Origin of the sequence: Roseovarius sp. MMSF_3298, assembly GCF_030733705.1 — a bacterium.
Classification (GTDB): Bacteria; Pseudomonadota; Alphaproteobacteria; order Rhodobacterales; family Rhodobacteraceae; genus Roseovarius; species Roseovarius confluentis.
In genome coordinates this window covers 1-56,725 of the sequence record NZ_JASHIN010000020.1, presented here as the reverse complement: position 1 = coordinate 56,725, position 56,725 = coordinate 1, and the positions used below count along the sequence as shown (strand labels likewise).

Sequence of the window (56,725 nt, the reverse complement as noted above, 5' to 3'; positions counted from 1 at the left end):
AGCCCCGCCGAAAAGGTGAAGGCGGCCAGCTTGTAGAGCGTCGGGTTGTAGCCCAGCGATATGGCGCGCGGCTCGTTTTCGCGGATGGCCTCGAGGATCATGCCGAAGGGGGACTGAACGATCCTCCAGACCAGCGCGAAGGCCAGGACCGTCAGCGCCAGCACGGTGAAGTAGAGGGCAAGCGGGTCGGCCAGGTCCACGACGCCGAGGAAATGGCCGGGGGTGATCCCGCGGATCCCGTCCTCGCCGCCGGTGAAGGGGGCCTGAAGGTAGATGAAATAGACCATCTGGCCGAGCGCGAGAGTGATCATCGCGAAGTAGATGCCCTGTCGCCGGACGGCGAGGAAGCCGATCACCGCGCCGAGGGCCGCCGACATGGCGACCGCGAACAGCAGGGCCAGTTCGGGCGCGAGATTCCAGCGGGCCAGGGCCTGTGCGGACATGTAGGCGCCTGTCCCGAAGAAGGCGGCATGTCCGAAGGACAGGAGCCCCACATATCCCAGCAGCAGGTGGAATGCCGCGGCGAATAGGGCGAAGCAAAGCAGCTTGATCAGGAAGATCGGATAGAAGACCAGCGGCGCGATGCAGAGCAGGAGCAGCAACGCCAGCGCGGGAAGGAGCGGGAAGCGCGGCATTCAGGCCTCCTTGCCGAAGAGGCCCGCGGGCCGCAGAAGCAGCATCAGCGCCATCACCACGAAGATCACGACCGAGGATGCCGCGGGGTAGAAGACCTTGGTCAGACCCTCGATCACGCCCATGCCGTAGCCGGTGATGATCGCCCCGGACAGCGACCCCATGCCGCCGGTCACCACGACGGCGAAGACCACGATGATGAGGTTGGTGCCCATCAGCGGCGTGACCTGGTAGATCGGTGCGGCCAGCACGCCCGACAGGCCGGCCAGCGCGGCGCCAAGCACGTATGCCGATGCGGTCAGCAGCGAGACGTTGATGCCGAAGCAGCTGACAAGATCGGGGTTTTCCGTCGCGGCCCGCAGATACGCGCCCAGCCGCGTGCGTTCGATCAGCAGCCACACCGCCAGACAGGTCACGAGCGAGGTAAGCACAACGAAGCCGCGATACTTGGGCACTATGACGAAGCCGAGATCCCAGATGCCGCGAAAGGCGTCGGGCGCCGTGAAGGGTTTGCCGGCCGCGCCGAACCAGTAGCGGTACATGCCCTCGACCATCAGCGCGATGCCGAAGGTCAGCAGCAGGCCGTAGAGGTGATCGAGATGGTAGATGCTGCGCAGGAACGCGCGTTCGACCAGCAGGCCGAACAACCCGACCGCCAGAGGCGCGATGATCAGCGCGGCCCAGAAGTTCAGCCCGAGCCAGGCCTGGGTCATCCAGGCGGCGAAGGCCCCCATCATGTAAAGCGCGCCATGGGCGAAGTTGATCACGCGCAGAAGACCGAAAATGATGGCGAGGCCAAGGCTGAGCAGGGCATAGAACGAACCGTTGATCAGGCCGATCAGGACCTGGCCCAGGATCAGCTGTGGTGAGGCGCCGAATATTTCCATGGCTCTGGTCTTTCCCCTAGTGATACGGCGTTCAGACGCCGAGATGGTTTTGCAGGCTTTCGGCGTGGCGGGCCGCCTCGCGTGCGGTGAAGGTTTCGATGATGCGGCCGTGTTCCATGACGCAGGTGCGGTCCGCGACGGCCTGGGCGAAGGCGAGGTTCTGTTCGACCAGAAGCACCGAATAGCCGCGGGTCTTCAGCATCGCGACGACCTCGGCAATGCGCTCGACGATGACCGGGGCCAGGCCCTCGGTCGGCTCGTCTAGAAAGATCGTGCGCCCGCCGGCCCGCAGGACACGCGCGATCGCGAGCATTTGCTGTTCTCCGCCCGACAGCCGCATACCGGGGCTGTGGCGCCGCTCTGCAAGGTTCGGGAAGAGTTCGTAGATTTCGCCGATCTCCAGCCCGCCCGGCGCGATGACCGGGGGCAGCAGAAGGTTTTCCTGTGCCGTCAAGGATGCGAAGATGCCTCGTTCTTCGGGAACATAGGCCAGTCCGAGGCGCGCGATGGCATGCGACTTCCGGCCGATCGTCTGCTGACCGTGGATGACGACCGAACCGCTGCGTCGCGGGATGACGCCCATGATCGCACGCAGGGTCGATGTCTTGCCGGCGCCGTTGCGCCCCAGAAGCGCGAGCGTCTCGCCCTTGGCCAGGTGCAGGTCGACACAGTGCAGGACGTGGCTTTCGCCATACCATGCGTGCAGGCCGGTCACTGTCAGGACGGGATCAGGCATGGGCCGTTCCCCCGATATAGGCGCGGCGCACCTCGGCATTGGCGCGAATCTCGGCATAGGTGCCCTCGGCCAGTTTTTCGCCGCGGGCCAGGACGGTGATCCGGTCGCTGAGTTCGGCGACGGCCCTGAGATTGTGTTCGACCATCAGGACGGTGCGGTCGCGCGCGACGCTGCGGATCAGCCCGGTGACGTGCGCGACGTCCTCGGTGCCCATCCCCGCCATGGGTTCGTCCAGCAGCAGCATCCTAGGGTCCAGTGCGAGCGTGGTCGCGATTTCAAGAGCGCGCTTGCGTCCGTAGGACAGGTCGCCCGCCCGGCGATCGGCGAAGTCGGCAAGCTGGACATCCTGCAGGAGCGCGTGGGCGCGCGCGTCGAGACCGGCCAGCGCCGCGCGGGACCGCCACCACGTCATGCCAAGCCCGCTGGGCCGCTGAAGCGCCACCCGGACATTTTCAAGCGCGGTCAGCGCGGGAAAGACCGAGGATATCTGGAACGACCGGACGAGCCCCAGCCTTGCAACGCGATGCGTCGCCATACGCGTGATGTCGTTGTCGTTGAACAGGATCCGCCCTCCGGTGCAGTCGAGCACCCGGGTCAGAAGGTTGAAGACGGTCGTCTTGCCCGCGCCGTTCGGCCCGATCAGCGCATGGACCTGGCCCGCCCGGATATCGAGATCGAGATCCTTCACGGCGAAGAAGCCGCGAAACTCACGGCTCAGGCCGCGCGCTTCGAGAAAGGCGGGTTGGGTGGTCGTCACGGCGACGCGTTCCTGTTTTTTCATATTCCGTTTTTCGGAATAGATTCCGATTTACAAGACATGTATAATTTGAAAAACACCGGTCTCGTCAACCGGAATCTTGTCGGGAGCACCTGAATCCCTGCGCGGACGGCCATTTGCATCCGAATTGAGCAGGCATCGCGAACAGGCTGGATCGAACGGCCCGGTTCGGGATATCGGAGAACGGACATGACCAAGGATTCGCCCCGCACCCCGCCGATCGACCGTTACTTCATGCTGCTTGAGCTGCTGGCAGGGAGGGCGGATGGCCTGTCTTTGCAGGATATCGCCGTAATGGCCGCGCTGCCGAAGGCCAGCCTGCACCGGCAGCTGGCCGTGATGCAGGCCGCCGGACTTGTCGACCGGGCCGACGGCAGTACCCGCTATACGCTGGGGGACCGGGCGCGCCGCCTTGCCTCGCTGATGGCGGGCACTGAATTCATCGAGACGGTCGCCGGGGGGCTGCTGCGGGCGCTGTCGCGCGAGTTCGACGAGACCTGCTATATGGCGCGGCTGGAGGGAGAGATCGTCCGCTCGATCCTGATGGAGTCACCGGGCAGCCCGTGGCGCGGCTACGTGGTGCCGGGACGGTCGATGATGGCCCATGCCAACGCGTCGGCCAAGGCGATCATGGCGCACCAGCCGCCGGAGATGATCGAAAGCGTCCTGAAGGGCAGCCTGCCCGCGCTGACCCGGTTCACCCAGACCGACGCCAGGATCGTGAGACAGGAATTCGAAACGGTCCGACGCGAGGGGCACGCGACCTGCATCGACGAAGTCGAGGAGGGGCTGGCCGCATTTGCGGTACCCGTCCTGTTCGAGGACGGTGGAGTCCGGTTTGCTCTTGCCACGGTCGGACCCAAGGCGCGGATACTGGAAATGATCGAGCAAGGCGCGATTTCGCGCTTCCGTTCCGGGGCGGATGCGTTGGCGCGCGCCGTGCGCATCGACTACCAGCCGACAAAATTTGAAGGTTGAAAAGAGAAGCGGTAGCGGGCAAGTCTCAGGCCTCTAGATGCTGAACGAGCATCGAGATATGTCACCAGTCGAAAATGTGGCGCACCGGTCGCAGAACCGCGCGACCACCAGACTCGGCTGTATTGGCTCGCCATCGGAAACCATCCTAGTTGGATGCTGACCGTCCCAACCCTGCGAAACCAGAGCTCGACGGAGTTGCTTGGCGGAGAACCTGTAGCTTGTTGAACCAGACTGACGCAACGGCACGTATTGGCGCTTCCGATCTTTCCCGCCACGACATCAAAGTCACGCTGTTGGTACGCTGGCCGAAACCCGGTGTACATGCCACCGGGATAGACGTTCAAAGCTTAAGAAGTTGCATCTCTATGTACTGCGAGCTTTGCCGTTCGTGGGCGCCTAAGTCTTGGGAGAACCTGCCCACGCGACTGGGCACCGTGGCATTTATCTGTTTCGTAAAAGGCAAGAAAGTTTCAATGATGCGGGCAGCTTCCCGGAACAAATGTCGTGCTCCAACGTCAGCCTGAATGCGCTGCAGTTCCGAGGTCGATCGAATTCGGTAGCAATGGGATAGCAGAAAAAAGACCGCCTAGATCGATATCGTGTCTAGCCTTACAGGCAAAGTGGCAAATACGAGTCACCGGCTACGGGTTAAATCCACCCTTCGGACATCGGCGCGTCTAGACATTCACTGCAGGCTTTCGGATCGAAGAACTCAGCGCGCCCTACTTGCTTGATTGTCTCATGAATCGGGCCGCGTTTGACCTCTACATCGAAACCCAATTGGCACCGACATGGTAGCTAGGCGACGTGGTAATTGCTGATAACCTGTCATCCCACAAATCGGCCCACGTGCAGGACGTTATGACGTCGCAAGGTAGCTAGCTGATTTCCATTCCGCCGTACTTGCCCGAACTGGACCCATGTATGGTTGGCTCCTGCGTGGCAAGGATTATGCTGAGTTTCTGGCGGCTGGTCGGCTGCGGCCATGTATTTGGCGTCTCGTTGCAGGGTGGGAGGTGAGCGCCATGATGAAGTTCCGCGGCGGCTAAAGGCTCCCACTCAATCGAACGCGCTTTTATGCGTCTCGCATTCATCGGGATGTTCCCGTTCGCCATGTCCGTCAGTTCGACATCACCTCACTGCACCTTGCCGAGCCGTCAGAACATTCTCAGGCGGGCACCACACCGACCCGAGGTCTGTAGCTCTTTCCGTCGCGCAGAAGCGCGTAGATCATGCGCGCCATGCGGTTGGCTTGTGCGATCGCAGCGACCCTCGTTTCCTTGGTCGCAAGCTTTCTGGACAGCCAATCCGTTCCCGGGTGACGGCTACTTCGACGGACCATGAGCTGTACCGTGGCGCTCAGATACAGCAGCCGTCGGATATAGCGGTTGCACATCGTCGAGATGCCGCCGCTTCGGGGCCTACCACCTGTAGAGGGGTGCTTCGGCGTCAGGCAGAGCCAGCCAGCGTAGTTCCTCGCCGAGCCGAAGTTGCTCACATCCGGTGTCGTCGAGGCGATGGCCATTGCGGTTAGGACTCCGACTCCCGCGATAGATGCCAGTCGTCGGCTCACCTAGTTCTGCCGGTGAACCTCCCCGATCTCGTCGGTTAGACGGTCGATCCGCGTCTGTGTCTCGGCGAGTTGATCGAACAGCGCCCGGCGCGGCGGACGAGCGGCCTCCGGCAAGGTGTCCAGTTCCTCTGCCAGGTCCGCAACGCGCTTCGACCCCTTCGCCGTCACGATCCCGAACTCGGCCATGCTGGCCGGGATCGCATTGCACCTCTGCGTAACCTGCCCGATAAGGAAGCCCCTCGCTCGGTGCAGAGCGAGCGCTGCAGAATCCGCTGCGCTCTTCGCGAGAACGAACCGTATTGAGGGCCTGATCACCGTCTCGCAGATCGCTTCGGCATCGGCCTCACTGTCTTGCCGCGCTTGACGTAGGGCTTCACGTAGGACGGCGGCACCAGCCGCACCTCATGGCCAATCTCCGGCAACCGTCGTCCCCAGTGATGCGCCCCGGAGCGGGCCTCCATGTTAATCAGACAACTGGGGGCAGCCTTCGAAAAACGAGACAAACTGGTCCCGCCGGAGCTGGCGCCGCAGTACGGTCTTGCCGTCGGTGTCGACACCATGAACCTGAATAACGTTCTTGGCGACATCGACGCCGACATTGCAAACTTCAAACATGGATGGCTCCTCCTGTTAAGACAAGGACAGTCCATTAAGGCGCATCGCGACGCCGGTACGAGCAGGAGCCATCCACACCATTAATCGAAATGGCACATTCAAAACTCAAGGCTCTTCTGGAAACTCTTCCCACCAGACGTGTGCAGAAGCCTCTTCAAGGCTGCCGGATATGCTGCAGATTAAATGGACGAGCTCTAGGCGTTGCGGTGCGCAAAATTCCCGGGACATCCTTTTTTGTGCGAACGGTGAAAAACTACGTCGTTAAAAAAAAGCACAATCCATCCATTTTAGGGATTTTTTTTATCTTATGGCTACGAAAAAAGTAAGGCTTCAATAAATTAAATACGAAAAACAAACTTGACAGACGGAGAGGATCTATCGAAGGTCTTTCGGAAAGTCGTGTTTCAGGGTCAAGTCATCGGAGGACGCAAATGAAAATTGGAATGCTTCAAGAGGGTGAAATCATGCCCGGCGTGAGCTATGCGCAGCGCTACGAGGAGATGATCCGCGAAGTCGCGCTGGCCGACGAAATGGGGTTTCACTGCTGGGGCACGTCCGAGCAGAAGTTCAGCCCTCCGCGATTCACCGTCTCGGCGCCCGAGGTGCTTTATGCCGCCGTGGCGCGGGAGACGCGCAACATCAAGCTACGGATCATGTGTTCGGTCCTGCTGCAGTGGAACCATCCGCTGATCGTGGCGGAGCGGCTGGCCACGCTGGATATCGTTTCGGGCGGTCGCGCCGAGCTTGGTACCGCGCGGTCGAACAATCTTCATACCCTGTCGACCTTCGGGGTCGAGCCCAGGGACACCAAGCCGATGTGGGCGGATTCCCTGGAGGTGCTGGCCAAGGCGATGGCGTCGCCGCATGTCAGCCACGACGGCCCGTACTGGTCTTTCGAAGAGCGCGAGATCGTGCCCTATTTCATCAGTGATCCGCATCCGCCGATCTACGTGGCGGCGTCGTCTGCCGGATCCTGCAGGGAGGCGGGTCAGCGCGGTATCGGGGCGATCCTGTTCGAAAGCTATTTCGGTTTCGACTACATGCAGGAATGTATCGACGCCCATGCCGAGGGCGTGGCGGAGGGCACCTCGTTGCTGCCGGACAGGGTGGACACGATGGGGCTGTATGTCGCCTCGGCCTTTTGCGACCACGACCGAGAGACCGCGATGGCAAAGTCGCGCGACGTGGTGCTGGGCTATGCCGGTTTCATCGCCGAGCTTTATGCGCCGCTGGCAAAGAACAATTCTTACGAATACCTCGACACGCACATGGCGCGGTTCCTCGAGAACCGGGCAAATATGGATTTCCTGACCACCGGCACTCCGTCGGTCATGGTGGGGACGCCGGAGGATTTCATCGCGCGGCTGAAGGACCTGCAGGCGCGCGGGATCGACGAAGTGCTGCTGCGGATCGACGGGATGCCGCATGACGAGATCATGGAGTCGATCCGCCTGATCGGCGAGGAGGTCATCCCGGCCTTCGCGGAGGACGCGGTACGGGACCGGGCAGAGGCCATCGCATCATGAACGTACAGACCGAGACCATGGAAGCCGGCGTGGCGGCCGATCTTTGCGGCCCGGACATGGACGTGTTCAAGTCGGCGATGTCGGACATGCCCGCTGCGGTGACGGTGGTGACCTGCCGCGACTGGCAGGGCCGGCCGGTCGGCACGACGCTGTCGGCGGTGTCGTCGCTGTCACTGGCGCCGCCGATGATGCTGGCCTGTTTCGACGTGGGCTCGAACACGCTGAAGGCGCTGCTGCCGGGTGTGGATTTCCTGATTCACGTGCTGGCCGAAGGGCAGGAGAAGGTTGCCTATGGCATGGCCGGCAAGGGCACCGACAAGTTCGACGATATCGAGTGTGCCGCGGGTCCAGGCGGGTTGCTGCAGATTGCCGGATGCGCGGCGGTCATTCATTGTAGCGTGGGACAGCGTGTGCCCGGCGGCGACCACGTGATCGTCACCGGGAACGTGCGCCGGGTGACACGCGCCGGCGCGGTGCCGCTGGTCTATCACCGTCGCGCGCTTTTCCCCATTCCGACGCAAACGCAGGAGTAAGCCCCTTGATACGAGTCATCGTCAATTACGGAATGCCCGCCGACAGCGCGGCGTTCGACACCCACTATACCGATGTCCACGCCCCCCTGACCAGGGCCATGCCCCATCTGAAGGGGTTCGAGGTCAGCCGTGGTGCGGTGACCAGCAGCGACGAGAGCGCGCCGGTCTACGCCACCGCGATCCTGAGCTATGCGAACCGGTCGGACCTGGAGGCGTCGATGGCCTCGCCCGAAGGGCAGGCGGCGGTCGAGGATCTTGGAACCTTTGCAACCGGCGGCGTCACCATCGTGACGATCGACGCCGAAGAGTTGATTTGAGCCAGAAAGGCGGGAAACCGGACATGAACATACACACATCCATTGAGAACCTGCTATCGGACGAGGCGCGTGCCTTTCTGGCGAAACCCAAGAAGATGCTGATCGGCGCGAAATGGCGCGACGCGCAGTCCGGAGATACGTTCGACACGCTGGACCCGGCGACCGACACGGTGATCTGCGCGGTCGCCCATGCAGGAAGCGCAGATGTCGACATGGCCGCGACGGCCGCGCAGAAGGCGCTGGAGGGGGAATGGTCACGCTTCAGCCCCGCCGACCGCGAGGCCGCCCTGCGCCGGTTCGCGGACCTGATCGAGAAGAATGCCGAGATGATCGCGCAGGTCGAATCCCTGGACAGCGGCAAGCCTGCGGAGCACATCAAGTTCGTCGATATTCCCCTGTCGATCGGGGCGTTGCGGTACAACGCGGCGTTTCCGTCGAAGATTCAGGGCGACACTCTGCCGGTGACCCCGCCGGACATGCACGTGTATACCCGCCGCGAGCCGATCGGCGTTGTGGGCGCAATCGTGCCGTGGAACTTTCCCATCTGCCAAGCCTGTTTCAAGCTTGCCCCCGCGCTGGCCGCGGGATGTACCGTCATCCTGAAACCCGCGGAGCAGACGCCCCTTTCCGCCCTAATCCTGGGTGAACTGGCGCTGGAGGCGGGTCTGCCTGCCGGGGTGATCAACGTCCTGCCCGGCCACGGCGAGACCACCGGGCAGGCGATCGTCGACCACCCGGGCATCCACAAAATCGCCTTTACCGGGTCGGAACCCGTGGGCAAGATGATCGCGGCGCGGGGCGCTGCGCATCTCAAGCACGTATCGCTGGAACTGGGTGGCAAGAACCCCAACATCATCTTTGCCGACAGCGATGTCGAGACCGCCGCGGCAACCGCCGCCGTCGCGATCTTCTTCTACAGCGGGCAGGTCTGCACCGCCGGGTCGCGCCTGCTGGTCGAGGAAAAGGTCTATGACCGGGTGGCCGAGATCGTGCTGGCAGAGGCCGGGAAGGTCGCGGTGGGGCATGGGCTGCGGTCGACCACCACGATGGGCCCGCTGGTGTCGGCCGAGCAGCTTAGCCGCGTGTCGGGCTATGTCGATGCCGCGCGTGCGGAAGGGGTCGAGGTCAGCTTTGGCGGGAACCGCTGTGGCGGGGAGCTGTCGGGCGGTCACTTCCTGGAGCCGACGGTGCTCTCGAACGTGCCCGACGGCAGCCGCGTCGCGAAGGAAGAGATCTTCGGGCCGGTTCTTGCGATGCAGAGCTTTCGCGACAACGATGATCTTGTCGCGCGCGCCAATGCGACGAAATACGGACTGGCCGCCGGGATCTGGACCCACGACCTGCGCAAGGCGCACCGGACCGCGGCCGTCCTGCAGGCCGGGACGGTCTGGATCAACACCTACAACCAGTTCGACGCCGCCGCCCCGTTCGGGGGGTACAAGGCATCTGGCTATGGCCGCGATAACGGGATGGCAGGGATCGATAAGTACCTTCAGACCAAGGCGGTCTGGGTGAATTACGGCTAGGGCTCGTAGATCGAATGGATCGGCTCGTCATGCGGCGTGCCGGTCCGGTCCTTGAGATGTACCGGAAGAAGGCGCTTGTAGTGCAGGTTTGCGTAGATGAAGACCTCGGCATCGCGGATGCCATTGAGCGGTCGGACCTTCGTCTCGACAAGGTCGAGCAGGCCGGACTGCGTGGTCGTGATCGCCTCGGCGAAGATGTCGAAACGGCCGGCGCAGATCGCCACGTAGGAGATGTCGGGCATGGTGCTGAGCGCATCCGCCACCTGTCGGAGCCGCGTATCCGAGGACACCTTTATGGCGATCCACGCCATGGTGCGATCCAGCAGCTTGAGAGGATTGAGGATTGCCATGATCTGAAGCTGCCGGTTCTCGATCATCGCCTGCACGCGCTGGCGGATCTGGCCCTCGGACACGCCCAGGTGATCGGCAACCGCCGAGAACGGCATCCGCCCGTCGAGGCTGAGCTGCGAGGCAATGGCCTTGTCGGTAGCGCCCAGTTCGATGTCGCGCACACCGTCGTCGCCTTCGCTGCCGGTGTCGATGATGCGGGCCTGCTGGTAGTGCAAGCTGAAATATGGAAAGAGTTCGACGCCGGTGATGCCCTCGATGGCGCCGATCTCGGTTTCGATGGTGGTCTGCAATTCCTGCATGTCGCGCGCGATGATCTCGGCGAAGATGGCATATCGGCTGTAGGTCAGCACCACGTAGTCGATCGTGTCGATGCGGGCGAGCGTGTCCGAGATACGGCTGCCGAGCGCCGGGGAATCAATGGTGATCGCGGCGAGCGCGCTGACGGAATATCCAAGCGCCACCGGCGAGACGAGGGCGACGATTTCGATGACCTTTTGGTCGAGCAGGGCGCGTGCGCGGGTGCGCACAGTTTTTTCGGTGACGCCGATATCCTGCGCAATGGCGGCGAAGGTACGCCGGCCGTCCTGCTGGAGGTGGGAGATGATGCGGCGGTCCGTCTCGGTCAGGGGCAGGTTGCCCAGCAGACCGGGCGCGTTCGCGCCGTCGGTCGAGGTGCGGGCAGGTGTTCTGGGCGCCATCATGCGCGTCCTTGGCTAAGCGGTTCGGGACAACCGGATACTCCGATCGCGTGCCGGTCCGCAACCACAATAGAGCGCAGGATCATCCAATTTCCGGGATTGCCGGTAGAGCACGGCCGAAACGGAATGGAAAACGTCGAAAAATTACCGTCTAAAAACAGAAAAAGTAACCAACAGGAGATGACAGCGTGAAACGTTCCAGAACAATCCCGAACCTTGCACTGGCGGGCGCCTTCGCCTTTGCGGGCGTTGCCGCAACCGCGTTCGAGCCGGAAAGCGATGATCCCATCGTGCTGCCGCTGAATGAATGGACCGGTCAGCACGTGACGACCCGCATCGCCGGGGAGACGCTGAAGAAGATGGGGTACAACGTGGAATACGTCACCGCCGGCTACGTGCCGCAGGTCCAGGGCGTCATGGACGGCAACCTGACCGTGGCCATGGAGATCTGGGAGCAGACCATACAGGAGCATTTCGCGCGGGCGATCGACAGCGGACAGGCTGTCGACCTGGGGGAAACCGGCATCGACAGCAGGGAAGGCTGGATCTATCCCGCGTACATGGAAGAGCAATGCCCCGGCCTGCCTGATTACGAGGCGTTGCAGGCGTGCCAGCAGCAGTTCGCGACGCCGGAAACCTTTCCCAAGGGGCGGCTGCTGGACTATCCCGCCGACTGGGCGCCGGACAACGACAAGCGGCTGGACGCGCTGGGCATCGACTTTGTCGCGATCCCGTCCGGGTCCGAAGGGGCCGCCGCGGCCGAGTACAAGGCCGCCGTTGCCGCGAAGCGTCCGATCGTGATGATGTTCTATTCGCCGCACTGGCTGTTCGCGGAGGCCGATCCGCGCTGGGTCGAACTGCCGGAATCGAGCGATGAATGCTACGAGGATGCCGCTGCCGGACCGAACCCCGACGCCACTCATGACTGTGGCTGGCCCTCTGGCTGGGTGCGCAAGCTGGCCTGGGCCGGCACCGAGGAGAAATGGCCGGCCGCGTACCGGTTTCTTGACGCGTTCCAGATCGACAATGCGACACAGGAACAGCTGGTGCTGGAGATCGACGTGAACGGCGTGTCGCCGGAAGACGCGATCGCCGCGTGGATGGATGCCAACCAGGCGACCTGGCAGGGTTGGATCGAAGGCGCCACCGAATAGGATCAATGGCTTGCCAGCGCGGGAGATGTCGCGCCGGCACTCGTATAATTGGACGGACATCATGCAACACGTGACCGCTGTACCCTCATCCCAGCCCGGCCTTGACCCGTCGCCGGTCAAGTTGTCCTGCCGTGGCCTGTGGAAGGTCTTCGGTGCGAACCCGGAGGACGCGCTGAAGCGCACGGCGGGTGCCGCGACGCGCGGCGACCGCATATCTGCGGTCCGGAGCGCCGGCCAGATGCCGGCGGTCTGCGATGTCGGTTTCGATGTCCGGGAAGGCGAGATTTTCGTGCTGATGGGCCTGTCGGGCTCGGGCAAGTCGACGGTGCTGAGATGCCTGTCACGCCTGGTCGAGCCGACGGCGGGCGAGGTGATCCTTGACGGGCAGAACCTTGTCGGTATGGACGCGCGGTCGCTGACCTATCTGCGGCGGCACAAGATGGGAATGGTATTCCAGTCCTTCGGCCTGATGCCGCACCTGACCGTGCTCGAGAACGTGGCCTTTCCCTTGAAGATCCAGGGGGTCGCCGCGCAAGAGCGGCTGGAGCGCGCGCGCGAGGTCGTTTCACTAGTCGGGCTCGAAGGCCGCGAGACGGCCAGCCCCGACGAGCTTTCGGGCGGGCAGCAGCAGCGTGTGGGCATCGCCCGGTCGCTGGCCGTCAACCCGGACCTGTGGTTTCTCGACGAACCGTTCAGCGCGCTTGACCCTCTGATCCGCGGGCAGATGCAGGACGAGTTCATGCGCCTGCAGTCGCAGCTGGGCAAGACGATCGTCTTCGTCACGCATGATTTCCTGGAAGCGCTGAAGATCGCGGACAGGATCGCGATCATGAAGGATGGGCAGGTCGTTCAGCTGGGCCGTCCGTCGGAGCTGGTTCTTGCGCCGGCGGACGACTATGTGCGCAGCTTCACCGCCGACGTGCCGCTGGTGCGGGTGCTGAAGGTGTCGGACGTGATGGAGCCCGCGGCCGACAGGACGGGCGCGGCGTTTCCGGTGGCCGCGGATGCCACGCTGGAAGACCTGTTCGCGATGCATGATTTCGGCGCCGGAGACGTCCCGGTGCGTGGCCGCGACGGGACGATCACGGGGCGGGTTACGCCCTCGGGCGTCGCATCGGTTCTACACAGGGCGATGGCGCGCGGCACCAACGCGCCCGGCGCCGGGGCGCGCGGATGAGCCTGGTCAATTCGGAACTCTTTGGCCCGGTGCGCGGACCGTCGACCCGCCGGGGACATCAGCTTTGCCGGGGCGTGGTGATCGCGGCCGCGGCGGTGGTGACCCTGCTGGGCCTGCACTATGACTGGCTGCGGGATGTTCCCGCCGCGCTTGAACTGCCGGTCGCGGAGTGGCTGAATACCGCGATGGCCGCCTTGGTGGCCTGGCTTCAGCCGGTGTTCCGCTGGTTTTCGTGGCTGCTGTCGCAACCGATGAAAGCGTTGCAGGCGGGCCTTGCGGTCCTTCCCTGGATCACCGTTGCGGTCGTATTCGCGGGGCTGGCATGGCTGGCCTCGGGGCCCGGCCTTGCCGTCTTTGCGGGCGTCGGGCTGATGCTGACGGTGGTGCTGGGCTACTGGACCGAGATGATGAACACGCTGGCGCTGGTCGGGGTGTCGGTGCCCCTGTCGGTCGCGCTGGGGTTCGGCCTGGGGGCGGCAGGGTTCGCATGGCCGCGCTGGCGCAGGGGGCTGGAGTTCCTGCTTGACCTGATGCAGACGGTGCCCGCCTTTGCCTATCTCATCCCGATCCTGCTGCTGTTCGGGTTCGGACCGGTCGTGGGGCTAATCGCGAGCGCGATTTATGCCGCGCCGCCGATGGTGCGCAACACCATGCTGGGACTGGCGCGGGTGCCGGACGGGCAAGTCGAAAGCGGCCGGATGGCGGGATGTTCGCGCGCCCAGCTGTTCTGGCTGGTGCGGGTGCCGGGCGCGATGCCGCAGGTGATGGTCGGCATCAACCAGAGCACGATGCAGGCGCTGAGCATGGTCATCATCGCAGCGATCATCGGCGGGTTCGACGATATCGGCTGGGCGGTTCTGACGGCGTTGCGCAAGGCCCAGTTCGGGCAGAGCCTGATGGCGGGCCTGTGCATCGTCTTCCTGGCGGTGATGATCGACCGTATCACGCACGGCTTTGCCGACCAGGTGCGGGAGCGGCGGGGGCATGCCGCCGCCCCGGTACTGCGCCGCCGGTGGGTGCTGGTGGCGATGGCGGCGGCGGTCAGCCTGCCGGTGGGCCTGATGGTGGCGCCGCTGAACGCGGCTCCGGCCGGAGCGGTGTGGGATGTGGCGGCACCGCTGAACGCATGGCTGGAGCAGGTCCTGATCCGCCACGGGGCGATGCTGGCCGCGTTCAAGACGCAGTTCTTCTATCTTGTCATGTTCCCCCTGCGTGCGGGACTGGAAAATGCCGTGACGCCCTTCACCTGGGGGATCGCGCTGACGCCGGGGCTGATCGGGGCCTACTGGGCGGCCGCCGTGGTGCTGAGCCTGGCGCTGGCCCGCCGGTCCCTCGCGCTGGGCTGTGGCGTCCTGTTCGTATTCTACTTGATGTATTTCGGTACGACGGGTGTGTCCTGGGTGTCGCTGACGCTTTTGCTTACGGCGCTGGGCGGCGCCCTGGGCGGCGGCAGGACCGCGATACTGTGTGCCGGGTCCTGCCTGTATTTCGTGGTCACCGGCCTGTGGGACCTGGCGATGCTGTCAATCTATCTGTGCGCGATGGGCGTGGTCATTTCGCTGGCGCTGGGGGCGGTGATCGGGGGCATGGCGGCGCATTCCCGGCGGATGTCGGGCGTGGTGCGGATCGTGGTGGACACGTTGCAGACGATGCCGCAGTTCGTCCTGCTGATCCCGTTCCTGATGTTCTTCCAGGTGGGTGAATTCACCGCGCTGCTGGCAATCGTGATCTACGCGATCGTGCCGGCGATACGGTATACGGAATACGGGTTGAGGACGGTTGATGAGGATATCGTCGAGGCGGCGAGGCAGATGGGCTGTACCCCGTGGCAGATCCTGTTGCAGGTGCGCGTGCCGATGGCGTTGCCGTCACTAGCGCTGGGTATCAACCAGACGATCATGTTCGGGCTTGCGATGCTTGCGATCACCGCGCTGGTCGGCACCCAGGACCTTGGTCAGGCCGTCTACGTGGCGCTGTCGCAGGCCGATCCGGGCAAGGGTCTTCTGGCCGGGCTGGGCATCGCGCTGATCGCGCTGACCTCGGACCGGCTTATCCGGGGCTGGATCGCGCAGCTGCGGCGTGGTGGCGGCCAGGCGCAGATTGGCGCGGACGCTTCGGGGGTGACGCCGTGAACCCGGGACACAAGGCAGGACGATGACCGTGACAGGACCGATTGCGCCCGCGGGCGGACACGTGGGTTTCGCCACGACGGAACAGCTGATCGAGACGGCGAGGTCGGGCGGAATGTTCATTCTTGTCGATCACGAGGACCGCGAGAACGAGGGCGACCTGGTGATCCCGGCGGTATTCGCGGATGCGGAGGCGATCAACTTCATGGCCCGCCATGGCCGCGGGCTGATCTGTCTTGCAATGGAGGCGGCGCGCATAGATGCGCTGGGCCTGCCGCAGATGGCGGTGCGCAACTCCTCGCGGTTCGAGACCGCGTTCACCGTGAGCATCGAGGCCCGCGAGGGCGTCAGCACCGGCATATCCGCCGCGGACCGTGCCCGGACTATCGCGGTGGCCACCGATACGGCCACGCAGCCCGCCGACATCGCGACGCCGGGCCATGTCTTTCCGCTGAAGGCCAAAGAGGGCGGGGTGCTGGTGCGGGCCGGTCACACGGAGGCGGCGGTGGATCTGGCGCGTCTGGCCGGGCTGACACCGGCCGGGGTGATCTGCGAGATCATGAACCCCGACGGCACGATGGCGCGGCTGCCCGAGCTGAAGCAATTCTCGGTGCGCCACGGCCTGGCCATCGGCACGATCGCGGATCTGATCGCCTATCGCAGGCGGCATGACAACCTGCTGAAGGAACTGGTTTCGGACAAGATCACGTCGTTCATCGGCGGGGAATGGACGATCCGCGTGTTCGAGGATGCCCCGGACGGGGCGGAGCATATCGCGCTGACGCGCGGGGACGTGTCGGACGGGGCGCCTGTGCTTACGCGGATGCACGTGATCGACCCGCTTGAGGACCTGCTGGCGCTGAACCCGACGCGCTGGAACCAGGTGGCCGATTCAATGGCCGAGATTACGCGGCAGGGGCGCGGCGCCATCGTCCTGTTACGGGACGCGGCGCCGAATTTCATCTCGTCGAAGTTCCGCGGCACGGGGGCGGCCCGGAAGACGCAGCGCCGCTATGGCATCGGGGCGCAGATCCTGTGCAGCCTCGGCATCCGGGACATCGTTCTTCTGACGAATTCGACGGCGCCCGAGCTTGTCGGGCTGGAAGGCTATGACCTGCGGCTGGTGGGAACGCGCCCGATCCCGCGCGTTAGCCTGGACTGAGCGATGCAGCTTAACCTGTCTGTCTGCACGGGCTAGCGCTCATGCTGCTATCAATGGCGCACGGCAACGCAAATATTGTCACATGAACTAGGACGAACATGACCTACCCTGATACGAAGCTTTTTATCGACGGGAAATGGTGCGATGCCTCGGACGGGCGCACGATTGACGTGATCGACCCGGCCACCACGCGGATGATTGGTCGAGTTGCCCATGCAGGTATCGGCGACCTGGATACCGCGCTGGAAGCCGCGCAACGAGGTTTCAATACCTGGCGTAGGGTTCCCGCCATCGAACGGTCCGCCCTGATGATGCGGACCGCAGCCATCTTGCGCGAGCGCGTCGACCAGATCGCACCACTGATGACGGCAGAGCAAGGCAAGCCACTGGTCCAGTCCGCGCTAGAACTACGCGGCGCAGCCGAGGTGTTAGAGTGGTTCGCCGGAGAGGCGCGGAGGCTCTACGGCCAGGTCATTCCTGCGCGCGCACCCGGGGTCACCCAGTATACGATCATGGACCCGGTTGGCCCGGTCGCCGCGTTCACCCCGTGGAACTTTCCGGTCAACCAGATTGTGCGCAAGATCTCCGCCGGGCTTGCCGCGGGCTGTTCGCTGATCGTCAAAGCTCCCGAAGAAACGCCAGCCTCCCCCGCTGAACTGATCCGGGCCTTCGCAGATGCGGGCTTGCCGGACGGGGTGCTTAACCTCGTCTACGGCGCCCCCACCGAAATTTCGGATTACCTAATTCCGCACCCGGTAATCCGAAAGATTTCCTTCACCGGGTCGACTGAGGTCGGCAAGTTACTAGCCGGCCTCGCCGGAAGACACATGAAGCGTTCCACGATGGAGCTGGGCGGACATGCGCCGGTGTTGATCTTCGACGACGCCGATGTCGTGCAGGCGGTCGAAACGATGGTGGCCACCAAATTCCGAAATGCCGGACAGGTCTGCGTCTCGCCGACACGTTTCTTGGTGCAGGAGACCGTTGCACGGGAGTTCATTGACGGCTTCGTGGAAGCGGCCCGGTCCCTGACTGTAGGTCCTGGAAGACTGCCAGGCGTACAGATGGGACCGCTTGCGAATGACCGCCGTATTCCCGCGCTGGAGGCTCTGATCCAGGACGCCGTCCAACACGGCGCATCCTTGGTGACAGGAGGGCATCGCATTGGCAATACCGGTTGGTTTTTTGAGCCGACGGTCCTGACAGATGTCCCAACCGAGGCACGCATAATGAATGAGGAGCCATTTGGCCCGGTTGCGATTATCAACCGCTTCGACACCGATGACGCGGCTTTCAACGAGGCAAACCGGCTACCCTACGGATTAGCCGCCTATGCCTGGACCAGCAGTTCAGCGCGCAGCCAGCGAATCCGGGATGAGCTTCAGGCTGGGATGATCAGCGTGAATCATATTGGATTGTCAGTTCCAGAAGTTCCCTTCGGCGGTATTGGCGACAGCGGCATTGGCACCGAAGGCGGATCCGAAGCGATCACAGCCTATCTTCAGCCACGTTTCGTCACCCAGCTAAATTGACCAGAAAAGGCGAACACAAAAAATACTCCAAAACGAAACATGAGGTAATCGCGGCGGCGCTGACCGGACAGTTGGCCTTGAGACTGGCAGCCGGAGTTCGTGGCTGTACCATGGTCTGACCTGTGTGCGATACCTGAACCGCGACTCCTATTGCTTCTGAGGGTAGGGGGATCGTCCCATCTCTTCCATCATCTTTTCCCGGAAGACCTCTGCGGGTGTCTTCCACCCGAGGCACTTTCGAGGTGTCACGTTGAGGCGGTCGCAGATCATTTTCAATTCATGATCTGAGACCGCCGTGATGTCGCGCTTCCTTGGCAGCCATCTTCGGGCGCGGCGATTGGTGTTTTCCACGGTGCCTTTCTGCCACGGGCTAGATGGATCGCAGAACCAGGTTTGCGTCCCGATATCGGCCTGAAGGTGGGGCCAGCTGACGAACTCGGTGCCGCGGTCGAAGGTGATGGAACGACGCGCGACGTAGGGCAGATCCCGCACGGCTTTCATGATCTTACCCATGACTGGTTTCGTGCGCTTGTTCGGGTTCTTCAGCAGAACTGTGAAGCGGCTCATGCGCTCCACGAGGGAGGTCACATTTGACTGGCCAAAGCGTTGTTTGAACAAGACAAAATCAGCTTCCCAGTGTCCGAACTGGCGGCGGTGTGCGACATCCTCCGGCCGGAACAAGATGCTGACATTGCGGTCGAACTTGGGCTTCTGGCGCTTTCTGGCACGACGCGGCTTTCGGGCTTTGCGGTGCTCGGGCAGATACCACCACAGCTCTTTGTCCATGCCTTCCTTGGAATAGATATAACGGTAGATCGTTTCCTGGCAGACGCGCAGTTTTGCGCCTTCATAGATCATGCGGTTGCCGATCTGCTCGGGCGTCCAGCCTTGCTTGATCCGCGCGATCACGGTCTTGCACAGTTCGGGATGTCGGATCAGCTTACGTTGCACAGACCTACGCTTGTCTGTCTTCAACTGCGCAGCATGACCGAAGTAACCCGCATACTTCTTTGGAAAGGCATCATCTGCCCAGAAATTGCGTTTGATCTCGCGAAAGATCGTCGATTTGTGGCGTTTCAGAACGCGTGCCATCTCTCTGACGGGCACCTTTGCATGCCACCAGCTCTCGATCTTACGGCGTTCTTGTAGTGATAGTTGCGTGTAAACGGCTCCCATGCCAAGATCTCCCATTAGATAACTCATTGTTTTCTAATAGGAGTCGCACTTCAGGGTAGCGCGCTCCCGGGTACAACTCCTCCGTGGCGCATAATGTATCTTATGTTAATTTCAGAGATGCAAGTTAGATTATTTTTACCTGCGTGCCGACTTTGGCTAAATCAAACAATTCCACGATATGTTCGTTATAAAGACCAATGCATCCGCTGGAGGACCTCCTGCCAATTTTTCGTGTGTCTTGGGTGCCATGGATTCTATAGTATTGCCAACTAAGACGCAGCGCCCTGATACCTAGCGGATTCTCTGGCCCTGGCGCCACATATTTTGGTAAGGTTGGGTCGCGCTCAAGCATTGAAGGTGTTGGTCGCCAATCGGGCGCAGGATCCTTGTAGACTACGCGAGTATACCCGCGGCGTGTGAGCTCTTCGCTCATGGGTACGCTCGTTGGATAAAGTTTGTAAATGCTTTCGTCTTCAGACCAGAACTGCAGCGCTCTGGAAACCGTATCGCACAATATCGCTCCGTTCTGAAGATTGTCGAAGTGATCTTGCCACTCGTCTATCGAAAATGAAGAGATATTCCGTTTAACTGTATCCGGCTCTGCATTGTTCTGAGACAAGCCGGGGCCGGCCGAAATTGATAATCCAGCTCCCATGATCGAACGCAAAGCCATTCTTCTATTGAGGAATCGTACCATTTCTTAAGCGTTCCTTTGCCGCTTCCATAAGACAGTTTTGCATGCTCTAGTTGCTTTAGGTTCAACTCAAGAAAACGTGAGTTTGAGCACGAAAAAAGCCGGATAGGCCGCCTCCAAACCCATATTTTTGGGAGTATACTTGCTCGCACGGTACGCTTTAGCCATGCCAGATGCCGCCACCGAGATCGCCAGGCTGTACGCCGCGCTTGCCGCTTCGGAGCCCCGCGCCGAGGCTGCCGGGAGCGAGCTGGCGTAGATCTGGGCCGTGGTCTCGACCTCGAAAGCGATGATCAAGCATCTGAAGCTGGACTCGCCAAACTCAGGAGAGAGCAATTTGGCCACAGCTCGGAACGCCGAGCCCGGCTGATCGACCAGTTGGAGCTGCAGCTCGAAGAGCTCGAGGCGGCCACCACCGAAGACGAGATTGAAGCCCTGAATGTGGCGAAGACCTCGACCGTCGACGGCCTCGAACGCCGACGCCCGACGCGCAAGCATTCACTGAACCATCTACCGCGCGAGCGCATGGTCATCGAAGCGCCTACCACCTGCTCCTTCTGCGGGTCGGACCGCATCGTGAAATTGGGCGAAGGCATCACCGAGACGCTTGAGGTCATCCCCCGGCAATGGAAGGTGGCCCGGACCGTCCGCGAGAAGATCAATCAGCTACCCGCCCCATTCCATCCGACGCCATGGGTATGGGCTGAGCCGAACCTGCCGGCGATGGTTCTGTTCGAGAAGTTCCGACCGCACCAACCGCTCATCCGCTAGGCCGAGCGCTACGCCTGGCAGGGTGTAGATCTCAGTCTATCGACCCTGGATGATAAGGTCGGGGCCTGTGCTGCCGCGCTCGAGCCGATCCACGCCCTGATCCGGACCCATTCTCTGGCGCCCGAGCGCCTGCACGGCGACGCCACCACGATCTCCCTCAGTCCCTTCACCTGCCTGCCCCCGGCGCTTTCTGTTCGGAGCATCAGGCCTGTGTCCCGGGTCAGCGCCAATTCCGAATATATGAGGTTCGGAATTGGCCCTGACCCTTACGTCCGGGGAAAATTCAAACGGCGGTTTTGGGCAAATTACGTCCGGCGGTTACAGAGATGCGCCGGTTGAAGGCACTTGAGCACGAAAACACCCGCCTGAAGAAGATCGTGACGGACCTGACACTGGATCGAAAAAGCTTCAGGATGTCATTGGCCGAAAGCTTTGCAGCCTCGCTGTTTACGCGAGGTTGTTACCGGGATGTACGTAGTTTGAAGTGTGTCGATCCGGAAGTCTGAAGGGGCCATCTGCTTTGACACGTGCCCGGCGAACGGATTTGGATGCCGTCGAGAGGCGGATCAAGGGTCTCACAGAGACGCGGGAGAGTCGGGTCTGAGGTCACAAGAACCGGCACAATTCGTTTTTGACCCGCGTGCCAACTTCGGCGGAAACTAAGAAATCCGTCCCAGTTACGTGCGTTTCGGTGACTCTTAATCTACTCTGCTTCTGCGACGTTGCCGTGGCCATAAAGGGCGGCGTTTTTATGTGCGCGATCCACATGCTCGAACTCCAGGCTAGAATGACGAATGCCAAAATCACCTCTCAGAAGGCTTTTGAGTGTGGCCTTGACATTTTCTGTCTTGCTCCATCCATCTGCCGTCAAAACGATGTGACAATCGAGTGCCACTTCGTGCTCTTGCATCTGCCATAAATGAACATGGTGCACGTCCTCGACACCTTCCGCACTCCGCAAAGCCTCGAGGACAGCGTTGTTGTCGATGCTGGGTGGGCTACCGAGCATCAATGTCCGGATAGGTTCGCCTATCTCGATAATAGCCAGATAGAGGATATAAAAAGCGATGCCGATGGTGATCGCCGGATCGACCCATCGCATGTCGTAAATAATGATTAAAGAGCCGCCAATGACTACCGCTACAGAAGCCAAGGCGTCGGACAGGTTGTGCAAAAAGAGCGCACGAATGTTCACGCTGCCCTTTTGCATCGAATAGGTGAGCAGCGCTGTCAAAGTGTCGACCACCAGTGCCACACCACCCAGAACTACCACTGTCCAGCCTTGGACTTCTGTGGGATCAATCAAACGTATGCCACCTTCATAGATGAGATACAATCCAATCAAGATAAGGGTTGTATAGTTGATTAAAGCCGCGACGATCTCGACTCTTCCGTAGCCGAATGTCATGCGATCGTCTGCGGGCCGACGAGCAATCTTTCGCGCGGCGAAGGCAATAACCAACGATGCCATGTCTGAGAAATTGTGCAGCGCATCCGCAATCAACGCGAGGCTTCCGGATAGTATCCCGCCGATAATCTGCGCGAATGTCAGAAGGCCATTAGCCCAGATGGCAATAAATACGCGTCGGTCGCCTGTTGCTGGGTCAGTTTGCGCGTGGCCGTGATCATGCGGCACGGTCTGCCTCCTCGTGACTGTGATTTCGTCGACTGGACTGGGAGTCTCTTGGTAGTTTTCCGCTCCGAATCGCACGTACTCGCGCGTTCATCCAGTGCCGTATGAAGCGGCGAAAGAGCCAGTTGCGCAAAAAACCGAAGTCTTGACGATACTCTGAGAAAAACTCGTCTGGCTCATCGAACGTGCCTAGATCACGGACAATACCATTGTCCTGGATGTAAGTGTCGGTACCGTTCCAACCGATAGGCGGTGCACTCAGGCATTCCGTCGCAACACCGAAACCGCATAGCGCCTCCTCATCGCCGAATTTCCGTTGAAGCGTTTGCAAAAAAGAAGTGTCTAGAATGAAACCCTCAAGATTTACCCAACCCTCAACTGTTTCGACCTCGACCCAAGAATGTAAAATTTCAGAAGGTGCGAGCGGGTAGACAAGTTCTGGCACGATGCCCCTCTGAAGTGCCTTGTGAATGGTAAACCCATGAAGCCTGCAACGTATGCCGACACTGCGAAGCAAAGCCATGAGGAGTGTACCCTTGGTGTTGCACTGACCGTAGCCATCCTCCAGCACCTCGGAGGCTTGAATGTCGTCAGAACGGTTATAACCAAAGGCAATTTCGTCCCTGACGAAGTTGTAGGCAGCGCCAATGCGATCATGTTCTGCAAGAGCTTTCCAGTGGCGGCCGTTGGTCAACTGCCGAATTGAAGTTGCGTCATAATTCAGCAATCGCGTTTTTTTTAGATAAGGCTCGACCTTCGTCATAGAATCTCTCCAAGACTAACATGTCGGGAATAATAGTTGCTACAGTGGCTATAGCTTCAACCCCAAACCTATGCGCACCTCGTGGATCGCATCCGCACGCGGCATCCCTTTTCCGACAAGAACGTCAACCTGCCGCAACAGCTGAACTATTTCGTCGGGCTTGTGTCACTTGTTTGCCATTCTCTGTCCTCCGTTTCCTAAACATAACGGTGGACCAATTTAGAGGGGGAGGTTCAGGACCGTTCGACTTTTTCAACTATTGATGCTGGCCTGTGCAGCTGCAAAGTCTTCCACTTCTCGGCCCCACACAAGGGCTGGACAGTATACCCCCCTGCAGGCCTTTTTCGCGTCAGCCGCATGCTAAATAACGGTCAACAGGTCGCGGAGCAGTTCTTCCAGATGCCGTGGGTGTCAGCGGTTCCTGCACCAGCAGATCGAGCGTCAAATAGCTCCTCGCCGAACACCATCTTTGCTAGCTGCCATCCAACTAGCGTGTTGCACGCGCTCAGTAAAATTTTCAAGTGTCGAACCCCCAAGTAGCACTCAAGCGCACGTCGTAAAACAACCTAAAATTCAGGCCAAAATCGTTAGCGGATGGGCTTTTGCGGCGGGAATATCAAGCGCCAATTTCTTGGTGATCGGTTAAGCACTCGGAATGGTCTCGAAGCACCTCCAGCACGCGACAATCCGACATTTGCCCGCCGCTGCATTCGCGCACCATTCTTTTTAATTCAGTACGAAGAGCCTCTAGACGGGCTAATCTTTGCTCGACTTGCTTTAGCTGCCGGCGGGCGATTGCATCGGCTTCCGCGCAGGACTTTTCCGGATGATCGCTGAGATCGAGGAGTTCACGGATCGCGTCCAGAGAAAATCCTAGTTGCCGTGCGTGCCGGACGAAAGATAGACGGTCGAGTTCGTCGAGGCCATAGCGCCGTTGGCCGCCTTGGGACCTGCCGGGTTCAGGCATAAGGCCGATCTGCTCGTAGTATCTGATGGTCTGCACTTTCGTTCCAGTCTTCTTCGCGAGCGTCCCTATTGTCAGCATTGCAGGTTCCCCATGTTACCTACAGTCAGTGTAGATTTACGCGGCGCGTATCGCAAGCTCCAACTGGGTCTCGCAGACCGGTGAGTGACCAATCGAGAAGTGCCAATGATGCTTGCACCTACAGCGGCTAGAGGATGTACGCATGTTAGATATCAAGAATCGGAACTCAAGGAGTAGCGCTAGATTTTCAAGTCTTCAGAGTTTATTTTGGGGTCTTGGCGCGTGGTGAGGATCCGGAACAGGATCAATTTTTGCAAGGCACTAGCCAATAACTGCGGCATCATGGGACGCGGGCCAAATCTGTATTCGAAAGAACTGCTGTTTTGCACGAAGCCCGAACAGGCATCGCTGTTGACCAGTCGGTTGGACAATTGGCTATGCTCCCTGCTTGACAGGTTGAAGGCATCGCAAGGCGTCAGGACATTGCACAGTGCGTCATCTTGCCCAGACAGAACGCTTAGATAAAGAGGTCAGAGAATGCGTATAGCCTTGGCTTGGTATCGCGGGTTGCTTGTGAGTTTTGCAATCTTTCTGGTTTTAGTGGCAAGTCCTGTTCGCGCCTTGGAGTCCAATGCGTATCGGTCCGAAGCACTGACGGCGCGCTTGATCGTCGCGGAAGCGGGAATCGCCCCGGGATCGCTGTTTCTTTCGGCGGGTTTGAAGATTGAATTGGAGGAAGGATGGAAAGCGTACTGGCGGTCACCCGGCGAGGTTGGCCTGCCGCCGGAGATCGACTGGGAAGGGTCCACAAACCTTGAATCCGTCGACATGCTTTGGCCCGCACCCACGCGTTTTCGCGCCTTCGGAATTGAAAACTTTGGCTACGGCAAGAAAGTTACATTTCCGTTACAATTGCAGCTTATGGATTCTGATAGGTCAGCCGAGCTGAAGGCAATCGTCAATCTGCTGATCTGCTCCAATGTGTGCGTCCCGGAAAGGTTTGAACTGACTCTCCCTGTTCCATTGGGATCCGGCGTCGACGCTAGAGCCGCGACCGAAATCGCGACATGGGCCGCTCGCGTACCTGTCGTAGGAACAGAAAGCGCAATAGCGATCTCGGGCGCAGCGCTGAAGCAGGGTCAATCTTTGGTTATTCACATGACGCGGCCTTCTGGCTGGAACAATCCCGATATTTTTCCGGAGTCTGATGCAGGCTCTGCATTCGGTGCGCCCGATATCCGCCTTACAAATGATCGTACCGGTCTTTGGGCAAGTATTCCGATTCTCGCGTTAAGCGAGGAACAATCCTCCCTTCGAATTACTGTCGTGGACGACGATGTCGCGGTTACATTCGATGATGTGAACACCACCGACATTGTACCTGCTCCACCTTACGCATCCGAAACCGGCCAAGATAGGGGTCAGTTTTTCCCGATTCTCTTGCTGTCCTTCCTGGGAGGGTTGATAGTGAACGTAATGCCATGCGTCTTGCCAGTTCTATCGATCAAATTCGGATCGGCGCTTCGAATGAAGAATCGCTCCGTTTCACAATTGCGCGCGGGGTTTGTCGCTACGGCTGGGGGAACTGTTGCTTTCATGTGGGTACTGGCCTTTGCGGTCATAGCGCTGCAGATGCTCGGATATGCCGTTGGATGGGGTATGCAATTTCAGAATGCATATTTCTTGACAGCACTCATTCTCGTTGTCGGACTCTTCGCGACTAATTTGTTTGGAGTTTTTGAAATTTCTTTGCCCAGCAGTTGGATGGCGAGGCTATCTGGCCGCTTTGGGCGGGGGTATGCCGAAGACTTCTCCACCGGCGCTCTGGCTGCGATACTTGCAACGCCTTGTTCCGCCCCGTTGCTGGGGACAGCCATTGCCTTCGCGCTTTCCGGCACGACAGGCGATATACTTGCGGTTTTCACAGCGATGGGGATTGGGCTTGCACTGCCATATATTCTGGTTGCCGCTTGGCCTGGTTTTCTGTCCCGACTGCCCAAACCGGGACCTTGGATGATAAGCTTGAAAATTGTTCTCGGATTGCTGCTTGCCGGAACCGTTGCATGGCTATGCTGGGTCTTGATTGGTGTGACGTCGCCAACCCTCACAGGCTTGGTGCTGCTGGGTCTTGGGTTCATCGTACTGGCTACGAGAGCCTATCAGGCCCAGCCCAATAACGGTTTGCTGTGGGGAATGACTGCGGTTTTGGGCATGACGTTGGCGGCCCCTGCACTGCTGCCAAAAGGCTCCGATGATGTAACAGACTCGATCAATTCTTACTGGGTCGAGTTCGACCGGTCCCGGATCGCGCGTGAAGTGTCGCAAGGCAAAACCGTATTCGTGGACGTTACTGCGGATTGGTGCATCACTTGTAAAGCAAACAAAACCCTGGTCCTAGATCGTGAACCAGTTTTGGGAGCACTTGGCGAGGAAGCGGTGATTGCGATGCGCGCGGATTGGACGCGACCGGACGCGAGAATCCAATCCTATCTCGAGACACACGGCAGATACGCAATTCCGTTCAACATCGTCTACGGTCCAGATGCGCCTGAAGGTATCATTCTATCTGAATTGCTATCCGTGGATGCGGTTCTCGAAGCGCTGTCGGCTGCCGATCTCAGCGCTGTCCGAAAACGATGAAATAGTGCCGTTGCATCGCTCAAGAGAGGCAGAACCTGCAATGGTTCAGTTTCAGGTGAAGGGAAGCTGTTATGTATCTGAGAATTCGCAGCCTCAATTTATTTTTTGATCCGATCCAATCGGGCCGTGGCGGCGGCACGCGTCGGGTCGGTTTCCGGAAGGCTTTCGGCCAAGCTGCGCGCTTTGCCGGCGGCGTTCTGGGCAGCATCAAAGTCACCCAACACACTGTACGCCTCCGCTAGCCGAAGCCATCCTTCAAGATTGGCTGGGTCATTCAACAATCGCGCCGCCAAGCGGTCAACCATGGAGCGGACAAAAGTGCTGCGCTCCTCGACTGACATATCTTGGGCGGCCTCGATATCGACCGCACGGGGGCCCCGTGCGTCCTGTGGATCCGGAATTAAATCAGCTAGAGTGACAGGGGTCTCTCCGACCTGTTCCCCCAATCGGTTGGCGACAGACAGAAAAAGTTCCATCCACGGATAGGCGCGATCCGCTCTCTTGAGACGCTCGATCAAAAGCGCCCTCGCTTCCTCTGGAACCCCGTCCTGTTCGAGGATCCGGGCCCTATAGAAAATTGGGCCTGGATCATCAGGGTCCATCTCTGATGCACGTTCGATCACGCTTTCCGCTTGCGGCGTCACGATCCCGTTCTCGGCTGCGATCAAGGCCTCGGCAAATAGCAGTAGGGTTGAGATATCTACATTGTCGCGAACTGTGACGCGTTCGAATGCATCGGCGGCATCATCGTAACGAGCTGTACGCATATAGGTCTGACCGAGCAGAACCCAACCATCACTTGGTCCACCCGACGGGTCAGCTTCAAGCCGGGTTTTTAATCTCTGGGTTAACTCTGAGAGGTTTGCGGCTTTCTGGATTTCAGATGCGCGAGACGCCAGAGGCTGGCTTTCGATCTTTGGCGAGCCGATTTGAGAATACAAAGCAAAGGCTACCAATGGCGTAGCAATGGCGGACGCGAAGATGATGCTTCGCCCACTTGCGCGCGACGACTCACGTGTCGCAAGCCGACCGGCAGCCAGAATGCGGCGTTTGATTTCAACCCTGGCCGCGTCCCCCTCGGTAACGGATATCAGATTCCGCTCTTGATCAATATCAATTTCGGAAAGCTGATCCTTGAGGATAACCAACGCTCCATCCTTTCTATTCAGGACTTCACCCGTTCGATAGAGACAGGACAAGAACAGGAGGGCGGTGATGGATGCCATCGCGCCTAACACCAACCAAATCATGGGCCTCTCCGTCCTTCATTCTCCTTAAAAATGGCCTCGAACTCACGCTCTTCATCGGGGCTCAGTGGATCAGCAGTGCCATCAAGAACCGCCCTGCTTCGGCGCCTGATTGTGACAAAGACAACGCTAATCCCAACGGCAAGAAGAACCGCAGGTCCGAACCACAACAAATATGTGGCGGGTTTCAGTCGCGGCTTGAAAAGGACGAAGTCACCGTAGCGATCTACGAAAAACGCAATGATCTCGTCATCTGTTTCACCTGCAATCAGACGTTCGCGCAGCAAGGTGCGCATCGTTCGGGCAACACCAGCATTCGAGCTATCGATATCCTGATTTTGGCAGACAACGCAGCGTAACTGCTTTGAAAGCTCCCGGGCGCGCGACTCAAGCACCGGATCATCCAGCAACTCATCTGGCTCCACAGCCCAGGCCGCGGTTGTCGCGGCAAGCACCAGTACGAGTAAATAGAGCCAACCCTTCATGATTGACCACCTGCTGCGGCCAACGCAGCACGAATTTCATCCTGTGCCTCTGGCGTCACAATGGGACCAACATAGCGATAGACTACGATCCCCGTTCCATCGATCACGAAAGTCTCCGGTACGCCGGAGATACCCCACTCAATCCCGACGCGGCCTTCGCTGTCTGATCCGATCCTCTCATAGGGGTTGCCAAGCTCCTCCAGCCAATTGGCTGCATCTGCTGATTTGTCCATGTAGTTGATCCCCATCAGCCGAACACCGTCCTGTTCGACAAGCCTTGTGAGCACCACATGCTCAGCACGACAGGGCACGCACCATGAAGCGAATACATTGACCAAAACCGGCTCGCCAACGCTACGAAGGGCTGCGGACGACAGTCCGGGTGTCTGAGTACCCTCTACCGGTGGGAGTTCAAAATCCGGAACTGGTTCGGAGACCAAAGCGGAAGGGATTGCGTTAGGATCACGGTCTGGGTTGAGCCCCCAGAACAAAAATCCACCCAAGACTACTGCGATCAGCGCTGGCAGCGCGAGAATGATTTTCTTCATCGTATCATTCCGCCGGTTGAAGCGCTGACGACCGGCTCTTTGGCGACGGCGCACCCACCCGCAATCTCCGGTCCGATAGCGAGAGGGACCCGCCAAGCACCAGCATCGTCGCTCCGATCCATATCCAATTAACCAGTGGTTCGTAGAGGATGCGCAAATTCCACTGGCCCGACGCCGTTTCGGCCGCAGGTTCACTGATGGTGACGTAGAGATCACCGCTTAGCGTTGATCGGATTGCAGATTCGGTTGTGGACGTCCCCGCAACTGGATAGCTTCTGCGCTCCGGACGAAGAAGCGTAATCTCCCGTCCATCTTTCAAGACGCGAAGCTGGCCTTGTTGTGCGATGTAGTTTGGACCACGGAACCGTTCGACGCCGTCGAATATTACCTCAAAACCTGCGATGTCCACGGTCGACCCCGGTTCTGCGAAAAGAACACGTTCTTCCTTCCAGGCTGTTGAACCTACGAATCCAAGCACAAGCATTGCAACGCCGAGATGCGCGAGCGTCATACCGTGCGCGGAGCGCGGCAGGTTCCGCGCGCGACGCAGCGACTGAGAAAGCGGTAGATCAAAGAGCTTGATACGCAGCGCCCATTCGCGCAAAGTCGCAAAAAAAACCCAGGCTGCAATCCCTATTGAGACCACAGCGAGCAGGGGCCCGTTTGTCTGAAGGTACCAAACGATCCCCGCGACACCAATCGCGATACCAAAAATCAAACGCAGCCGTTGCCAGATACCGGGAAGATCGGCCCGTTTCCAAGACAGGAATGGGCCAACTCCCATTATTATGACGAGCGGCAGCATGAAAGGGATAAAAGTCGCGTTGAAATACGGTGGTCCTACAGAGATCTTTTCTTCAGTCACCGCTTCCACAAACAATGGATAGAGTGTTCCAAAAAGGACGGTCGCCGTTGCGGTCGCGAGCAGAAGATTATTGAGCAAAAGCCCAGCCTCGCGGCTGATTGGCCGAAAGACGCCAACCGATCCAAGCTGAGGCGCGCGCCATGCGTAAAGTGTCAGTGAGCCGACAATTGTCACACCAAGAAGGCCGAGAATGTACACGCCGCGCGCTGGGTCGACCGCGAACGCGTGAACGGATGTCAAAATGCCGGATCTGACGATAAATGTCCCAAGAAGTGACAGAGAAAAGGTCAGGATGGCTAAAAGAATGGTCCAGCTTTTGAACGTATCCCGCTTTTCCGTGACAATAGCCGAGTGCAGGAGTGCCGTGCCGAGAAGCCAAGGCATGAAGGATGCGTTTTCAACCGGGTCCCAAAACCACCAGCCGCCCCAGCCAAGTTCGTAATACGCCCACCAAGAGCCGAGTGCGATCCCCGCAGTGAGGCTGATCCAGGCCGTCAGAGTCCATGGCCGCACCCAACGCGCCCATGCGGGATCCACCCGGCCCTCTATCAGAGCCGCGACCGCGAAGGAGAAGACGATCGAGAAGCCGACATACCCAAAATACAAGAGCGGGGGGTGCATCGCCAACCCGATGTCCTGCAGAAGCGGGTTAAGATCCGTGCCATCCAGAGGCGGCGGGAAAACCCGCTCGAACGGATTGGATGTAAAGAGCATGAAGCTCAGGAAACCGACACTAATCCAGGCTTGAACCGATAACGTTCGCGCTTTGAGACCAACCGGAATGTTTCTGCCCAGCAGCGCGACCCCAGCCCCGAAAAGTACGAGAATAAGGGTCCAGAGAAGCAGGGACCCTTCGTGGCTGCCCCAAGTGCCCGCAACCTTGAAGATCATCGGCTTTAGCGAGTGGGAATTTTCCACTACGTTTTGAACAGTGAAATCACTGACAACAAATGAGCGCATGAGTGCGCCAAACGCAATTGCAACCAATGTCACCTGAATCGCGGCTGTCGTCTTCGCACTTTCCATCCAAAGCACGCGCCCCGTGTTCGCCCCTACAATTGGCAGGACACTTTGAACAATTGCGACTGCAAGCGCCAAGACTAGCGCAAACTGTCCAATCTCAGGCGTCATGTTGCATGTTCCCGACGAGCGCTCTCGGATCACGGAGAACGACTTCTCCACTATGGCATTGGTCAACGAGATTTCTTATCATTTCGATCTACTTCGGCCAGTCGAGAACGGTTTCGCGAATTATTGACATCGACCCAACCGGAAACTTTCTGTGTCCAAGTCGCGATTGGAGCCACTGTGTTGATTCGACTTCATCGTAGTTCCTGAAGCAGCTGTAGGTTCAAACGTTTTAATTTTTGCTTTGGCTCTCAGATCCGCTGATTGCTATCTTTTAATATTTAAAACGCTTTGCACGGACCTTGGCATCGTGGATGCTTGCAGATCGTCACCAGCGTGACGTCGATCGCGAACCTAACCAATACGACAAATGACAATCTGGGCAGTCATTCAAAACGGATGGCAACTTCCCATTCACAGTCGCGTGACGTGCCGTCTCAGAAGGATAAAAGAGCTTGAACCTACAGCTGCTGCAGGATGTACGAGAAAGAAAAAATCGGAGCAGAAATTGTGCAAAGCTGCGTGGTGCTTTCAGGTCTTCAGAAGATATTGTGGATGCTGGCGGGTGCGGCATCGTTCGCCTTTATCGGGTTTTTGTTATCGGCTGACTACCGTGCCGCCAGCTGGCGAGATGTAAGTGAACCGCCGTTTTTTGCGGAGTTCGAACTAACAGGGCACAATGGAATGGTTTTTACAGAAGAGGACTTCGAAGGCCAGTGGATGCTGGTTTTCTTCGGCTTCACAAATTGTCCTGACATCTGTCCAACGACGCTCTCAGAGGTCGCAGCGGTGATGGAGGGTTTGGGAGATGACGCGTCAAAAGTCCAACCAATCTTCATCACGATAGATCCCCAACGAGACAACCCGACCGCACTGGCGCAGTATGTGCCAAAGTTCGACGCGGGCATCATCGGGCTCACAGGCACACCGGAACAGATCGATGAGACATCCGAAACCTTTCCAATCTTCTACGAGCGGATCGAGGAAGCTGCAGCATCAGACGGCTATACAATGGGGCATACATCACATCTTTTCCTTTTCGACACGCAAGCAGGCTTCGCAAAATCTTGGCCCTATGGCACCCCCGCTCAAGATATCCTCGCCGACCTAAGAGAGAGGCTCTGATTTTATGACCCGACTTTCCGGAGAGACTGCTCTCGGCCTGGCTTGGTTCATCGCGCTAAACGCATCTCTCGCCGTACTCTTCATCGGGGAGGTGCTGGGGCAGACTCCTTGCTTACTCTGCTGGGTTCAACGCACTTTCATGTTCCCCTTGGCCATAATTCTCGGGCTTGGGCTGTGGTGGCAGGACCGGCGCGTCGGTCGCTACGCGATCGCGCTGGCTATCGGTGGCGCCGCCATAGCACTTTGGCACCTCGGCCTCTATTTCGGGCTGATTCCCGAACGCATCCAGCCCTGCACTGCGAGCGGCCCATCCTGTACCGACGACAATCAATTGTTCTTCGGCATTCCTATCCCACTGATGGCGCTCGTCGCCTTCGCGATGATCGGTCTGCTGTCGGCTGTCTCACTGAAGGAAACACAAAAATGAAACGACGCGGCCTCATCCTGTCCGTTCTCGCTCTCGGTGCCGCCGGTTTCGGCGGTGCCGCATGGTACGCAACCCGCCCCGAGGCGATTGCCGAGGCCGCCCCCGTCGACCCGCAATTGGCCGATGGGCTGATCCGGCCCTATTCCCCGATCCTCGGCCCCGAGACGGCGCCTGTCACGATTGTCGAGTTTTTCGATCCAGCTTGCGAGGCGTGCCGCGCATTCTATCCCGTGGTCAAGGATATCATGGCTGGGCACGGTAATGCGGTACGTGTCGTAATTAGATACACTGCCTTTCACGGGGACGCTTCGGTGGAAGCGATCCGTGTTCTTGAAGCTGCGCGGATGCAGGACGTGTTCGAACCGGTGCTCGAAGCGGTCTTGCAAGAGCAGCCCCGATGGGCGTCCCATGGTGCGCCGGAGCCGGGTTTGCTCCTTGAGATTGCCGCAAGCGGAGGTCTGGATGTCGAAGCTGCCCAGACGCAGATGCTGGCCCCCGATGTTGTAGCGGTGCTGAACCAAGACCGTGCCGATGTCAAAACGTTTGGCGTGCGACAAACGCCCACGTTTTACGTAAATGCCAAACCGCTAGACCCGTTCGGTGAGGCGGAACTACGGCGGCTGGTGGCGACGGAAGTTGCGGCCAGCCAAAGTTGATACGCGGTCAGATGCAGGAGAAATTGTCGTGAAAAAACTTCCACACATCAAGGGATTGGCCTTTCTCTTGCTGCTCACGGGCCTGTCGGCCCCGGGATTTGCCGGCTCGGAGGATGTCGTCGTCGAGAGCGCGTGGTCCCGCGCCTCGATCGGCACGAGCCGTCCGGGGGCTGCCTACATGACCGTGCGCAACAGGGGTGACGACGCCGTTACGCTGACCAAAATTGCGACACCGCTGGCAATGATGCCCCAGATCCATGAGACGAAAACCGACTCCGCTGGCCTCAGTTCCATGGCGCCTGCAGGCGAGATCACGATTGAGCCCGGCCAAAGCGTGGCATTGGAGCCGGGCGGGCTGCACGCCATGCTCATGAAGCTGCAAGAGCCGATGGCCGAAGGCGAGACTTTCCCGCTGACACTGACCTTCTCGGATGGCGGCAAGGTGACGGTCGAGGTCCCAATCCTCGGGATCGCCGCGCGTGGACCAGAGGGCTGATGCAACGTCGGCAGCTCCTTCTATACGGCGCAGCCGGTGCCGGCGTCCTTGGCATGACGCTCTTCGTGGGCTGGTGGCGGGTGGACGGGCTTGGTGCGCCTGAACCAAAAGGGCAGCGGCCCCTGCCCCTATCGGCGATGGAGTTTCGGCTGACCGACCACGAGGGAAATGAGGTAGGGCCTGGCACCCTGATCGGTCGTCCGACAATGGTATTCTTCGGGTTCACCTACTGCCCGGACATCTGCCCGACGACCCTATCGGATATTTCCGGCTGGCTTGAGGAACTGGGCGACGAAGCATCAGAGATGAACGTTGTCTTCATCACGGTCGATCCGGAGCGGGACACGGTTGAGGCCATGGCCGAATATGTCGGCTATTTTCATCCGGTCATTCGTGGCTGGACGGGGCCGGAAGACCAGATTGCCCGCGCCACAGAAGGGTTTCGTGCCTCATTTGAGCGCGTCCCGACTGAGGGCGGCGGCTATACGATGAACCATACGGCAAGCGTATTCCTGTTCGATGCCGAGGGTGAGCTCGTCACGATGATCGACTATCACGAACCAAGAGAATTCGCGGTGCCAAAGATCCGGCGCGCACTGACAGAAAACGTAGAGGGGGCAAAATGAAGATAGGAACTGTCTTGGCGGCCGTGGCGGTCGCAGGCGCGATTTCGGTTGCCGGCATCGCCATCTCTGGCGTTCTGTCCAAAGAACCGGTGCCCCCTTCGATTGCTGAAGCGACCCTCTGGACTCCCGATCCGCTCACGCCGCCCCGGATTGCCGAAATCAATTCGGTCCGCCCCACACTCGCCCAGGCGGATATCGCATTCGAGTTCAGACCCGTGCCCCTCCTGACCGTTTCCCCCACAGATACCTCCTTGCCATCTATCGAGCCCTCGCTGGTCACCTGGTCGCGCGAGATTGCGTCGGGCGAGACGCTTGATGCGGTCCTCTCCGATGCGGGGCTGGATGCTTCGGATCGCGCCGAAATCGCCTTGGCGATTGGCGCGGAATACGATTTGCGCCGTCTGCGTCCGGGTCACATCGTTACCGTGGTTTCCACAACGGACGACAACCCGCGTCGTGTAGAACTCGCCGTCGAAGACGGTGTCCGGATAGAGGCGGTCTTCGGCGAACTGCTTGCCGCTCGCGTGTTGGAGCCGGACCCCGAATTGGTGACTTTCGCCGGCAAGGCGGTGATCGAGAGCTCGATTTTCGCTGCCCTGGACACGGCAGACATCCCCGCCCGTTTTGCGGTGGACCTGGCGCAGATGCTGGGCGGCACCGTGGATTTCCGTCGTGATCTCGCGGGTGGCGAGACGATGCGCCTCCTTTGGCGCGAGGCCCGAGACGGGAACAAGAGGATTGGTCAGCCTGAGCTTGCCTTCGCTGAGCTGGATCTTGGTGGATCGGTCTACGAGATCGTCTGGCCGGACGACGGCAGCGGTCAAGCGACGATCTATGTCGACGGAGAAGTGCTGCGCGTGTTTGCGCAACCGGTGGAAGGAGCGCGGCTGAGTTCCGTCTTTGGCCGTCGCACACACCCAGTCTATGGGAATGTGCGCATGCACACCGGCGTCGACTTTGCCGCGGCAAGCGGTACGCCGGTAAAAGCAACGGCGCCCGGACGCGTGAGCTTTATCGGACGTCGTGGTGGATATGGCCGGGTGGTGGAGATAGCGCATGGATCCGACACCTTGACACGATACGCACATCTCAGCGAGGTGCCGGACACACTCGAACAAGGGCAGCGAGTGATGGCCGGAGATTTGATCGGCCGCGTCGGTGCAACTGGCACCGCAACCGGCCCAAATCTGCATTATGAGGTTCTGGTCGACGGTCGCCCGACCGATCCTCTCTCTGACGACCGACTAGCAGAGGCGGCCGAGCGTGAAGCGGACGACACGGCCGCGCTTGAGCGACTGAGTGAGGCGCGTTCACTTCTGGCTGAGAGGCTCGCCAGCGAATTTGCCGAAACGACAACCGAAAGGCTTTGATCCATGAAACGATTGGCTCCCGCCCTTGCAGTCACGCTGGCCTTGTTTCCCGCGGGGCAAGCTGTCGCCGTTGCGATCCAGATTGACGTCCGAAAGACAAACGGCTGCGGCTGTTGTCACTCCTGGATGAAGCATCTGGAGGAAAGCGGATTCGCGCCGACAGGCGAGGACATGTTCGGGGGATCTCTTGTGCGCTTCAAACTCGACAATGGCGTGCCTCAGCGCATGGTGTCCTGCCATACGGCTTTGGTCGACGCCTACGTGATCGAAGGTCATGTGCCGGCATCAGACATTCAGCGTTTTCTGGATGAGCGTCCTGATGCAGTGGGGCTGGCGTTGCCGGGAATGCCCTATGGCTCGCCGGGCATGGGACCGGAAGACGATCGTGAGGCTTATGACGTCTTCCTGATCCGCGGCGATGGATCGACCGAGATCTTTAGCAGCTATTCGGCCGCTGACTGACGTATCGCCGAGACTTCAGCGCTTGGAACCTTTCTCTCCAATTACCCTTGGCTTTCTTGGAAGCCTGGCCGCCGGATCGCTGACTGCGGTCGGGGCGGTCCCAGTTCTTTTTGGGCGCATCCCGTCCCGGGCTACGCGCGATCTGCTGCTTGGCTTCGCAGCGGGTGTCATGCTCGCTGCTTCGTTTTTTTCGCTGATCATTCCAGCTCTCGACGCAGCCGAAGGACAGTTCGACAACGGTGCTCTCCCGGCGGCCATCGTTTGCGTTGCGATTCTGCTTGGCATGGGCGCCGTTGCTCTGATGAACGAACGGCTGCCGCATGAGCATTTCAAGTCGGGGCGGGAAGGCCCAGACGCCGCATCGCTGCGCCGCGTCTGGCTTTTCATCATCGCGATCACGATCCACAATTTTCCCGAAGGGCTTGCCGTCGGCGTCGGGTTCGGGGCTGACGGTTTGTCGGGCGGGTTGCCACTTGCTATCGGTATTGGATTACAGAATGCCCCCGAAGGTCTGGCGGTGGCGGTTTCGTTGCTCGGCGAGGGATATTCCAGGTTTCGCGCCTGGGGCATCGCCGCTCTGACCGGTCTCGTCGAGCCTTTCGGTGGGCTTCTCGGCGCGGGCATTATCAGTCTTTCGCAACCGCTGCTGCCTTGGGGTCTCGCCTTCGCAGCAGGTGCGATGCTCTACGTCATCAGCCACGAGATCATTCCGGAAACCCACCGGTCCGGCCATCAGAACAGGGCGACGCTCGGCCTCGCGGTTGGTCTTGTCATCATGTTGTTCCTCGACGTCTGGCTGGGATAAGCGTATGAGAACTTGCCTCTTCGTCGGTCTGCTTGCTGCTCTAATCGCCTTTCTTGTCGATCAGGCAACGAAGGCAATCGTTGTTTCCAATGCGACTGTACTTAGTTCCGGTGTATCGGTCTTTCCCGGCTTCAATCTCATCTACCTGCGCAATGACGGGGTGACCTTCGGGCTTCTCGGCGGTGCGCCATGGTGGAGCCTTGTCGTATTGGCGCTTGGCATCTGCGTCTGGTTGGCGGCCATGCTGATCCGTTCCAGCAGCCGGGTCGAGGCCATTGCCTATGGTGCGATCATCGGCGGTGCTCTTGGCAATATTCTGGACCGCCTGCGCTTTCGTGCAGTGACGGATTTCTTCGATTTCTACATCGGGACGGCGCATTGGCCTGCCTTCAACATGGCCGATATTTTTGTGGTTGGCGGCGTGGTGCTGCTCAGTGCGCCGTGGGTTGGCGCTCGACTTCAGACCGATTCATGAAGCCAGGTTTGCCGCAGTTCGTTAGTGAGGACCCAAACCTCTTCCCGCGCACAGGTCTTGCCCTTGTTGCCGGCGGATTGACGGTTTTGACCCTTCCGCCGTTTTCTTGGCTCATCGCGGTCCCTGTCTCCTTCTCCGTGCTCTTTATTGTTCTCCGGAACATCTCAACCTCGCGCGCTTTCCTTGTCGGTTGGGCTTTCGGACTGGGCCAATTCGGGATTGGAATTTCCTGGATCGCCGAGAGCTTTTACGTCGATGCCGAACGTTTCGGCGCACTGGCGATCCCAGCAGTAGTGGGACTGTCCGCCGGGCTAGCGATTTTCCCGGCCAGCGCAGCTATGCTTTTTGCCGCCATAATGCAGCATCGAGTTCTCCATGGTATTAAGGCGGGCCTTTTGCTTGCGACCTGCTGGATGGCCACGGAATGGCTGCGGGGTCATGTTCTGACAGGATTTCCGTGGAACCTTGCTGCATATGCTTTGGTCGATCACGCCGCGCTGCGACAGCCAGCGGCCTGGGTTGGAAGCTACGGCATGAGCTTTCTCACGGTCTTCATCGGCACCTTGCCAAGTGTTTTGATTGCGGTAGCGCCAAAGAGACGTCTGTCCGTTTTCGCGCTCTTTTCCGTTGCGATGACGGGTCTCTGGGGTGGCGGTACACTTTGGTCAAGTCAAGACGTTCCGCCGACAGACATTACATTGCGCATTGTTCAAGGCAATGTGCCGCAAGTCGAGAAGTGGGCACCGGGCAGCCGCAAGCGAACCTTGGAAAAATACCTGAGATTGTCTGTGCGACCCGGCCGTTTCGATCTGCTGCTTTGGCCGGAAACGGCTTTCCCCGGTTTTCTGGACGAGGACGCCATTGCGCGCACGCAAATATCTGCGGCTTTGCCAGACGGCAGGGTCCTTTTGACAGGTGCGCCGGACCGCGTAGAGGGAGATGGGGCAACCAGATATTTCAACACTGTACAAGCCTATGACGGCAGCGGTGAGATTCTGGCGGGATATGCAAAACATCATCTCGTTCCGTTCGGGGAATATGTGCCCCTGAAAGGCTTGCTGCCCTTTGAGCGGCTGACAGAAGGGTTAGGCGATTTTACGCCAGGACCAGGGCCACGCACACTGGCGATCCCTGGGGCACCTCTGGTCGGGGTGGCGATCTGTTACGAGATCATTTTTCCGGGCCAGGTGGTCGATGAGCTTCTCCGTCCTGACTGGATATTCAACGGTACAAATGATGCATGGTTCGGAACCAGCATTGGACCTGAGCAACACCTCGCTTCCGCGCGCATGCGCGCGGTCGAGGAAGGGCTTCCCGTGGTCCGCGCGGCCAACACTGGGATATCCGCGATTATCGATGCCAGCGGAGAGATCGTCGCCCGTCTCGACATCGGGCAAACTGGTGTCATAGATGCCAGGCTTCCGGCAGCGCATGCGCCCACGCCTTACGCACGTTTCGGTGATTGGACGTCGCTAGCGCTCATCTGTGCGGCCTGGGGCATAGCCTTTGCCGTCGGATTCACATGTCAACGTTTCAATCGCGAAAATACAAGATCGGAGGAATTGTGATGCTGGTGCTCGCGGGATTTGTCGGAGGTACGATTTGGGGTGGCTATCTGGCGCGGCGACGGAAAGGGGACCGCCTGGATATGCTTCAATATGCGACAAGCTCCGGCATTGTCTTCGGCTTGCTCGCCTATTTCGCCTCGTTGATCTTCTTGCGCATCATATCCTGAAACTAGTTTTGTACGGGCGACGAATTGAGACGGCTGATCCTCATTTCACTATATTTGTTCCTGTCGATTTTTGCATCAGGCTTGTTCGTTTGGGGTGCTGGCTACTTTCTGCTCAATGCCTCCGTTCCTGACTATGAAGAGAACTTTAGCGTTGCGGGTATAGAAGGCCCGGTTAACGTCCTGAGAGATGCTTCAGCTATACCACACATTTCCGCCGGCTCCGCTGCAGACAGCTATTTCGCGCTCGGTTTCGTTCACGCGCAAGACCGGCTGGGGCAATTATTGAGGGCAAGGCGGACAGCGCAAGGTTTATTGCCACTTGAGCAGATAGCTGAACTTGAACCGTCGACATCGGATGCACTCGAAGCATATGCCGCAGGTGTCAACGCCTGGCTTGGGCTGGTGTCCGAAGGCGGGCGCGGCAGAGGCGCACCTGAACTGTTGATCGCGGATGAGAGAACGATCGCGGCGTGGAGGCCCGTTGATAGCATCAATGTCGCAAACGCATTTCTGAACGATCTTCGCCCCGATAAACTTCAGAACGAACTGTCTGGATTCCCAGATAACCAGATTCCGTCAGATCGACCCGCGACACCCGAGTTGTTTGCCGCTTCTCCAAGGGTCAAACTGACTGCGTGGGCGTTGCCCGAAGATCGGACTACTACCGGAGCACCGATGCTTGCGGCGGATATCAGTGGTCCTTTGTCACTGCCGTCCGAATGGTACTTGGCAGACCTTCAAACGCCGGAAGGGGTCGCGATTGGCGCTACGATGCCAGGCGTGCCTTTCATTGTCGTTGGTCACAACGAGCGCGTCGCCTGGGCGTTCAGATCTTTTTCGCCAAATGAAATAGAAGAACCAGAAGTTTCCAAAGCTGCGCAGACAAGTGATTTCTTGATGATGCTCGACCGTCTGGCCAAGTCCGCCGGTGTGAACTATGCTCTGAACGCAACCATGAACAAGGTGCCAGATGGATTGGAGGTCCTAGCGGTCGACCGGACAACTCTGGCGGTTTGGCCTGAAAGCGAGGTCAAGCGTCCTGGATCATTTCAAGACGCCAGACTTGCAGTTCTCGATGATCGCCGGCCCGTATTCACTGTCGAGAGCGCGATTGCGGTTCAACGCGACACGGTCAGCGCTGTCGCGCGTACCCTTCTTCCGCTGATGGCAAAAGAGCTCTGGTTCGTGAGTTCCGCAAGCGACATCAAGGAGAACAAAGTCGGAAAGCTTCGCGAAGAAGTTTTGGACGAGCTTTCTCAATGGAATGGCGAGATGGGTCGCTACTCACTGGAACCGCTCGTGTTCTGGACATGGGTACGTGCTTTGCAAAGACGCATACTTCAAGATGAGTTTCCATCTGCAACTGCGGTCTGGACCAGACCGAATCCTGATTTCCTATCCGCGGTCCTTTCAGATCGAAGAGGGAGCGCAATCTGGTGCGACATCCGCCCGTCCGCCCGCATTGAGACCTGCCAGGATCAGGCTCGTGCAGCTCTGGATGATGCCATTGCCAAGCTTGTTGACCGGTACGGAAGCGATCCTTCAGTCTGGTTCTGGGGCGCGGAACACACACTGAATATGCAGTGGTCGCCAATCCAGTCGAACGGGATTATCAGCGATTTGTTGTCTCTCGAAGCGCCATACTCGGGTGACCCTTATACACTGATCGCTTCTGACAATGACCGCCCGGTCGCCTCCAGCGTCGGCACTAATTTTCAGGCAGTCATGTCGTTTTCGGATGAAAGCCTCTCCTATTTCATCACGCCTGCCGGTCAGTCCGGCCATCCGCTGTCACGTTTCTACGACAACCTGTTTCCTAGGTGGATGCAGAGCAAATACCTCGTGATGTCAACCGATCTATCTTTGGCCCGGGGTGGCGCAGTAGGAACTTCGCGACTTTCACCCTTATCCGCCTACAGCCGGGCAGTAAAACAAGGGAGGAGCCGATAATCACATATTTCCTCCTTTTCGACCCGTTTGGATATGCGATTTCGCCAGTGTCCCTTGTTTCCGTCAGCTTGGCCGCATGGTACTACATGCGCGGCCTCGCGCGATCCGCTCGTATTCGCGGGACGGTTTCTCTTTGGCGGCAGGCTATGTTCTTCGCTGGCTTGACCTGCATTTTCGTGGCCACGAATGCGTCTCTGGCTTCATTGGGGCACAGCCTCTTTTCGGTGCACCAGGTGGAACATCTTCTCCTTCGCCTTGCAGGACCACTGCTCATCGCTGTTTCGCAGCCGTGGCGCATCCTGCAAGCCGGTTTGGAAAGTCGGTGGCGTCGATACCTCGGCGCGCTGGCGAACGCCTGGTTCGTGCGGTTCATGGCGCATCCGGCAACCGCCACTGCCTTGCTCATCGCTTCGCTCTTCGTCTGGCAGATACCGGTCCTTTACGGACTTGCGCAGCGCATCGCGGCGGTCGAGCTGCTCGCACATCTGGCGATGGTGCTGGCAGGGATCTGGTATTTCGGCATGCTTTTCGACTGGAGGGATCCCCCTGCCGGTGCGCGACGCGGAGCGAGGCTGATCTCCGGTTTTGTGGTGATTGTTTCAAACATTTTTCTGGGTTCCCTCACGACACTTAAGGAGGTGGCCCTTTATGCCTCCTACCAAACGACAGGCACCGGCTTATCTGCAACTTTATCCGATGAAACGATTGGTGGCTACGTGATCTGGGTCCCATCCTCGATGGTGATGATCGCCGCGATCATTCTGGTCATGAACGGCTGGAACGCTGCGGAAGTGCGTCGCTGGGATGCGCGATACGAACTGACGCGCGCCTCGAACTCCGCCGCGCTCGAATTTCCGGAAACGGCCGAAGAGTTGCGTCTGAAGGTTGCAAAGCCAAATCGTGACATGGGCCGGACGCTCGCCCTAGGCGCGTTGGTCATGTTCTTGATCGTCATGATAACGGTGGTGACGATTGTGTATGCACTGTGATCGTTGCCATCCCGCCAGCACGCAATGCGCAGGCATGACGAGAACTGTTCACGAGGCACCTTGTCGCATCCCGCTTGCGGCTTGGCACGTTGTGATACGCGCCGAAATGATATAGCAAACCGGTATGGATGAGGGGACCGAAGCAACCGAGACGTCGGACCCTACGGCGAGCGATGTCAAGCGAACGACCAGATCGAGCAATCGAATGGTGCTCTGGATTTTGCTGTGCGTTGCCGGTCTCTTTTTCGCAACGGCCTTTGGCGTGGCGATATTGGTAAAATATGGCCCGTACTGACGCGACGATGACCCGCCGAGCGCTGCTCCGGCGCATGGGGTCCGCAGGACTGGTCGTGCCGCTGGCCGCCTGTAACGAGGCTGGATGGTATGGCGAGGATGTAAGCGGGCTTTTACCCGACCTGTCTTTCACCATGACCCGGGCTCAGGACGGGACGCGCGTGACACAGGCCGATTACGAAGGACAGGTCGTCGCGCTGTTCTTTGGCTTTAGCTTCTGCCCCGATATCTGCCCGATGACACTCTCCAACCTGTCCGCTGTGGTCGATCAGCTGGGCGAGGACGCCGCGAAACTGTCGATACTCTTCGTTACAGTGGACCCCGAGCGCGATACGCCCGAGGTGATGACGGAATACGCCGCCGCCTTCACGCCGTGCGTTGACGGGCTGATCGGCACGCCCAACCAACTGGCCCGTCTTGCCCGGCGCCTCAAAGTCACCTACAAGATCGAACCACATCAGCCGGACGACTTGACCTATGATGTATCGCACGGCAAGTCTGTCTATGTTTTCGATGCGCAAGGCGACGCGCGCGTCATATGGCCCGGTTTCGATACGCTACAGGCCGACATCGCTGGGGCCACCGGCGACATCCGCCGCGTGATGAGCGCCTGAAGGCTAAAGGTCTGCGTTGGCGGCGCGCATATTTCGCACCACCACCAAGAGGCCCAGAACGCTCATCATCGCGGGAGGAATCCAGATGACGATGCCGCCGATCTGCTGATCCGTTACCGCAGAGATCGAAGGGAAATACCGCCCGCAGAATGCGTAATAGGGAAACAAGTCCACCGTGGCGAAGGAGATGAGCGCGCCTAGAATGATCTGCGGAAACATGACGCCCACGGCCAGCGCAGCGCGCCAGCCGAAACGCAACCACGCGGGCGGCGCGGGCCGAGTGTCCAGTACCAGCGCCCAGAACAAGATGCCGTCCACCGCCATCGACCAGTTCATCACCTGGTAGAGCACCGGGTCAAGCATGGCGGCGAAATGCACCGGCGGGATCAGCCAGAACCAGAACAGTCCGACGAAGAGTATCACCGCTATGACGGGCTGCTGGATCGTGCGATAGATAACAATCACCAAGCGGCTGGCACAGAGCGCGCGCAACCATTCCGGCGCTCCCGCCAGCAGCACCGGGCCACCCGCGCTGAGCGCCAGCAGGACCGGGCCTACATGATGCATGGCGACGTGCTGCAACCGATTAGTGAAGAACATGCGCTGTGCGAGATATTCGAACCCGGTCTGCGTAACGCCCCACAACAACACCAACCCCGTCCAGAAAGCCGCCTGCCGCAATCGGCTCACGCGGTCTCCCGGCGCGGTCCGCCGGAGCCCGCGCGCGAACCAGAGCCCCGACAGCGTCACCGCGAGATAGATCAGCCACGAGAATTGATAGGGCAGGATCGCCGGCATCTGCGCCGGAAAGTAGGTGGTTAGCGCCCAGAGAGCCGCGCCAAGCAGAACGATACTGCCATAGGCCAAAGTGTCGCTTGGCAAGGCATTGGCTTCGAGTTTCTGAATGGTCATGGTCGCGATGGTCTTTTGATCGATTGGAAGACGCAACGCAAGACACAAGTATGTGGCAATTTGTGTGCCCGCCCTGTCAGAGCCTGAGGTGATGATCGGCCAATGATCAGCCGCCGGCCAAGCCTCCGCATAGCTCTGTCGCTATCGCACCGTCCCAGTTGCAGATCACTGTAATATGAGTTGTTGGTCGTAAGTTTTCGCTTGCAGCGATCGTAACTCGATCTTTGGTGTAATATTTTTGAGGTTGTTGTTTCATTTTCGCGCAGAACCTATTGAGGCGTTAAGTATCACTCTGGGAAGGCACGAGCGCTTGTTCGAATGCTTTCAGCGTTGTCTCGCTGACGTGGTGTTCAATACCCTCCGCATCGCGTTCCGCGGTCTCCTCGTCGATCCCGAGGCTCAGGAGAAACGCGACTACGATCCTGTGGCGTCGACGGCAGGCTTCGGCCAACTCCTGCCCGGCATCGGTGAGGAATATCGCGCGATAAGGTTCCCGCCGCACCAGGCCAGCAGCCTTGAGCCGCGATATGTTCTTGGTCACGGTCGGCGGCTTTACTCCAAACCGTTCGGCAATTTCCACCGGCCTTGCCTCACCGCGCGACTCGATCAGTTCCGCAATCAGTTCAACGTAATCTTCTGCCATTTCACTCTCATGCGCCTGACGCACGGTCGCGAAACCCTCAGCCTGTGATTCGGGAGCCCTTTCTACAATTTCGAACGTTTCACGTTCTTGTGATTGCAACTTTGTCATACTTGGGACTGTGCGGCGAAACAGCGGGATTGACAACTTGTTTGCTTCGGGTAGAAAACTTAGCCATGTCTAACTTTTGCCTTGGAGACCGTGGTGATGCTAAATACTATGAGAGTGCTGCTCGCCACACTCGCAAGTGCGCTCCTCCTGTCCGGACCTGTCGCGGCGACGCCGGCCAAGGAGGCGCCCTGGCTTCCCGACGCAGCGGCCTATCGGCTGACGCTCTTTCTTGGAAACCTCGCGCCTCTGCCCTGGGACGACATCAGGACCGCCTGGACGGAACCCTACCGGGGTTCGGAATTCTCTGTCGGAGCGCTGGCGTGGCTGGACCGCGAAAGCAAAATCGAGCCTGACGCTCTCATGGACGCCATGATGCGCGAAGACCGGCAGGCGGTTTTTGCCGAGGCGACGCGGCTCATCGCGCTCAGGATCGAAGAGGAACTGGACCGGTCTCTCGCGGCCGAAGAATCGGCGACAGCACAGCAGGCCGTACGAACGGCACGCGAACTCTACCGCGCGTTCGAGGACGGCGTCGCGGCCGCCGATTCGGAGGCTGCGAGACGGATCGGCCTGGCTTGGCTGGAGCTCAATAGCAGCACCGGGTTCTCTGGCGTACTTGGCGCAGGCTCAACATCTGCGGATCGCGAGACCATGGAAGCGGCGCGCACAGTGATCTCCAGCTATCTTGCGGAAAACTATCTTTTGGACAGCTTCGCTCCGCGTCGGGCGTTAAGCGCCCTGCCGGAAACCGCCGTGCTCAGCGGTCGCGCCATCGAGGTGCCGCCAAGCCTGCCACCGGGCTCCGACATCTTCGATCAGGACCCGTTGCCACTGCTCGTCCTCAATTTTGAGGAGCAGGACATCGACGAGACCGACCTGCCGCTCGTCGCTTTCGGCGACATGCTGTTCGACAGCGCGCAGATCTTCGGAAGCCCCGCGCGCGATCTCGGGATCACCTGCTCGACGTGTCACAACCGCTCGGACATCAACCAGCGGCTTTTCGTTCCGGGCGCAAGCCACCAGCCAGGCGCGATCGACGTCGACGGCGCCTTTTTCAACCCGATCTTCAACGACCGGCGCGACGACCCGCTCGACATTCCGAGCCTGCGCGGCTTGCGTTTTACAGGTCCCTACGGCCGCGATGGCCGTTTCGCCTCCCTGCGCGATTTCACCCGCAACGTGATCGTCAACGAGTTCGGCGGGGATGAACCGACGCCCTTCATGCTGGACGCTCTCGTCGCCTACATGCTCGAGTTCGACTTCCTGCCGAATTCCATGCTGACGACTGATGGCCGCCTGACCGACACGGCCCAAGCGGCCGCCCGGCGCGGCGAGGAGATCTTCAACCGGCCCTTCGCCGGGCTCGGCGATCGGTCCTGCGCCAGTTGCCACGTGCCAGACGCGAACTTCCTCGACCGGCAGGCCCACGACATCGGCTCCGTCGCGCCGGGCTACGAGGGGGCTCGCGCCGGTGCGCTGGACACGCCCACGCTGCTCGGCACGGCCTATACCGCCCCCTATTTCCACGACGGGTCATTGCCGACGCTGGCCGCCGTCGTGGACTGGTTCGACGAGACGAAATCGCTTGGGCTGACCGAGGATGACCGCGCCGATCTGACCGCCTATCTCGAGACCGTTGGCGCGGCAGACGAGCCCTATGAGGCCTTCGACACCGAGAACACCGCTTTCCGGCTGGCATTCGCCGAACTGACGACCTTCGCCTCGACAATCGATACGCTACTGCCGCGGCGGGACGCGGAGCATATCCTGCTGCTGACCGACACCGTGGCCGCGGACCTCTCGGCGGACGCCAGTACCATGTCGAACCTCCCCGCCCGGCCCGAGGTCTATGCGCTGGCCGAACGTCTGGCCGCGGTCGGCGCCGCTGTTCGCGTGGAAGACTGGGAGGCCGCTGAAGCAAGCTGGACCGCGTTCAAGTCCGAAGCCGACGCAATCGAAGAGAGGGCATTCTGATGCCAGTCCATCTGACCCGCAGAACGATACTGACCTTGATCGGCGCGGGCGCGGTGTCTTTGGCGACACCTCTCGCCGCGCAGGACGATGCACTGCGGCTTGCCTTCATCCCGCAGGAGAACCCGGAGAAGCTGCTTGGCGATATCGAGGCCATCACCGGCTGGCTGGCCAGTGAGATCGGCGTCCCTGTCGAAGGGTTCGTTACCATCGACCATGCAGCGGCGGTCGAGGCGCTGCGAAACGGCGACGCGGATATCTCCTTCATGGGCGCCCTGCCCTTCGTTCTGGCCGAGGCCGAAATCGGTGCCGAGCCGCTCCTGTCCGAAGTCTACCGCGACGCGCCGAGTTATACAGGCCGCATTTTCGTGCGGCGCGACAGCGGTATCGGCGCGCTCGTAGACCTGCGCGGGCGCGACATCGCATTCGCGGATCCGATCTCGGAATCGGGCTATCTCTATCCGCTCGCCGAATTCGTTGAGGCCGGGGTGGTTAAAGGTCCTAGCGCAGCGGAGGAATTTTTCGGCCGTGTCTTTTTCGCGGGGGGCTACCAACAAGCCATGCAGGCAATGGCCGAAGGCCTGGTCGATGCCGCGGGCGCCAGCCAGTATGCCGACCTGCTTCTGACGCCGCAGCAACAGGCGGAGGTAGCCTGGATCGCGGAAAGCGCGCCGATCCCGAGCCATTTGGTGATCGCTCGCCCGGGGCTCGATGCCGCTCTGCGGGACCGTTTTGTCGACGCAATGCTGCGGCTCAACGAGCCGGAGCACCGCAACAAGCTGGGCTTTCTTTATGGACCGGATGGCTATGTCAGGGCCGACGGGGCCGCCTATGACGGCGTACGCGATATGGCGAAGCAATACGGGCTGTTGCGATGAGCACAGCTATCGAAATAGACGACCTGAGTTTTGCCCATACGGGCGCGGACCTCCCGGCGCTGGAGCGGGTCTCGTTTCGGGTTTCGGCGGGCGAGAGCGTCGCTTTGCTCGGCCCGTCCGGGGCGGGCAAGACGACCCTGCTGGCACTGCTCGACGGCAGGCTCCAAGGCTGGAGCGGGCGGGTATCGGTTCTGGGTGCGCCGCTCGATCCCGACCTCCCGCCGCCGAGCGCGCGCCGTTCGGATACCGGTTTCGTGTTTCAGGAGTTTGCATTGGTCGAACGCTCCACGGTTCTGCGTAACGTCCTCAATGGCCGCCTGGGGCGCATGTCTCCCCTGCGCGCCCTGATGGGGTCATCGACCAAGCACGATCTGGAGATTGCGCGCACGGTACTTGCCGATTGCGGCATTTCCGATCTTGCCGAACGCAGGGTCGACAGCCTCAGCGGCGGGCAGCGGCAGCGCGTCGCCATCGCGCGGTGTCTGGCGCAGGAACCACGGCTTATTCTGGCCGATGAACCGGTAAGCAACCTCGACCCCGCGCGTGCAGGTGAGATCCTGGCGCTGCTGGCCGGGGCGGCGCAAGCGCGCGGCGCGACGGCGCTGTTTTCGTCGCACCAGCCCGACCTGGCGCGGCGTTTCGCGCAGCGCATCATCGGCATGCGGGCCGGGCGGATCGCCTTCGATGTGCCGACCTCCGAGTTGAACGATGATGCGACGGCGGAGCTCTATCGGGAGGTAGAGCCAATCCCCGGTATCGGCCTCAGGGCGGTGTCCTGATGGCGTTCCGCGGGTTTGGCGGCTTTGCGACGAGCGGTCTGATCGCAGCCGCGATCCTGTGGTCCTTCGCCACGACCGATGTCGAGTTGTCGCGTCTCATGTCGGCCGGCCCGCGCATTGCCGATTTCCTCGGTCGCATGTTTCCGCCTGACCCGACGGTGATGGCCGAGATCAAGAAGGGCAGCGCGGAAACGCTGAGGATCGCGATCCTCGGCACCCTCGGAGCTGTGGTCCTGTCCGTTCCCCTCGGCATTCTCGCGTCTGAGACGATGGTATCCCCTGCGGTGTTCCGGTCGATCCGAACGCTGCTTGCCTTCATCCGGGCGATTCCGCTGATCCTCGTGGCCATGCTCATGGTGGGCGCTGTCGGGCTCGGGCCGCTGCCCGGCATCATCGCGGTCGCCTTTCATGCAACGGGGATGCTCGCCAAGTTCTATGCCGAGGCGATCGACGGCGTGTCCCGCGCGCCGATCGCCGCGCTGGAAAGCGCGGGCGCCGGAGCGCTCGTGCGGCTCAGATACGCGATCTGGCCGCAAATGGCGCCGGTCGTCGCCCGCGACACGATTTTCCGGTTCGAGTTGAACCTGCGCGAGTCGCTGATCCTCGGCATTGTCGGCGCGGGCGGGATCGGCTTTTACATCCAGACCTACGTGCGCTCTTTCCAGTATGACAAGGCGGCCAGCGTCACGATTGCCGTCGTCGTCATGGTCATCGCCATCGAAGCTATCAACGTTGCGCTGCGCCGTCGCTTCACCTGACGATCAGGCATAGATGTCTATGGGGGTTCCGTCCCTGACCATGGCGTAGATTTCCTCGATCTGCCGGTCGGTGACAGAGATACAGCCCGCGGTCCAGTCGCGTACATTCACAGGGTCAATCCCGCGTCTTGGGCCGCCATGAATGAAGATGTCCTTTCCCGGAGATCGGCCTTGCGCCTCCGCGAACGCGATGTCGGCCTCATTGGGATATGAGATGCCGATGGAGAGGTGGAAGAGGCTGTCCGGGTTGCGCCGGTCAATCGCGTAGGAGCCCTCCGGCGTGCGGCCGTCCCCTTCGAACTGCTTGTGGCCTTCGGGCGCGAAGCCCAATCCGATGGGATAGGTCCGCAAGACATCATCCGCGCCGTCAAGAACCAGCAGCCGCTGCGCCTTGTACATACGCAGCCGGGTCACTTCGGGTCCGTTGTAGGACCGGAACTTGCTGGCACAGCCTGACAGGAGGGCGGCCAATCCGCCCAACAGCAAGACCCGCCGTGGAATTCTGGTATTCATCACTGCTCGACGCCCCTTTTGCGAGGTCTGGATGATGTCAGACGTTACTCTACCGAAACCGCCGGATCAATGACCGTGCGCCAGTGCTCCCTTCGCCATCTGCTCGCCCACCGGTTCTCCGCCTGAAGGCCCGGCCTCAACCTGATGGCCGTTCAGGAGCCGAAGTGCGTTGGCGACCACCAGCAGAGACACGCCTACATCCGCAGCAATGGCGCCCCACATTGAGGCCATGCCGAACGCGGTCAGCCCGACGAACAGCGCCTTGGTCGCCAGCGATATGCCGATATTCTGGTGGATGATCGTCATGGCACGGCGCGAATGGCCGATAAGCCAGGGTACCTTGCCGATGTCGTCGGTCATCAGCGCGATGTCGGCCGTCTCGATCGCGGCATCCGATCCGACAGCGCCCATGGCGATGGCATAATGCGCCCGCGCCATGGCCGGTGCGTCATTCACACCGTCGCCGATCATCGCCACCATGTCGTGGCTTTCGACGAGTTCCTCAATGGCCGTCACCTTGTCTTCCGGCAAAAGTTCGGCGCGCACCTCGTCGATGCCGACTTCGGCTGCCACCGCGCGCGCGGTGCGTTCGTTGTCGCCCGTCAACATCACGATGGTCTTCACACCCTGCGCATGCAGGCGCGCAACAATCCCCTTTGCATCTGGGCGGATGCGATCGCGAAGCTCCAGTACGCCGGTCACGCCGGTCTCGTCTCCCACGGCAACGAGGGTGCTCCCTGTCTCCCCGATCTGATCCCGCAGATCCGCCGGAATGGCATTGCCGAACCCTTTCTCTTCGGCGAACCGATCCGAGCCGAGCCAGATAACGCGCCCGTCGGCGCGTCCTTCCAGGCCGCGCCCGGGCACGGTGCGGGTGTCCTCTGCGGCAGACACGGAAACACCATCGGCTTCGGCACGCGAGAGGATGGCGCGTGCCAGCGGGTGTGAAGACCGCGCCTCCAGGCTTGCTGCCAGCGCCATGAGATCGCGGGCGGAAACGCCGATCAGCGGGTGAACCGCCGCCACCTCAGGCTCGCCCATGGTGATCGTCCCGGTCTTGTCCATCGCCAGTGCCGTGGTCCGCCCCGGCGCCTCGACATAGGCGCCGCCCTTGATGAGCACCCCCGCCCGTGCCGACGCGGTCAGCGCCGCCACGATGGAGACCGGCGTAGAAATGACCAGCGCGCAAGGACAGGCGATGACCAGAAGGACCAGAGCATTGTAGAACCAGTAGTCCCAGGCGCCGCCGAGCAGCAGTGGCGGCACCAGCGCGATGGCGATCGCCAAAGCCATCACGATGGGTGTGTAGATGCGCGCGAACTTGGCCACCCACTGTTCGACCGGCGCGCGGCGGGCATGGGCATCGCCCACCATGCGAATGATTTTCGCGAGCACCGTATCCGAGGCGGCCTTCGTCGCCCGCACCGTCAGTGTGCCCTCGCCGTTGATCGTGCCGGCATAGACCTCTTCGCCGGGTTCCTTGGGTACTAGCGCGCTTTCCCCAGTAATTGGGGCCTGATCGACGGCCCCTGCCCCGTCCACGACCTCACCGTCGAGGGGGATACGGTCGCCGCCGCGCACGATAAACCTTGCATTGACTGCCACAGCCGCAGCCGGAACGTCGGATTCCGATCCGTCTTCGTAAAGGACCCGCGCCGTTGGCGGCGCCAGATCGAGGAGCGCGGAAACCGCGTTACGCGCCCGCCCCACGCTCCAGCTCTCAAGATAGAGAGAGAGCGAAAAAAAGAAGGCGACCGTCGCAGCCTCAAAAAACTCTCCGAGGCTGATGGCGCCGGCGACGGCCAGCACCATGAGCAGGTTCATGTCGGGGCTAAGCCTCCGCGCCGAAGACCAGGCCTTGGGCGCGACAAGCCAAACTCCGAAAAGAATCGCGAGGGCGAAGATCCCTGCTTCCGCCATGGGCATCGGCACATCGCCATGGCCCGCAAAGAGCCCGAGCGCGCCACCCATGCCGGTCTCGACCATGTGAAAAAGGAATCCCGCCCCCCAGAAGCCGCCGCTCAACGAGGTAAAGCGCTTCTGACGTGCCAGATGCGCCGCCTGGTCCTCTGCTGCGTTGTCGGCATCCCAAGGCTTCGCGCTCATGCCGGTCGTTGCGACCAACTGCGTGACCTCGTCGTCTGGTATCCTCTTGGCGCTATCGAGGATGGTCATTCGCCCGTTGATAACGTCGAATGCCAGGTGTTCGGTTCCGCCCACTTTCGGCCCGACAACCCGGTTCAGGATCGCCACCTCTTCGGCGCAATCGAGCCCGGATACCTGAAAGCTCCTTCCGCCGGACGGCGCTAGCCCAGCCGACGCAACATCTCTGTTCGCATCGCAACAGGATTTGCCTGTTGCGTGAGGTTGCTTTTGATCACTCCGGTGGCTGTGATCGTTGCGGTTGCCATCAAAAGACATGGATTGACCTCGGGATTCATTGATTCCACATTGCTATAGCTCCTAAAGCAACTAGAGCATCAAGAGTTAGAATAGGACGTTTCATGCAGAAAATTGCAGCGTCCGAACGTTCACCGCACCACTAAGGCGCGATGAAATCAGAAAGAGCGGGTTAAAAATGCAAAAACGACAAGCGCCTATCATTGCAGCAATTCTGGTACTCGCCGGCTGCGCGGTGCCGCCGACAGATGATGGCGCTCAGAACAAGGTTGGCAATGTTCCCGCGTCTGTAGCGGCCCTTGCTGCACCCGGTCAGGATCTCACGTCGGCTCGTCGACTTCCGGAAGATGGGTGCTACTGGTATCAGCACAGTGGACCAGTAGAGACCACTTTGGTACCTCTTCGCGCGGCCGGCGGCGGACCAATCTGCACGTCTCTCCAGTCTTGATTTGCTTGTCCAGAGGGTCGCGGATGCGTCGAGTTCAGTGCACGCCTTCAACTTTGCGCTGTCACACTATCCTCGGCCGAGTAAAGAAACGCTGTCGAACCTATCTTGACGTTGGGATAAAGTTCGTTGATGTGAGCCATGACCATCCGGACGCAGCCAGAACTTGCGCGACCGCCGATGCTTTTTGGATACGGTGTGCCATGGATACGTAGATAGCTATCCCTACTGCCGACAAAAAGATAAAGCGCACGTGACCCAAGTGCGTTGGTCGGGCCAGGTTCCATACCATCTGCGTATTGCTTGTACTCCGGATTGCGTTCAATCATGTTTTTGGTTGGCGTCCAATGAGGCCATTTCACCTTCCGCTTAATCGTATAAGTTCCCGGCTCATAAAGGTCGCCCTTTGCAATGGCCACGCCGTAGCGCATTGCAGTTCCACCTTTTTCGATGTGATAGAGGTATCGCGCCACTGCGTCCACGTGGATGTCGCCCGGCACGAGATTGCGCTTCGCGACGACGCGCTGCGGCAAAAACCTTGGATGCAGACCCCATGGGTTAGTCGTGGCTGGCTCGTAGCCGAACGGTGTGACTTGCTTGTCCCAAGCCGCCTTTTGTGATTCTGTTGGCCACGTATCGGCAAAGAGCGGCTGACCGATTGAGGCCGAGAATAGCGCAGTCGTTGTTTGGATGAAGTGGCGTCTCGTCAGCATTTTTCTGTTTCCTTCGCAAGATTTTACTAAAGGATAAAATATATCCTTATCGTGCCTCTACTTACCCAGGTAAGGAATAAGGCATCGTCAGCAACCTTCCCAAGGTCTAGTTCGGTACATTTGCGTCGTAACTCCTAAAGCTCCTAAAGGTTCAAGAAAAAAGTTCTGCGAACACGGTTCCCACTAACCCAGCCTCGTCGCGTGAAAAACCAGCTGATCCAATTACTTCTCAAGGGGCTGACGAAGCTCTTTTCAACATATTTCCGAGCCACAGCCTCTAGTCAGGGTCAGATAGGCTAGCGATTGGTTGATCCTTGCGAAAGTAGGCTTCGACGTGAAAAATTGGTCCAAATTCTGCATGCGAACAGGATACGATTGCATCATTCATGTGGGTATCAAAACCTCACGGTGTGAGACATGCACCGCGTACTTTCGTTTCGCTGACCTCAAGTTGCAAACGACTTTTTCAAATGCCGTTCAGTTTGGGGTAAAGATAAACGCGTGCACCTATCGCAACACGATCGTACAGGTCCTTTACGTGCTTATTGGTGAGGCGGGCACATCCGTTTGAAACGGCCGACCCGATGGTTTCTGGTGCATTGGTTCCATGGATTCGAAGATAGGTGTCTCGGCCGTCATCATCGTATAAATAGATCGCTCGCGCGCCGAGAGGATTATTCGGTCCTCCCTTCAAACCGTTTCTAAATCGTGCATACTTATTCGGCTCTCTTTGGATCATGGCGTTGGTCGGCCGCCACCACGGCCATTTGGCTTTGCGCGCTACTGTGAACACGCCTGATTCGTACAAATCCTTGCGTCCAACTCCTACTCCGTAGCGGATCGCCATACCTTCTTCGAGCATGAAATACAAAAAAAAATCATCCGGTACTAAATGCAGATCTCCGGGCAGCCAATCCGTCCGACGTGCGTTTACCAGTTGAGGAAGAAAGCGCTCTGGAAAAGAGGGTTGACTTGCTGCACCAATCGTAGGAGCCAACATGCTGGCTGCACTGGTAGATACGAACACTCGCCTGCTAAAGCCTTTCATTTTGATGTACCCTACTAGTTTGCGTTGCATGAAATTGCGAACACATTGCGTCGATATGTAGAACACACGATCGTGTGTTCACAACTGCGAGCTGTTTGACTGTTGCTCCGAGGATACGATCCGAACTTTCGGAAGGGTTATTTGCCCAAAGCATGCCGAGCACTTAGTGGATATCTGCGTGGCAATCCTCAACACCGCTCTCCAGCGTGATACAATCTTGCCTATTCGGTCACGGGCGATAGTGGCGAGACGCTCAAGTACTTCGATAGAAACGTGTTCGTAAACTTGCTCCTGATTTTGCATCCAAATCACGAGCGAGAGCTACTGGAAAGGCCACTACGTGTGAACGATGACTTTTCGAAGGTTGGATATTGCTTCAACCTATCGTGAGTCCAGCGTCAAGATGTGGTTTCACACCTGTGCCCAACGTAGGTTCGACTCAGTAAAAAGCTTGGCGCTTGATGCGCGGTCCCGCCTCGCATATTCCGGCGCCAAATCTGCTGAGAAAGGCACGCCTTATATGACTCTGTCCACAATCCTGCGTATCGACAAAATCCTGCTCGGCATTGTCGCCGCCGTGCTGTTACTTTCGGTCGTTATTTATTTCTACAGCACCGACTATTTCTCGCTCACCTACGCGCGTGAAGACGGCTTGGTGGAATACAGCACTGCTCTCTTTCTCTGCGTGGCCAGCGTCGTCCTGGTGATGAACGCGCGGTCGCTAAAGGCGCGCGGCGCGGGCCTCGCCTTCGCCTGCACGCTGTTCTATGCGCTTGTCTTCTTCTTTGCCGCCGGCGAAGAGATTTCCTGGGGCCAACGTATAATCGGCTGGGAAACCGGCGAGACCTTCGAGGAGATGAATAAGCAGCAGGAAACGAACCTGCACAACCTGATTGTGCCCACGCCTTGGGGCGATTTCCACCTCGCCAAGACGCTCTTCGGTCCGATCCTAACGTTAATCGTGCTGGTCTACATTACCGTGCTGCCACTGCTCTACTTGCGCGTCGGCTGGATCAAACGTGCCGCCAATCACATTGCCGCCCCGGTGCCCGGCACACGTCACGCAATGCTCGCCGTTACAGCAAGCCTGGTGATTGCGGTCATCGACGTTCCTCGTAAATGGGAGGTCTACGAGTTGGTCTTCTCGCTCCTGGCAACCTCGATCTTCCTCCTGCCGCAGAACAGTAAACACACGACTTTCTTGGAGGCGTGATATGAGCCGCGCCGGGTTTGCCGGAGGCTGATTGATCTTAGCTACGCGGCCATGTCTGATGTTTCCAGGGTCGCGTAATAGTTTGCTTCGACCTCTCTTGGCGGAATGTATACGATGGGTTCGAGAAGACGACGGTTGTTGAACCAATTCACCCAATACAGGGTCGCGTATTCCACTGCATCGAAACTGCGCCATGGCCCGCGTCGGTGGATGACCTCAGCATTGAACAGGCCATTGGCCGTCTCGGCCAGGGCATTGTCATAACTGTCGCAAACGCTTCCCACGGAAGGTTCTACCCCGCCTCTGCGAGTCACTCGGTATAGCGAATGGACAGATATTGCGATCCGCGATCCGAGTGAAGCACCAGGCCTGATCCGGGTTGTCTCTGAAGAACGGCCTGTTGGAGGGTGTAAGGTGCGGTTACTCGTGGGACATCCCGTTTGTTGATTATAGCTTCTCTCTGAGCGCTTCGTAAGACGTCTTGACGCCAACGGTAGAAGCTGGATCGACCTATCCCGAAATAGCGGCAAGTCCTCGCGACGTGACCGATCTCCTCCGCATGTCGAAGTATCCTCAACTTGCGTTGGTCCTTGGTCATGAACATCTCCTTCTTCCCAAACCTCGGAGGTTAAAGAAAATGTCCCGCGAGTAACGGCATATCTACATTGCTCGGCTACCTCCGTAGCGCTTGATTTTATTGCCTCAAATCGTTGGGGCCGGGCGTGTTCGCCTCGGCCCCATTGTCTATCTTCACTTCATCTGCGTGACAGTAAGCTTTCCCTCAACCCGGTCGGCAACGAACTCGATTTCCTGACCCTCCGCCATCTTGGCCATCATTGCTTCGTCAGCGCGGAACACCATGGTCATCGCGGGCATATCAAGGTTAACGAGAGGGCCGTGAATGATTGTGACTTTGCCGGCCTCCGCGTCGATTTTCTTGATGGTCCCGCTCGTGTACTCCACGTCAGCCTGAGCTATCTGGTCACCGACCGCTACCTCACGGTGCATGCCGGCTTCGTAGTGGCCCGGGATCAGGCATGCTGCTTCGAACGTACCAGAATTCGCGAAAGTCCAGACAAC

53 protein-coding genes and 4 pseudogenes (1 of these 57 cut by a window edge) are annotated in these 56,725 nt (G+C 59.5%); 32 read left to right on the top strand and 25 right to left on the bottom strand.

Translation table 11 applies throughout. From position 1 onward, the window contains the following. The 4 genes in view from RBB18_RS16715 to RBB18_RS16700 are tightly spaced (at most 31 nt apart) and all read right to left on the bottom strand, a layout consistent with a single transcriptional unit that may run on beyond the window. Positions 1 to 635 carry the 5' portion of a branched-chain amino acid ABC transporter permease gene (locus RBB18_RS16715; RefSeq protein WP_306111472.1) on the bottom strand. 346 nt of this gene lie to the left of the window's left edge, so 635 of the gene's 981 nt are visible here — the first part of the coding sequence; its start codon is at positions 633 to 635; the stop codon falls past the left edge of the window. Then, complete coding sequence (locus RBB18_RS16710) at positions 636 to 1,520, bottom strand: branched-chain amino acid ABC transporter permease (protein WP_306111473.1); 885 nt, start codon at positions 1,518 to 1,520, stop codon at positions 636 to 638. A 31-nt stretch (positions 1,521 to 1,551) separates the two neighbouring features. After that, entirely contained in the window at positions 1,552 to 2,256 is a 705-nt protein-coding gene (locus RBB18_RS16705; protein ID WP_306111474.1) for an ABC transporter ATP-binding protein, read from the bottom strand. Further along, a complete protein-coding gene (locus tag RBB18_RS16700) occupies positions 2,249 to 3,037 on the bottom strand; it encodes an ABC transporter ATP-binding protein (RefSeq protein WP_371931671.1) in 789 nt (262 codons plus the stop codon). Before RBB18_RS16700 ends, RBB18_RS16705 begins: the two co-directional genes overlap by 8 nt. Before the next feature lie 186 nt (positions 3,038 to 3,223). On the opposite strand from RBB18_RS16700, the gene RBB18_RS16695 reads away from it, so the two are divergent. After that, on the top strand, positions 3,224 to 4,012 hold the full coding sequence (locus RBB18_RS16695; protein WP_306111476.1) for an IclR family transcriptional regulator: 789 nt from the start codon (positions 3,224 to 3,226) through the stop codon (positions 4,010 to 4,012). A gap of 1,168 nt (positions 4,013 to 5,180) precedes the next feature. Here the strand turns inward: RBB18_RS16695 and RBB18_RS16690 are convergent. Beyond that, a pseudogene (locus tag RBB18_RS16690) lies at positions 5,181 to 6,200 on the bottom strand (IS110 family transposase). Between the two features lie 431 nt (positions 6,201 to 6,631). Here RBB18_RS16690 and RBB18_RS16685 point away from each other — a divergent pair. The 4 genes from RBB18_RS16685 to RBB18_RS16670 are packed head-to-tail and all read left to right on the top strand — an operon-like array spanning position 6,632 to position 10,102. Beyond that, positions 6,632 to 7,726 (top strand): LLM class flavin-dependent oxidoreductase, encoded by a 1,095-nt coding sequence (locus tag RBB18_RS16685; RefSeq protein WP_306111477.1) that lies wholly within the window; start codon positions 6,632 to 6,634, stop codon positions 7,724 to 7,726. Next, positions 7,723 to 8,259: a flavin reductase family protein gene (locus RBB18_RS16680; protein WP_306111478.1), complete on the top strand. Its 537-nt coding sequence runs from the start codon at positions 7,723 to 7,725 to the stop codon at positions 8,257 to 8,259. Before RBB18_RS16685 ends, RBB18_RS16680 begins: the two co-directional genes overlap by 4 nt. Positions 8,260 to 8,264: 5 nt before the next feature. Then, positions 8,265 to 8,576, top strand: a complete 312-nt coding sequence (locus tag RBB18_RS16675) for an EthD family reductase (protein WP_306111479.1) — start codon at positions 8,265 to 8,267, stop codon at positions 8,574 to 8,576. Between the two features lie 23 nt (positions 8,577 to 8,599). Next, entirely contained in the window at positions 8,600 to 10,102 is a 1,503-nt protein-coding gene (locus RBB18_RS16670) for an aldehyde dehydrogenase (RefSeq protein ID WP_306111480.1), read from the top strand. Here RBB18_RS16670 and RBB18_RS16665 read toward each other — a convergent pair. Further along, positions 10,099 to 11,151, bottom strand: a complete 1,053-nt coding sequence (locus RBB18_RS16665; RefSeq protein ID WP_306111481.1) for an Lrp/AsnC family transcriptional regulator — start codon at positions 11,149 to 11,151, stop codon at positions 10,099 to 10,101. The genes RBB18_RS16670 and RBB18_RS16665 overlap by 4 nt on opposite strands. A 188-nt stretch (positions 11,152 to 11,339) precedes the next feature. Here RBB18_RS16665 and RBB18_RS16660 point away from each other — a divergent pair, with 188 nt between their 5' ends. From RBB18_RS16660 to RBB18_RS16640, 5 genes are all read left to right on the top strand, one after another. Then, complete coding sequence (locus RBB18_RS16660; protein ID WP_306111482.1) at positions 11,340 to 12,305, top strand: ABC transporter substrate-binding protein; 966 nt, start codon at positions 11,340 to 11,342, stop codon at positions 12,303 to 12,305. A gap of 61 nt (positions 12,306 to 12,366) precedes the next feature. Continuing rightward, complete coding sequence (locus RBB18_RS16655) at positions 12,367 to 13,482, top strand: glycine betaine/L-proline ABC transporter ATP-binding protein (protein WP_306111483.1); 1,116 nt, start codon at positions 12,367 to 12,369, stop codon at positions 13,480 to 13,482. Beyond that, the gene (locus tag RBB18_RS16650) at positions 13,479 to 15,614 is read left to right on the top strand and encodes an ABC transporter permease subunit (RefSeq protein ID WP_306111484.1); all 2,136 of its coding nucleotides are present in this window, start codon (positions 13,479 to 13,481) and stop codon (positions 15,612 to 15,614) included. Before RBB18_RS16655 ends, RBB18_RS16650 begins: the two co-directional genes overlap by 4 nt. Positions 15,615 to 15,636: 22 nt before the next feature. Then, the gene (gene ribB / locus RBB18_RS16645) at positions 15,637 to 16,773 is read left to right on the top strand and encodes a 3,4-dihydroxy-2-butanone-4-phosphate synthase (RefSeq protein ID WP_306111485.1); all 1,137 of its coding nucleotides are present in this window, start codon (positions 15,637 to 15,639) and stop codon (positions 16,771 to 16,773) included. 98 nt (positions 16,774 to 16,871) lie between these two features. Next, positions 16,872 to 18,305 (top strand): NAD-dependent succinate-semialdehyde dehydrogenase, encoded by a 1,434-nt coding sequence (locus RBB18_RS16640; RefSeq protein WP_306111486.1) that lies wholly within the window; start codon positions 16,872 to 16,874, stop codon positions 18,303 to 18,305. Between the two features lie 147 nt (positions 18,306 to 18,452). Here RBB18_RS16640 and RBB18_RS16635 read toward each other — a convergent pair whose 3' ends face one another. Both RBB18_RS16635 and RBB18_RS16630 read right to left on the bottom strand, forming a co-directional pair. After that, complete coding sequence (locus RBB18_RS16635; RefSeq protein WP_306111496.1) at positions 18,453 to 19,481, bottom strand: IS30 family transposase; 1,029 nt, start codon at positions 19,479 to 19,481, stop codon at positions 18,453 to 18,455. Positions 19,482 to 19,605: 124 nt separating this feature from the next. Then, on the bottom strand, positions 19,606 to 20,178 hold the full coding sequence (locus RBB18_RS16630) for a L,D-transpeptidase (RefSeq protein WP_082631147.1): 573 nt from the start codon (positions 20,176 to 20,178) through the stop codon (positions 19,606 to 19,608). A 163-nt stretch (positions 20,179 to 20,341) separates the two neighbouring features. Between RBB18_RS16630 and RBB18_RS16625 the strand changes: the two are divergent. Further along, a pseudogene (locus RBB18_RS16625) lies at positions 20,342 to 21,105 on the top strand (transposase); the annotation flags it as partial. 544 nt (positions 21,106 to 21,649) lie between these two features. On the opposite strand, the gene RBB18_RS16620 reads toward RBB18_RS16625, so the two are convergent. The 4 genes from RBB18_RS16620 to RBB18_RS16605 form a co-directional block, all read right to left on the bottom strand. Continuing rightward, the gene (locus tag RBB18_RS16620) at positions 21,650 to 22,582 is read right to left on the bottom strand and encodes a cation diffusion facilitator family transporter (protein WP_057796594.1); all 933 of its coding nucleotides are present in this window, start codon (positions 22,580 to 22,582) and stop codon (positions 21,650 to 21,652) included. After that, positions 22,572 to 23,342 (bottom strand): transglutaminase family protein, encoded by a 771-nt coding sequence (locus RBB18_RS16615; protein WP_057796593.1) that lies wholly within the window; start codon positions 23,340 to 23,342, stop codon positions 22,572 to 22,574. Before RBB18_RS16615 ends, RBB18_RS16620 begins: the two co-directional genes overlap by 11 nt. Before the next feature lie 616 nt (positions 23,343 to 23,958). Further along, entirely contained in the window at positions 23,959 to 24,387 is a 429-nt protein-coding gene (locus RBB18_RS16610; RefSeq protein ID WP_057796592.1) for a helix-turn-helix domain-containing protein, read from the bottom strand. Positions 24,388 to 24,566: 179 nt separating this feature from the next. Next, positions 24,567 to 24,758, bottom strand: a complete 192-nt coding sequence (locus RBB18_RS16605) for a hypothetical protein (protein ID WP_144435627.1) — start codon at positions 24,756 to 24,758, stop codon at positions 24,567 to 24,569. 106 nt (positions 24,759 to 24,864) lie between these two features. On the opposite strand from RBB18_RS16605, the gene RBB18_RS16600 reads away from it, so the two are divergent. Then, positions 24,865 to 26,967, top strand: a complete 2,103-nt coding sequence (locus RBB18_RS16600) for a protein-disulfide reductase DsbD (RefSeq protein ID WP_057796591.1) — start codon at positions 24,865 to 24,867, stop codon at positions 26,965 to 26,967. Positions 26,968 to 27,065: 98 nt separating this feature from the next. On the opposite strand, the gene ccmI is transcribed toward RBB18_RS16600, so the two are convergent. From ccmI to RBB18_RS16580, 4 genes are read right to left on the bottom strand one after another with little or no spacing between them, the layout of a single operon-like run. Beyond that, on the bottom strand, positions 27,066 to 28,217 hold the full coding sequence (gene ccmI / locus RBB18_RS16595; protein WP_057796590.1) for a c-type cytochrome biogenesis protein CcmI: 1,152 nt from the start codon (positions 28,215 to 28,217) through the stop codon (positions 27,066 to 27,068). Continuing rightward, entirely contained in the window at positions 28,214 to 28,699 is a 486-nt protein-coding gene (locus RBB18_RS16590) for a cytochrome c-type biogenesis protein (protein WP_057796589.1), read from the bottom strand. The genes ccmI and RBB18_RS16590 overlap by 4 nt, the downstream gene beginning before the upstream one ends. Continuing rightward, positions 28,696 to 29,247: a DsbE family thiol:disulfide interchange protein gene (locus RBB18_RS16585; RefSeq protein ID WP_057796588.1), complete on the bottom strand. Its 552-nt coding sequence runs from the start codon at positions 29,245 to 29,247 to the stop codon at positions 28,696 to 28,698. The genes RBB18_RS16590 and RBB18_RS16585 overlap by 4 nt, the downstream gene beginning before the upstream one ends. 4 nt (positions 29,248 to 29,251) lie before the next feature. Further along, the gene (locus RBB18_RS16580; RefSeq protein ID WP_057796639.1) at positions 29,252 to 31,243 is read right to left on the bottom strand and encodes a heme lyase CcmF/NrfE family subunit; all 1,992 of its coding nucleotides are present in this window, start codon (positions 31,241 to 31,243) and stop codon (positions 29,252 to 29,254) included. A 552-nt stretch (positions 31,244 to 31,795) separates the two neighbouring features. Between RBB18_RS16580 and RBB18_RS16575 the strand changes: the two genes are divergently transcribed. From RBB18_RS16575 to RBB18_RS16510, 14 genes are all read left to right on the top strand, one after another. Next, positions 31,796 to 32,365 (top strand): SCO family protein, encoded by a 570-nt coding sequence (locus RBB18_RS16575; protein ID WP_172977597.1) that lies wholly within the window; start codon positions 31,796 to 31,798, stop codon positions 32,363 to 32,365. A gap of 4 nt (positions 32,366 to 32,369) precedes the next feature. Beyond that, entirely contained in the window at positions 32,370 to 32,792 is a 423-nt protein-coding gene (locus RBB18_RS16570; protein WP_057796587.1) for a disulfide bond formation protein B, read from the top strand. Then, complete coding sequence (locus RBB18_RS16565; RefSeq protein WP_057796586.1) at positions 32,789 to 33,448, top strand: thioredoxin domain-containing protein; 660 nt, start codon at positions 32,789 to 32,791, stop codon at positions 33,446 to 33,448. The genes RBB18_RS16570 and RBB18_RS16565 overlap by 4 nt, the downstream gene beginning before the upstream one ends. Positions 33,449 to 33,476: 28 nt before the next feature. After that, entirely contained in the window at positions 33,477 to 33,944 is a 468-nt protein-coding gene (locus RBB18_RS16560) for a copper chaperone PCu(A)C (protein WP_236544576.1), read from the top strand. Next, positions 33,944 to 34,570, top strand: coding sequence for an SCO family protein (locus RBB18_RS16555; RefSeq protein ID WP_057796585.1), 627 nt, complete (start codon positions 33,944 to 33,946; stop codon positions 34,568 to 34,570). Before RBB18_RS16560 ends, RBB18_RS16555 begins: the two co-directional genes overlap by 1 nt. Beyond that, complete coding sequence (locus tag RBB18_RS16550; protein ID WP_057796584.1) at positions 34,567 to 35,940, top strand: M23 family metallopeptidase; 1,374 nt, start codon at positions 34,567 to 34,569, stop codon at positions 35,938 to 35,940. Before RBB18_RS16555 ends, RBB18_RS16550 begins: the two co-directional genes overlap by 4 nt. A 3-nt stretch (positions 35,941 to 35,943) precedes the next feature. Beyond that, entirely contained in the window at positions 35,944 to 36,402 is a 459-nt protein-coding gene (locus RBB18_RS16545) for a DUF411 domain-containing protein (protein WP_057796583.1), read from the top strand. Between the two features lie 22 nt (positions 36,403 to 36,424). Next, complete coding sequence (locus tag RBB18_RS16540; RefSeq protein ID WP_057796582.1) at positions 36,425 to 37,207, top strand: ZIP family metal transporter; 783 nt, start codon at positions 36,425 to 36,427, stop codon at positions 37,205 to 37,207. A gap of 4 nt (positions 37,208 to 37,211) precedes the next feature. Beyond that, a complete protein-coding gene (gene lspA, locus RBB18_RS16535) occupies positions 37,212 to 37,682 on the top strand; it encodes a signal peptidase II (RefSeq protein ID WP_057796581.1) in 471 nt (156 codons plus the stop codon). Then, complete coding sequence (gene lnt, locus RBB18_RS16530) at positions 37,679 to 39,250, top strand: apolipoprotein N-acyltransferase (RefSeq protein WP_057796580.1); 1,572 nt, start codon at positions 37,679 to 37,681, stop codon at positions 39,248 to 39,250. The genes lspA and lnt overlap by 4 nt, the downstream gene beginning before the upstream one ends. Continuing rightward, positions 39,250 to 39,417: a hypothetical protein gene (locus tag RBB18_RS16525; RefSeq protein WP_057796579.1), complete on the top strand. Its 168-nt coding sequence runs from the start codon at positions 39,250 to 39,252 to the stop codon at positions 39,415 to 39,417. Before lnt ends, RBB18_RS16525 begins: the two co-directional genes overlap by 1 nt. 24 nt (positions 39,418 to 39,441) lie before the next feature. Continuing rightward, on the top strand, positions 39,442 to 41,367 hold the full coding sequence (locus tag RBB18_RS16520; RefSeq protein WP_057796578.1) for a penicillin acylase family protein: 1,926 nt from the start codon (positions 39,442 to 39,444) through the stop codon (positions 41,365 to 41,367). Between the two features lie 47 nt (positions 41,368 to 41,414). Further along, positions 41,415 to 42,356 (top strand): cytochrome c oxidase assembly protein, encoded by a 942-nt coding sequence (locus RBB18_RS16515; RefSeq protein WP_236544575.1) that lies wholly within the window; start codon positions 41,415 to 41,417, stop codon positions 42,354 to 42,356. 302 nt (positions 42,357 to 42,658) lie between these two features. After that, positions 42,659 to 43,264 (top strand): SCO family protein, encoded by a 606-nt coding sequence (locus RBB18_RS16510; RefSeq protein ID WP_236544574.1) that lies wholly within the window; start codon positions 42,659 to 42,661, stop codon positions 43,262 to 43,264. Positions 43,265 to 43,267: 3 nt separating this feature from the next. Here RBB18_RS16510 and RBB18_RS16505 read toward each other — a convergent pair whose 3' ends face one another. Together RBB18_RS16505 and mntR are read right to left on the bottom strand one after the other, a co-directional pair. Further along, positions 43,268 to 44,176 carry a cytochrome c oxidase assembly protein gene (locus RBB18_RS16505; protein ID WP_057796576.1) on the bottom strand — a complete coding sequence of 303 codons (909 nt, stop codon included), beginning with the start codon at positions 44,174 to 44,176 and terminating at the stop codon, positions 43,268 to 43,270. Between the two features lie 280 nt (positions 44,177 to 44,456). Then, complete coding sequence (gene mntR, locus RBB18_RS16500) at positions 44,457 to 44,927, bottom strand: manganese-binding transcriptional regulator MntR (RefSeq protein WP_057796575.1); 471 nt, start codon at positions 44,925 to 44,927, stop codon at positions 44,457 to 44,459. Positions 44,928 to 45,023: 96 nt separating this feature from the next. Here mntR and RBB18_RS16495 point away from each other — a divergent pair, with 96 nt between their 5' ends. The 4 genes from RBB18_RS16495 to phnE are packed head-to-tail and all read left to right on the top strand — an operon-like array spanning position 45,024 to position 49,313. Further along, complete coding sequence (locus RBB18_RS16495; RefSeq protein ID WP_306111487.1) at positions 45,024 to 46,901, top strand: cytochrome c peroxidase; 1,878 nt, start codon at positions 45,024 to 45,026, stop codon at positions 46,899 to 46,901. Then, positions 46,901 to 47,776: a phosphate/phosphite/phosphonate ABC transporter substrate-binding protein gene (locus tag RBB18_RS16490; RefSeq protein ID WP_306111488.1), complete on the top strand. Its 876-nt coding sequence runs from the start codon at positions 46,901 to 46,903 to the stop codon at positions 47,774 to 47,776. Before RBB18_RS16495 ends, RBB18_RS16490 begins: the two co-directional genes overlap by 1 nt. Further along, a complete protein-coding gene (locus tag RBB18_RS16485; RefSeq protein WP_103911573.1) occupies positions 47,773 to 48,555 on the top strand; it encodes a phosphonate ABC transporter ATP-binding protein in 783 nt (260 codons plus the stop codon). The genes RBB18_RS16490 and RBB18_RS16485 overlap by 4 nt, the downstream gene beginning before the upstream one ends. Further along, positions 48,555 to 49,313 (top strand): phosphonate ABC transporter, permease protein PhnE, encoded by a 759-nt coding sequence (gene phnE, locus RBB18_RS16480; protein ID WP_306111489.1) that lies wholly within the window; start codon positions 48,555 to 48,557, stop codon positions 49,311 to 49,313. Before RBB18_RS16485 ends, phnE begins: the two co-directional genes overlap by 1 nt. 3 nt (positions 49,314 to 49,316) lie before the next feature. On the opposite strand, the gene RBB18_RS16475 is transcribed toward phnE, so the two are convergent. Continuing rightward, the gene (locus RBB18_RS16475) at positions 49,317 to 49,826 is read right to left on the bottom strand and encodes a murein L,D-transpeptidase family protein (protein ID WP_108895388.1); all 510 of its coding nucleotides are present in this window, start codon (positions 49,824 to 49,826) and stop codon (positions 49,317 to 49,319) included. Between the two features lie 66 nt (positions 49,827 to 49,892). Further along, entirely contained in the window at positions 49,893 to 52,079 is a 2,187-nt protein-coding gene (locus tag RBB18_RS16470) for a cation-translocating P-type ATPase (protein ID WP_306111490.1), read from the bottom strand. A 325-nt stretch (positions 52,080 to 52,404) separates the two neighbouring features. On the opposite strand from RBB18_RS16470, the gene RBB18_RS16465 reads away from it, so the two are divergent. Beyond that, positions 52,405 to 52,674 (top strand): hypothetical protein, encoded by a 270-nt coding sequence (locus tag RBB18_RS16465; RefSeq protein ID WP_082631145.1) that lies wholly within the window; start codon positions 52,405 to 52,407, stop codon positions 52,672 to 52,674. 47 nt (positions 52,675 to 52,721) lie between these two features. Here RBB18_RS16465 and RBB18_RS16460 read toward each other — a convergent pair whose 3' ends face one another. Next, positions 52,722 to 53,384 carry a L,D-transpeptidase gene (locus tag RBB18_RS16460; protein ID WP_306111491.1) on the bottom strand — a complete coding sequence of 221 codons (663 nt, stop codon included), beginning with the start codon at positions 53,382 to 53,384 and terminating at the stop codon, positions 52,722 to 52,724. 466 nt (positions 53,385 to 53,850) lie between these two features. Next, a complete protein-coding gene (locus RBB18_RS16455) occupies positions 53,851 to 54,384 on the bottom strand; it encodes a L,D-transpeptidase (protein WP_144435632.1) in 534 nt (177 codons plus the stop codon). 568 nt (positions 54,385 to 54,952) lie between these two features. Between RBB18_RS16455 and RBB18_RS16450 the strand changes: the two genes are divergently transcribed. After that, positions 54,953 to 55,645, top strand: a complete 693-nt coding sequence (locus RBB18_RS16450) for a hypothetical protein (protein ID WP_057796561.1) — start codon at positions 54,953 to 54,955, stop codon at positions 55,643 to 55,645. A 41-nt stretch (positions 55,646 to 55,686) separates the two neighbouring features. Here the strand turns inward: RBB18_RS16450 and RBB18_RS16445 are convergent. From RBB18_RS16445 to RBB18_RS16435, 3 genes and pseudogenes are all read right to left on the bottom strand, one after another. Beyond that, positions 55,687 to 56,051, bottom strand: a pseudogene (locus RBB18_RS16445) (IS3 family transposase); the annotation flags it as partial. Between the two features lie 126 nt (positions 56,052 to 56,177). Further along, positions 56,178 to 56,243 (bottom strand): annotated as a pseudogene (locus tag RBB18_RS23205) (hypothetical protein); the annotation flags it as partial. 152 nt (positions 56,244 to 56,395) lie between these two features. Continuing rightward, positions 56,396 to 56,725 (bottom strand): copper-binding protein (locus tag RBB18_RS16435; RefSeq protein WP_306111492.1); only part of this gene is annotated, 330 nt, incomplete at its 5' end.

Excerpts from the sequence above, each read along its gene's own strand:
- RBB18_RS16665 (WP_306111481.1), bottom strand. The coding sequence starts at position 11,151 with ATGGCGCCCAGAACACCTGCCCGCACCTCGACCGACGGCGCGAACGCG.
- RBB18_RS16615 (WP_057796593.1), bottom strand. The coding sequence starts at position 23,342 with ATGACGAAGGTCGAGCCTTATCTAAAAAAAACGCGATTGCTGAATTAT.
- ccmI (WP_057796590.1), bottom strand. The coding sequence starts at position 28,217 with ATGATTTGGTTGGTGTTAGGCGCGATGGCATCCATCACCGCCCTCCTG.
- RBB18_RS16710 (WP_306111473.1), bottom strand. The coding sequence starts at position 1,520 with ATGGAAATATTCGGCGCCTCACCACAGCTGATCCTGGGCCAGGTCCTG.
- RBB18_RS16680 (WP_306111478.1), top strand. The coding sequence starts at position 7,723 with ATGAACGTACAGACCGAGACCATGGAAGCCGGCGTGGCGGCCGATCTT.
- RBB18_RS16585 (WP_057796588.1), bottom strand. The coding sequence starts at position 29,247 with ATGAAGAAAATCATTCTCGCGCTGCCAGCGCTGATCGCAGTAGTCTTG.
- lnt (WP_057796580.1), top strand. The coding sequence starts at position 37,679 with ATGAAGCCAGGTTTGCCGCAGTTCGTTAGTGAGGACCCAAACCTCTTC.
- phnE (WP_306111489.1), top strand. The coding sequence starts at position 48,555 with ATGGCGTTCCGCGGGTTTGGCGGCTTTGCGACGAGCGGTCTGATCGCA.
- mntR (WP_057796575.1), bottom strand. The coding sequence starts at position 44,927 with ATGACAAAGTTGCAATCACAAGAACGTGAAACGTTCGAAATTGTAGAA.
- RBB18_RS16590 (WP_057796589.1), bottom strand. The coding sequence starts at position 28,699 with ATGAAGGGTTGGCTCTATTTACTCGTACTGGTGCTTGCCGCGACAACC.
- RBB18_RS16555 (WP_057796585.1), top strand. The coding sequence starts at position 33,944 with ATGCAACGTCGGCAGCTCCTTCTATACGGCGCAGCCGGTGCCGGCGTC.
- RBB18_RS16695 (WP_306111476.1), top strand. The coding sequence starts at position 3,224 with ATGACCAAGGATTCGCCCCGCACCCCGCCGATCGACCGTTACTTCATG.
- RBB18_RS16510 (WP_236544574.1), top strand. The coding sequence starts at position 42,659 with ATGACCCGCCGAGCGCTGCTCCGGCGCATGGGGTCCGCAGGACTGGTC.
- ribB (WP_306111485.1), top strand. The coding sequence starts at position 15,637 with ATGACCGTGACAGGACCGATTGCGCCCGCGGGCGGACACGTGGGTTTC.
- RBB18_RS16505 (WP_057796576.1), bottom strand. The coding sequence starts at position 44,176 with ATGACCATTCAGAAACTCGAAGCCAATGCCTTGCCAAGCGACACTTTG.
- RBB18_RS16580 (WP_057796639.1), bottom strand. The coding sequence starts at position 31,243 with ATGACGCCTGAGATTGGACAGTTTGCGCTAGTCTTGGCGCTTGCAGTC.
- RBB18_RS16545 (WP_057796583.1), top strand. The coding sequence starts at position 35,944 with ATGAAACGATTGGCTCCCGCCCTTGCAGTCACGCTGGCCTTGTTTCCC.
- RBB18_RS16600 (WP_057796591.1), top strand. The coding sequence starts at position 24,865 with ATGCGTATAGCCTTGGCTTGGTATCGCGGGTTGCTTGTGAGTTTTGCA.
- RBB18_RS16575 (WP_172977597.1), top strand. The coding sequence starts at position 31,796 with ATGCTGGCGGGTGCGGCATCGTTCGCCTTTATCGGGTTTTTGTTATCG.
- RBB18_RS16490 (WP_306111488.1), top strand. The coding sequence starts at position 46,901 with ATGCCAGTCCATCTGACCCGCAGAACGATACTGACCTTGATCGGCGCG.
- RBB18_RS16655 (WP_306111483.1), top strand. The coding sequence starts at position 12,367 with ATGCAACACGTGACCGCTGTACCCTCATCCCAGCCCGGCCTTGACCCG.
- RBB18_RS16610 (WP_057796592.1), bottom strand. The coding sequence starts at position 24,387 with ATGCTGACAATAGGGACGCTCGCGAAGAAGACTGGAACGAAAGTGCAG.
- RBB18_RS16460 (WP_306111491.1), bottom strand. The coding sequence starts at position 53,384 with ATGCTGACGAGACGCCACTTCATCCAAACAACGACTGCGCTATTCTCG.
- RBB18_RS16450 (WP_057796561.1), top strand. The coding sequence starts at position 54,953 with ATGACTCTGTCCACAATCCTGCGTATCGACAAAATCCTGCTCGGCATT.
- lspA (WP_057796581.1), top strand. The coding sequence starts at position 37,212 with ATGAGAACTTGCCTCTTCGTCGGTCTGCTTGCTGCTCTAATCGCCTTT.
- RBB18_RS16700 (WP_371931671.1), bottom strand. The coding sequence starts at position 3,037 with ATGAAAAAACAGGAACGCGTCGCCGTGACGACCACCCAACCCGCCTTT.
- RBB18_RS16670 (WP_306111480.1), top strand. The coding sequence starts at position 8,600 with ATGAACATACACACATCCATTGAGAACCTGCTATCGGACGAGGCGCGT.
- RBB18_RS16485 (WP_103911573.1), top strand. The coding sequence starts at position 47,773 with ATGAGCACAGCTATCGAAATAGACGACCTGAGTTTTGCCCATACGGGC.
- RBB18_RS16630 (WP_082631147.1), bottom strand. The coding sequence starts at position 20,178 with ATGGTACGATTCCTCAATAGAAGAATGGCTTTGCGTTCGATCATGGGA.
- RBB18_RS16495 (WP_306111487.1), top strand. The coding sequence starts at position 45,024 with ATGCTAAATACTATGAGAGTGCTGCTCGCCACACTCGCAAGTGCGCTC.
- RBB18_RS16705 (WP_306111474.1), bottom strand. The coding sequence starts at position 2,256 with ATGCCTGATCCCGTCCTGACAGTGACCGGCCTGCACGCATGGTATGGC.
- RBB18_RS16565 (WP_057796586.1), top strand. The coding sequence starts at position 32,789 with ATGAAACGACGCGGCCTCATCCTGTCCGTTCTCGCTCTCGGTGCCGCC.
- RBB18_RS16465 (WP_082631145.1), top strand. The coding sequence starts at position 52,405 with ATGCAAAAACGACAAGCGCCTATCATTGCAGCAATTCTGGTACTCGCC.
- RBB18_RS16525 (WP_057796579.1), top strand. The coding sequence starts at position 39,250 with ATGCTGGTGCTCGCGGGATTTGTCGGAGGTACGATTTGGGGTGGCTAT.
- RBB18_RS16635 (WP_306111496.1), bottom strand. The coding sequence starts at position 19,481 with ATGGGAGCCGTTTACACGCAACTATCACTACAAGAACGCCGTAAGATC.
- RBB18_RS16455 (WP_144435632.1), bottom strand. The coding sequence starts at position 54,384 with ATGTTGGCTCCTACGATTGGTGCAGCAAGTCAACCCTCTTTTCCAGAG.
- RBB18_RS16475 (WP_108895388.1), bottom strand. The coding sequence starts at position 49,826 with ATGAATACCAGAATTCCACGGCGGGTCTTGCTGTTGGGCGGATTGGCC.
- RBB18_RS16685 (WP_306111477.1), top strand. The coding sequence starts at position 6,632 with ATGAAAATTGGAATGCTTCAAGAGGGTGAAATCATGCCCGGCGTGAGC.
- RBB18_RS16550 (WP_057796584.1), top strand. The coding sequence starts at position 34,567 with ATGAAGATAGGAACTGTCTTGGCGGCCGTGGCGGTCGCAGGCGCGATT.
- RBB18_RS16570 (WP_057796587.1), top strand. The coding sequence starts at position 32,370 with ATGACCCGACTTTCCGGAGAGACTGCTCTCGGCCTGGCTTGGTTCATC.
- RBB18_RS16640 (WP_306111486.1), top strand. The coding sequence starts at position 16,872 with ATGACCTACCCTGATACGAAGCTTTTTATCGACGGGAAATGGTGCGAT.
- RBB18_RS16650 (WP_306111484.1), top strand. The coding sequence starts at position 13,479 with ATGAGCCTGGTCAATTCGGAACTCTTTGGCCCGGTGCGCGGACCGTCG.